54 protein-coding genes and 1 tRNA gene (2 of these 55 only partly in view) are annotated in these 57,671 nt (G+C 32.4%); 26 read left to right on the plus strand and 29 right to left on the minus strand.

Going from position 1 to position 57,671, the window contains the following annotated elements; genetic code table 11:
- Positions 1–6,469, plus strand: the 3' portion of a protein-coding gene (locus tag B0A75_RS16380; RefSeq protein ID WP_089055340.1) for an alpha-2-macroglobulin family protein. 20 nt of this gene lie to the left of the window's left edge; the window shows 6,469 of its 6,489 coding nt (coding positions 21–6,489); its start codon lies off the left edge, out of view; the stop codon is at positions 6,467–6,469.
- A gap of 154 nt (positions 6,470–6,623) precedes the next feature.
- Here B0A75_RS16380 and B0A75_RS16385 read toward each other — a convergent pair whose 3' ends face one another.
- From B0A75_RS16385 to hpt, 5 genes are all read right to left on the minus strand, one after another.
- Positions 6,624–8,768, minus strand: a complete 2,145-nt coding sequence (locus B0A75_RS16385; protein ID WP_089055341.1) for a S46 family peptidase — start codon at positions 8,766–8,768, stop codon at positions 6,624–6,626.
- 175 nt (positions 8,769–8,943) lie between these two features.
- Complete coding sequence (obgE, locus tag B0A75_RS16390) at positions 8,944–9,945, minus strand: GTPase ObgE (protein WP_089055342.1); 1,002 nt, start codon at positions 9,943–9,945, stop codon at positions 8,944–8,946.
- Positions 9,946–10,005: 60 nt separating this feature from the next.
- Positions 10,006–11,280: a hemolysin family protein gene (locus tag B0A75_RS16395; RefSeq protein ID WP_089055343.1), complete on the minus strand. Its 1,275-nt coding sequence runs from the start codon at positions 11,278–11,280 to the stop codon at positions 10,006–10,008.
- Between the two features lie 220 nt (positions 11,281–11,500).
- Positions 11,501–12,073 (minus strand): adenylate kinase, encoded by a 573-nt coding sequence (locus tag B0A75_RS16400; RefSeq protein WP_089055344.1) that lies wholly within the window; start codon positions 12,071–12,073, stop codon positions 11,501–11,503.
- A 74-nt stretch (positions 12,074–12,147) separates the two neighbouring features.
- Positions 12,148–12,678 carry a hypoxanthine phosphoribosyltransferase gene (hpt, locus tag B0A75_RS16405; RefSeq protein WP_089055345.1) on the minus strand — a complete coding sequence of 177 codons (531 nt, stop codon included), beginning with the start codon at positions 12,676–12,678 and terminating at the stop codon, positions 12,148–12,150.
- 97 nt (positions 12,679–12,775) lie between these two features.
- On the opposite strand from hpt, the gene B0A75_RS16410 reads away from it, so the two are divergent.
- The 5 genes from B0A75_RS16410 to B0A75_RS16435 all read left to right on the plus strand — a co-directional run bounded on the left by B0A75_RS16410 (position 12,776) and on the right by B0A75_RS16435 (position 18,434).
- Complete coding sequence (locus B0A75_RS16410; RefSeq protein WP_089055346.1) at positions 12,776–13,327, plus strand: hypothetical protein; 552 nt, start codon at positions 12,776–12,778, stop codon at positions 13,325–13,327.
- Between the two features lie 226 nt (positions 13,328–13,553).
- Positions 13,554–14,711, plus strand: coding sequence for a 5-(carboxyamino)imidazole ribonucleotide synthase (locus B0A75_RS16415; RefSeq protein WP_089055400.1), 1,158 nt, complete (start codon positions 13,554–13,556; stop codon positions 14,709–14,711).
- Positions 14,712–15,073: 362 nt separating this feature from the next.
- Positions 15,074–15,559 (plus strand): 5-(carboxyamino)imidazole ribonucleotide mutase, encoded by a 486-nt coding sequence (gene purE, locus B0A75_RS16425; RefSeq protein WP_089055348.1) that lies wholly within the window; start codon positions 15,074–15,076, stop codon positions 15,557–15,559.
- Between the two features lie 73 nt (positions 15,560–15,632).
- Positions 15,633–17,660 (plus strand): M3 family metallopeptidase, encoded by a 2,028-nt coding sequence (locus tag B0A75_RS16430; protein WP_089055349.1) that lies wholly within the window; start codon positions 15,633–15,635, stop codon positions 17,658–17,660.
- 114 nt (positions 17,661–17,774) lie between these two features.
- A complete protein-coding gene (locus tag B0A75_RS16435; RefSeq protein ID WP_089055350.1) occupies positions 17,775–18,434 on the plus strand; it encodes a SanA/YdcF family protein in 660 nt (219 codons plus the stop codon).
- Between the two features lie 170 nt (positions 18,435–18,604).
- Here B0A75_RS16435 and B0A75_RS16440 read toward each other — a convergent pair whose 3' ends face one another.
- A complete protein-coding gene (locus B0A75_RS16440; RefSeq protein ID WP_089055351.1) occupies positions 18,605–19,867 on the minus strand; it encodes a cation:proton antiporter in 1,263 nt (420 codons plus the stop codon).
- Between the two features lie 137 nt (positions 19,868–20,004).
- On the opposite strand from B0A75_RS16440, the gene B0A75_RS16445 reads away from it, so the two are divergent.
- The 8 genes from B0A75_RS16445 (at position 20,005) to B0A75_RS16480 (ending at position 24,463) form a co-directional block, all read left to right on the plus strand.
- Positions 20,005–20,508, plus strand: coding sequence for a GbsR/MarR family transcriptional regulator (locus tag B0A75_RS16445; RefSeq protein WP_089055352.1), 504 nt, complete (start codon positions 20,005–20,007; stop codon positions 20,506–20,508).
- A gap of 55 nt (positions 20,509–20,563) precedes the next feature.
- Positions 20,564–20,896 carry a hypothetical protein gene (locus B0A75_RS16450; RefSeq protein WP_089055353.1) on the plus strand — a complete coding sequence of 111 codons (333 nt, stop codon included), beginning with the start codon at positions 20,564–20,566 and terminating at the stop codon, positions 20,894–20,896.
- Positions 20,896–21,633 carry a YqjF family protein gene (locus B0A75_RS16455; RefSeq protein WP_089055354.1) on the plus strand — a complete coding sequence of 246 codons (738 nt, stop codon included), beginning with the start codon at positions 20,896–20,898 and terminating at the stop codon, positions 21,631–21,633. Before B0A75_RS16450 ends, B0A75_RS16455 begins: the two co-directional genes overlap by 1 nt.
- A 35-nt stretch (positions 21,634–21,668) precedes the next feature.
- Positions 21,669–22,016 (plus strand): hypothetical protein, encoded by a 348-nt coding sequence (locus tag B0A75_RS16460; RefSeq protein ID WP_089055355.1) that lies wholly within the window; start codon positions 21,669–21,671, stop codon positions 22,014–22,016.
- An 18-nt stretch (positions 22,017–22,034) separates the two neighbouring features.
- The gene (locus B0A75_RS16465; protein WP_089055356.1) at positions 22,035–22,421 is read left to right on the plus strand and encodes a hypothetical protein; all 387 of its coding nucleotides are present in this window, start codon (positions 22,035–22,037) and stop codon (positions 22,419–22,421) included.
- Between the two features lie 66 nt (positions 22,422–22,487).
- Positions 22,488–23,396, plus strand: coding sequence for a TIGR01777 family oxidoreductase (locus B0A75_RS16470; protein ID WP_089055401.1), 909 nt, complete (start codon positions 22,488–22,490; stop codon positions 23,394–23,396).
- A 158-nt stretch (positions 23,397–23,554) separates the two neighbouring features.
- On the plus strand, positions 23,555–24,010 hold the full coding sequence (locus tag B0A75_RS16475) for an SRPBCC family protein (RefSeq protein WP_089055357.1): 456 nt from the start codon (positions 23,555–23,557) through the stop codon (positions 24,008–24,010).
- Positions 24,011–24,067: 57 nt separating this feature from the next.
- Positions 24,068–24,463 carry a DUF1090 family protein gene (locus B0A75_RS16480; protein ID WP_089055358.1) on the plus strand — a complete coding sequence of 132 codons (396 nt, stop codon included), beginning with the start codon at positions 24,068–24,070 and terminating at the stop codon, positions 24,461–24,463.
- A gap of 36 nt (positions 24,464–24,499) precedes the next feature.
- On the opposite strand, the gene B0A75_RS16485 is transcribed toward B0A75_RS16480, so the two are convergent.
- Complete coding sequence (locus B0A75_RS16485; protein ID WP_089055359.1) at positions 24,500–25,312, minus strand: UbiA prenyltransferase family protein; 813 nt, start codon at positions 25,310–25,312, stop codon at positions 24,500–24,502.
- 195 nt (positions 25,313–25,507) lie between these two features.
- On the opposite strand from B0A75_RS16485, the gene gcvP reads away from it, so the two are divergent.
- The 6 genes from gcvP (at position 25,508) to B0A75_RS16515 (ending at position 32,911) form a co-directional block, all read left to right on the plus strand.
- The gene (gene gcvP, locus B0A75_RS16490; RefSeq protein WP_089055360.1) at positions 25,508–28,357 is read left to right on the plus strand and encodes an aminomethyl-transferring glycine dehydrogenase; all 2,850 of its coding nucleotides are present in this window, start codon (positions 25,508–25,510) and stop codon (positions 28,355–28,357) included.
- A 310-nt stretch (positions 28,358–28,667) separates the two neighbouring features.
- Positions 28,668–29,726: a 3-oxoacyl-ACP synthase III family protein gene (locus tag B0A75_RS16495; RefSeq protein WP_089055361.1), complete on the plus strand. Its 1,059-nt coding sequence runs from the start codon at positions 28,668–28,670 to the stop codon at positions 29,724–29,726.
- Positions 29,727–29,861: 135 nt separating this feature from the next.
- Positions 29,862–30,386 carry a methyltransferase gene (locus B0A75_RS16500; RefSeq protein WP_089055362.1) on the plus strand — a complete coding sequence of 175 codons (525 nt, stop codon included), beginning with the start codon at positions 29,862–29,864 and terminating at the stop codon, positions 30,384–30,386.
- Positions 30,387–30,474: 88 nt separating this feature from the next.
- A complete protein-coding gene (locus tag B0A75_RS16505; protein ID WP_089055363.1) occupies positions 30,475–31,323 on the plus strand; it encodes a glycosyltransferase in 849 nt (282 codons plus the stop codon).
- Positions 31,324–31,403: 80 nt separating this feature from the next.
- A complete protein-coding gene (locus tag B0A75_RS16510; protein WP_055091648.1) occupies positions 31,404–32,150 on the plus strand; it encodes an MlaE family ABC transporter permease in 747 nt (248 codons plus the stop codon).
- A complete protein-coding gene (locus B0A75_RS16515) occupies positions 32,150–32,911 on the plus strand; it encodes an ABC transporter ATP-binding protein (RefSeq protein WP_089055364.1) in 762 nt (253 codons plus the stop codon). The genes B0A75_RS16510 and B0A75_RS16515 overlap by 1 nt, the downstream gene beginning before the upstream one ends.
- An 81-nt stretch (positions 32,912–32,992) precedes the next feature.
- Here B0A75_RS16515 and B0A75_RS16520 read toward each other — a convergent pair whose 3' ends face one another.
- From B0A75_RS16520 to B0A75_RS16570, 11 genes are all read right to left on the minus strand, one after another.
- Positions 32,993–33,589: a SprT-like domain-containing protein gene (locus B0A75_RS16520; RefSeq protein WP_089055365.1), complete on the minus strand. Its 597-nt coding sequence runs from the start codon at positions 33,587–33,589 to the stop codon at positions 32,993–32,995.
- A 76-nt stretch (positions 33,590–33,665) separates the two neighbouring features.
- Positions 33,666–34,343, minus strand: coding sequence for an SDR family NAD(P)-dependent oxidoreductase (locus tag B0A75_RS16525; RefSeq protein ID WP_089055366.1), 678 nt, complete (start codon positions 34,341–34,343; stop codon positions 33,666–33,668).
- Positions 34,344–34,378: 35 nt separating this feature from the next.
- Positions 34,379–35,356, minus strand: coding sequence for a M20/M25/M40 family metallo-hydrolase (locus tag B0A75_RS16530; protein WP_089055367.1), 978 nt, complete (start codon positions 35,354–35,356; stop codon positions 34,379–34,381).
- Positions 35,357–35,604: 248 nt separating this feature from the next.
- Positions 35,605–36,639, minus strand: coding sequence for an ATP-grasp domain-containing protein (locus tag B0A75_RS16535; protein WP_089055368.1), 1,035 nt, complete (start codon positions 36,637–36,639; stop codon positions 35,605–35,607).
- An 11-nt stretch (positions 36,640–36,650) separates the two neighbouring features.
- Complete coding sequence (locus tag B0A75_RS16540) at positions 36,651–37,361, minus strand: NRDE family protein (protein WP_089055369.1); 711 nt, start codon at positions 37,359–37,361, stop codon at positions 36,651–36,653.
- On the minus strand, positions 37,349–37,837 hold the full coding sequence (locus B0A75_RS16545; RefSeq protein ID WP_089055370.1) for a hypothetical protein: 489 nt from the start codon (positions 37,835–37,837) through the stop codon (positions 37,349–37,351). The genes B0A75_RS16540 and B0A75_RS16545 overlap by 13 nt, the downstream gene beginning before the upstream one ends.
- Positions 37,838–37,857: 20 nt before the next feature.
- A complete protein-coding gene (locus tag B0A75_RS16550; RefSeq protein WP_089055371.1) occupies positions 37,858–38,226 on the minus strand; it encodes a DoxX family protein in 369 nt (122 codons plus the stop codon).
- A 7-nt stretch (positions 38,227–38,233) separates the two neighbouring features.
- On the minus strand, positions 38,234–38,692 hold the full coding sequence (locus tag B0A75_RS16555; protein WP_089055372.1) for a YHS domain-containing (seleno)protein: 459 nt from the start codon (positions 38,690–38,692) through the stop codon (positions 38,234–38,236).
- Between the two features lie 6 nt (positions 38,693–38,698).
- Positions 38,699–39,295 (minus strand): peroxiredoxin-like family protein, encoded by a 597-nt coding sequence (locus B0A75_RS16560; RefSeq protein ID WP_089055373.1) that lies wholly within the window; start codon positions 39,293–39,295, stop codon positions 38,699–38,701.
- Positions 39,296–39,386: 91 nt separating this feature from the next.
- Positions 39,387–40,064 carry a Crp/Fnr family transcriptional regulator gene (locus tag B0A75_RS16565; RefSeq protein ID WP_089055374.1) on the minus strand — a complete coding sequence of 226 codons (678 nt, stop codon included), beginning with the start codon at positions 40,062–40,064 and terminating at the stop codon, positions 39,387–39,389.
- A 96-nt stretch (positions 40,065–40,160) separates the two neighbouring features.
- Complete coding sequence (locus B0A75_RS16570; protein ID WP_089055375.1) at positions 40,161–41,303, minus strand: acyl-CoA dehydrogenase; 1,143 nt, start codon at positions 41,301–41,303, stop codon at positions 40,161–40,163.
- A 472-nt stretch (positions 41,304–41,775) separates the two neighbouring features.
- Here B0A75_RS16570 and B0A75_RS16575 point away from each other — a divergent pair, with 472 nt between their 5' ends.
- From B0A75_RS16575 to B0A75_RS16585, 3 genes are all read left to right on the plus strand, one after another.
- Positions 41,776–42,351 (plus strand): chalcone isomerase family protein, encoded by a 576-nt coding sequence (locus B0A75_RS16575; protein WP_089055376.1) that lies wholly within the window; start codon positions 41,776–41,778, stop codon positions 42,349–42,351.
- A gap of 142 nt (positions 42,352–42,493) precedes the next feature.
- Positions 42,494–43,720 (plus strand): Glu/Leu/Phe/Val dehydrogenase dimerization domain-containing protein, encoded by a 1,227-nt coding sequence (locus tag B0A75_RS16580; RefSeq protein WP_089055377.1) that lies wholly within the window; start codon positions 42,494–42,496, stop codon positions 43,718–43,720.
- A gap of 363 nt (positions 43,721–44,083) precedes the next feature.
- A complete protein-coding gene (locus B0A75_RS16585) occupies positions 44,084–44,989 on the plus strand; it encodes a hypothetical protein (RefSeq protein WP_089055378.1) in 906 nt (301 codons plus the stop codon).
- 211 nt (positions 44,990–45,200) lie between these two features.
- On the opposite strand, the gene B0A75_RS16590 is transcribed toward B0A75_RS16585, so the two are convergent.
- The gene (locus B0A75_RS16590; RefSeq protein ID WP_089055379.1) at positions 45,201–45,596 is read right to left on the minus strand and encodes an ExbD/TolR family protein; all 396 of its coding nucleotides are present in this window, start codon (positions 45,594–45,596) and stop codon (positions 45,201–45,203) included.
- A 3-nt stretch (positions 45,597–45,599) separates the two neighbouring features.
- Positions 45,600–46,292, minus strand: a complete 693-nt coding sequence (locus B0A75_RS16595; RefSeq protein ID WP_089055380.1) for a MotA/TolQ/ExbB proton channel family protein — start codon at positions 46,290–46,292, stop codon at positions 45,600–45,602.
- 131 nt (positions 46,293–46,423) lie between these two features.
- Between B0A75_RS16595 and B0A75_RS16600 the strand changes: the two genes are divergently transcribed.
- The 3 genes from B0A75_RS16600 to B0A75_RS16610 all read left to right on the plus strand — a co-directional run bounded on the left by B0A75_RS16600 (position 46,424) and on the right by B0A75_RS16610 (position 48,566).
- On the plus strand, positions 46,424–47,650 hold the full coding sequence (locus tag B0A75_RS16600) for a bifunctional folylpolyglutamate synthase/dihydrofolate synthase (RefSeq protein ID WP_089055381.1): 1,227 nt from the start codon (positions 46,424–46,426) through the stop codon (positions 47,648–47,650).
- A 177-nt stretch (positions 47,651–47,827) separates the two neighbouring features.
- A tRNA-Val gene (locus B0A75_RS16605) sits at positions 47,828–47,905 on the plus strand.
- A gap of 103 nt (positions 47,906–48,008) precedes the next feature.
- Positions 48,009–48,566 (plus strand): hypothetical protein, encoded by a 558-nt coding sequence (locus tag B0A75_RS16610; protein ID WP_089055382.1) that lies wholly within the window; start codon positions 48,009–48,011, stop codon positions 48,564–48,566.
- A gap of 176 nt (positions 48,567–48,742) precedes the next feature.
- Here the strand turns inward: B0A75_RS16610 and B0A75_RS16615 are convergent, their stop codons facing one another.
- The 9 genes from B0A75_RS16615 to B0A75_RS16660 all read right to left on the minus strand — a co-directional run.
- Positions 48,743–49,102, minus strand: a complete 360-nt coding sequence (locus tag B0A75_RS16615) for a MerR family transcriptional regulator (RefSeq protein WP_089055402.1) — start codon at positions 49,100–49,102, stop codon at positions 48,743–48,745.
- Positions 49,103–49,363: 261 nt separating this feature from the next.
- Positions 49,364–50,149 carry a TlpA family protein disulfide reductase gene (locus B0A75_RS16620; protein WP_089055383.1) on the minus strand — a complete coding sequence of 262 codons (786 nt, stop codon included), beginning with the start codon at positions 50,147–50,149 and terminating at the stop codon, positions 49,364–49,366.
- A gap of 162 nt (positions 50,150–50,311) precedes the next feature.
- Positions 50,312–51,781 carry a serine hydrolase domain-containing protein gene (locus tag B0A75_RS16625; RefSeq protein ID WP_089055384.1) on the minus strand — a complete coding sequence of 490 codons (1,470 nt, stop codon included), beginning with the start codon at positions 51,779–51,781 and terminating at the stop codon, positions 50,312–50,314.
- 447 nt (positions 51,782–52,228) lie between these two features.
- The gene (locus B0A75_RS16635) at positions 52,229–53,314 is read right to left on the minus strand and encodes a serine hydrolase domain-containing protein (RefSeq protein WP_089055386.1); all 1,086 of its coding nucleotides are present in this window, start codon (positions 53,312–53,314) and stop codon (positions 52,229–52,231) included.
- 133 nt (positions 53,315–53,447) lie between these two features.
- Entirely contained in the window at positions 53,448–54,587 is a 1,140-nt protein-coding gene (locus tag B0A75_RS16640; protein ID WP_089055387.1) for a helix-turn-helix domain-containing protein, read from the minus strand.
- 259 nt (positions 54,588–54,846) lie between these two features.
- On the minus strand, positions 54,847–56,217 hold the full coding sequence (locus B0A75_RS16645) for a hypothetical protein (RefSeq protein ID WP_089055388.1): 1,371 nt from the start codon (positions 56,215–56,217) through the stop codon (positions 54,847–54,849).
- A 95-nt stretch (positions 56,218–56,312) separates the two neighbouring features.
- Positions 56,313–56,876, minus strand: a complete 564-nt coding sequence (locus B0A75_RS16650; protein ID WP_089055389.1) for a DUF4256 domain-containing protein — start codon at positions 56,874–56,876, stop codon at positions 56,313–56,315.
- A 39-nt stretch (positions 56,877–56,915) separates the two neighbouring features.
- Positions 56,916–57,509 carry a YdeI/OmpD-associated family protein gene (locus B0A75_RS16655; RefSeq protein WP_089055390.1) on the minus strand — a complete coding sequence of 198 codons (594 nt, stop codon included), beginning with the start codon at positions 57,507–57,509 and terminating at the stop codon, positions 56,916–56,918.
- Between the two features lie 137 nt (positions 57,510–57,646).
- Positions 57,647–57,671 carry the end of a sensor histidine kinase gene (locus tag B0A75_RS16660; protein WP_089055391.1) on the minus strand. Its footprint extends 1,307 nt past the window's final position, so only the last 25 of its 1,332 coding nucleotides appear in the window; its start codon lies off the right edge, out of view; it ends in the stop codon at positions 57,647–57,649.

A 57,671-nucleotide genomic window follows, 5' to 3' on the forward strand; every position in this document is an offset into this window, starting at 1 on the left:
TTTCTTATTGATTTCTTCGGGACTTTTTGCACAACAAAATGATAAAAAATGGGATAAGGTTATTGCTTACGAAAACGAAGGCAAAATTAAATCGGCAAATGAAATTGTTCTCAAAATATACAATAAAGCCATTTCGGATCAAGATGAAGCAGAAATAATAAAATGTTTTTTTTATCAATCTAAATATCTGCAAGTCATTGATGAAAATGCACAAACAAAGATTTTAAATAATCTAAAAATAGATATTAATCACGTTTCAATATCATCAAAAGCAATTTTGAATTTAGTTTATGCAAAATGCCTGACTGATTATTATGCAAGAAATGAATATCAAATCAAAAAAAGGACAAATATTGCAACCTTAAATGAAGACTTCCTGACATGGACTGAAAAAAACTTTACAGATCAAATTAAGTCATCATTACAACAAACATTAGGAAGCGAATCGATTTTAAAAAGTACTTCTTTAACAAAATACGAATCGATTTTTGACTATTCGACTTTAGAAAAATTCAAAACACAGAATTTATATGAATATTTACTAAAGGAAAACATCACGCTGCATTCTCAAAAAGTTCGTCAATGGGAAATTAAAAAAAAGGAATTTGATTCGTACAAAAAACAGCTTCTAGGAAAATCGTCTGATTTTCTTGCGTTAAATTTAGATTTTGTAACCAATGAAAATTTGCGTTCACTTTTAAATTTATATCAAAAACAGGAAAAATCCAATCCAAACATTGACAATCAATTAGAAAGATTATTGTATTGCAAAACTAATTTGGTTGATTCTATTGAAGATTATACTCGTGCACTAATCACCCTTCAAAAAAGTATAAATGACGAAACTTCAATTCAAAAAATTCAACTAATAAGAGCGATACTTTTATCTCAGCAAGCCTCAAAAGGAACTCATCCTGATTATAACATCAAAGCTACTGTTGTACTAGATAGCATTTTAAACAAAAACAATAATACAAATGCATACCAATCAGCAATACAACAAAAACAATTTATCACTTCAAAAAGTATAACCGCTGAACTTAAAAAGAATAGTTACAGCGACGAAAACACAAGAGCTTTTATTCAATACAAAAATGTTGATCATTTAAAGGTTTCATTTTATAAGATTACTCAAAATCGTATAAATGAGTTTAGAAATTCTCCTCTTGATAAAGATAGCCTTGTAAATGTGATAATTGAGAAACAAAAAGCAATAAAATCTTCTGATTATCAACTTATAAACAAAAAGGATTTTTTTCAATATTCGACAGAAGTTCTCTTGCCACAACTGAAAACAGGAAATTATTTGGTCTATTTTGAAAGCGATTCTGACTCAAAAGAAACTAAAGCCTTTGCTTACGAAACCATTACAATTTCGAATATTGGACTTTTGGCGTCGCAAAAGGACAAAACAGAAAGTTTTCAGGTTTTGGACAGAAAAACAGGAAAGCCTTTAGAAAATGTATCTATCAAACTTTTAAATCAGACTATTAAAACTGACAAAAATGGATTTGCTTCGCACGATAAAGAAAACAACAATTATAACTACGAACCTCTTTTACTGACAACAGAAAACGATACTATTTTAATCGTTAAAAATTATATTCGTTACAATCACGATTACATAAAAGATTTTGAATACAGAGGCAAAGGAAAAGTCGAATTTTATTTAGACAGAGCTATTTATCGTCCAGGGCAAACCATTTTTTACAAAGGAATTGCAATCCAAAAAAAACAAAATAAAACAAATGTTGCAGCTAAAACATCATTCCAAATTAGTATCCGAAATGCGAACTATGAAACATTGAAAGAATTTCAAATTACAACAAACGAGTTCGGTTCTTTCTCCGGCGAATTTGTTTTGCCCAAAACAGGGCTTACCGGCACTTATAGCATTATTTCTAGAGAACCTGCAGAGGCAGAAAAAGATATTGTTTATAATAAAGCTAAAGAAGAACATCCGTTTTGGGATAATGTTGATTTTGATAATTCTGAAATCAGCTTTAGAGTCGAAGAATATAAGCGTCCTAAATTTGAAATCCTTTTTGAGCCGAAAAAAAAAACATTCCAAATCAACCAAACTATTAAAGTTGATGGAACTGCAAAAGCATTTGCAGGCAGTTCAATTTCAGATGCAAAAGTTACGTATACAGTAACAAGATATACTAGTTATTTTAGAAACTATTACGGGCAAGAAGAGAATGAAGTTGTAGCAACTGGAGAAACCAAAACTGATGCTTCGGGCAAATTTGTAATTGATTTTATTGCATTACCTTCAAAAAATGCTATTAAAGAACAATTACCGGTTTTCAATTATGTTGTAAAATCATCGGTTACGGATATTAATGGCGAAACTCATGAAGCGCAAACAACTGTTAAGGTAGGTTATCATGATTTGATGCTTAATCTTATCGCTCCCAATAGAATTGAAACCAAAACTAAAAACGAAGTTGAAATTTGGTCCACTAATTTAAATGGTGAATTTTTAACTGCCAAAGGCGAAATTAAAATTTACTTCGTTAGTCCTTTTTCAAACAAATTTAAAGCAAGAATTTTTCCAATACCAGATATTGAATCAATTTCAGATCAGGAATTCGAAAAATTATTCCCCTACGAAAACAACCAAAAACCAATAAGCAAAGAAACTGAAACATTAATCTATTCTAAAAACATCGATTCTTCAAAAGATAAAAAACTGGTATTAGATTTTATTTCTAATTATAAGTCAGGAAATTACAGAATTGTATTTTCAGCAAAAGACAGTTTTAATAATGTTATAGAAACCTCTAAAGATATTGTCCTTTTTCAGAGTACTGACAAACTAAATCCTGGCACCTTAATTACAGCAAATCAAATAAATGATGATGCTAAAAAGGATGGCTTTGCGCTAATAAAACTTACTTCGATTGTTCCTGAACTTTATATCACAGTTAGCGGAAACTATGAAAGTAAAATGTTTTTTCAGAAAATCTATCATTTAGAAAACCACGAAGTCACAATCAAAGTTCCTGTGAAAAATGAATTTGACAAATCTTTAAAAATAGGTTTCGAGAGTGTTTTTGAAAATGAAAATTTTAGCAATGAAATAGAGGTTGCTTTAAAAATAAAAGAACCAAAACTTGACTTTAATGTAGAAACTTTTAGAAGCAAAATACAACCCGGAAGCAGCGAGAATTGGTCTTTTAAATTGAATGCTATAAATACAAAATCTGAGGCAGAAGTTTTAGCTTCAATGTATGACAGTTCATTAGATCAATTTACTAAAAGAGACTGGGAAACGTTAGGCTTTTACGACTATAATTACAATGTAGTTAACTCTAAATCTCCTTTAGGGTTCGAAAAAACTTATATTAACGTTCGAAACTTAAATTCAATCTCAAATCGACTTAATTTTAAAACTGAAACTACCAAATTGATGTGGTTTGGATTTGATTTTAATAACAAAACCAGCAATACTTATTTACAAAGAGAATATCAAAAACAAATTAATAAAAAATATAAAAAACCAATAAACGCAAAAAACATTTCAGGAGTTGTTAAAGATCTGTCTAACTTATCACTTCCCGGAGTTTCAATTGCTGTAAAAGGTACTCCAAGATCGACCACTACAGATTATGATGGTTTTTACGAAATTGAAGCAGCGCCAAATGAAGAACTTGTTTTTACTTACATTGGTTTTAAAGAACAGTTGATTAAAGTTTCAAAAAATAAAATTATCGACATTACTCTAACTCCAGAAGAAAGCAGTTTAAGCGAAGTTGTGGTTGTTGGCTATGGAACTCAAAAAAAGAAAAGCTCACTGGGGTACTCAACAAAATCTGTTGCGACCGAAAGTGTTCAGGTCGAAGAAGACAATAATGTATATAATACAGCAGGAATCGAAGATTCTTTAGAAACTAGAGTTGCCGGTATTAAAATTAGAGGAACTGGGTCTATTACAGGAAAAAACCCAATATATGTTGTTGATGGGCAAATTGTCGCCGATATAGACAACATAAATCCTAAAGATATACTTTCTATTGATGTGTTAAAAGATGAAAAAGCAACGGCTCTTTACGGAAACAAGGGCGCAAATGGAGTTGTAATTGTCACAACAAAAGCCGCTCTAGAAGCCTTAACCCAAGTAAAAGCCAGAAAAAATCTATCAGAAACAGCTTTTTTCTTTCCGAATTTAAGAACCGATTCTAAAGGAAAAGTAAGCTTCAATTTTACTTCACCCGAAGCTTTAACAGCGTGGAAACTTCGCTTAATGGCGCATAATAAAAATGTCGTAACGGGTTATTTAGAAAAAAGTGTTGTGACTCAAAAAGAATTGATGGTTTTACCGAATTTCCCTCGCTTTTTCAGAGAAAAAGATACGATCGTTATTTCGGCAAAAATCTCAAATATTACGGATCAAGCCAAAACAGGAATTGCCATTTTACAGTTTTTCGATGCTACAACAATGCAGCCAATCGACAGTAAAATGCTCAATACAAAAAACGTTAAAAATTTTACCATTGAGCCTTTCGGAAACACAACAGCAACTTGGACAATTTCTATTCCAGAAGGTTTGCAAGGCGTTCAATATAAAATTTTGGCTAAATCTGCTAATTTTTCAGATGGAGAAGAAAACATACTTCCGGTTTTGACCAATAATATGTTGGTTACTGAAAGTATCCCAATTTGGGTTCGTGAAAATTCTATTAAAGAATATAAGTTTGAGAATTTAAAAAACAATAATTCTACGACTTTGAAAAATCATCAATTTACGTTAGAATACACTTCGAATCCGACTTGGATTGCGATACAGTCTTTGCCATATTTAATGGAATATGAACATGAATGTGCCGAGCAAACTTTTGCGCGTTTTTATGCCAATGCTTTAGCTTCAGAAATCATTTCAAACAATCCGAAGGTTGCTGCTGTTTTTGAAAATTGGAGAAAAAATAGAACACCAACCTCTAAACTAGAAGAAAACGAAGAACTAAAGTCAACCCTTCTTGCCGAAACACCTTGGCTGAATGATGCTCAAACCGAAGATCAAAAGAAAAAAAATCTGGCTCTTTTATTTGATTTGGAAAAGATGAAAACTTCACAAGAAACAATTTTCGAAAAATTAAAACAAAAACAAAAAGCTTCAGGTGGATTTTCATGGTTTGACGGAAGCGAAGAAAGCGAATATATTACCAGACATATTCTAGCAGGTCTAGGGCATTTATCAAAATTGACTAAAACCAGTGACATTAACAATAAAACGGACCAAATTGCAAAAACAGGAATTCCATTTCTAGATACTAAATTTTTAGATTACTATAAAAACAGAATCAAAGATCTAAAACCTTCTGAGAAACTAATTTTGCCTAACCCATATTCTGATCTTCATTATTTGTATACCAGAAGTTTTTATTTAGAAAAATATCCTCTTTCAGATACTTTGAAAAAGGCAGTCAAACTTTATTTGGAAACCGCTAAAAACGATTGGTTAAATTATTCTATTTACGAGAAAGGATTAACTGCATTAACTTTGAATCGTTTTGGCGAAAAAGAAACCGCTAAAAAAATCATTGAAAGTTTAAAAGAAACAGCATCAAACAACGAAGATTGGGGAATGTACTGGATTGCTAATAAATCTGGTTGGTATTGGTATCAGGCTCCAATAGAAACTCAGGCATTATTAATAGAGGCTTTCGCCGAAGTAAATAACGATAAGAAATCTGTCGACGCAATGAAAGTATGGCTGTTAAAAAACAAACAAACCAAAAACTGGCCAACAACTAAATCGACGACCGAAGCTGTTTATGCTTTATTAACACAAGGTACTGACTGGCTTTCTGTAAAAGACAACACGGTTATAAAATTAGGAGACGAAAAAATCGTAACTAAAAAACTGGCAGAAAATGAAAAAGAGGCCGAAACGGGTTACATTAAATTAAACTGGAAAGCCGAAGAAGTTAAAAAAGAAATGGCGTCAATAAACATTCAAAACAAATCTAAAGTCCCAGGATTTGGAGGTGTTTACTGGCAATATTTTGAAGATTTGGATAAAATTAAAGACAATTCAGGATCTGTTCTATCAGTTTCGAAAGAATTGTATTTAAAGAAAAACACCTTAAAAGGAGATCAATTAGAAAAAATCACTTCAAAAGATCCTTTAAAAGTTGGCGACTTAGTTACCGTTCGATTAATCATTACTTCAAAGGAAGACACAGAATATATTCACTTAAAAGATATGCGTGCTTCTTGCTTTGAGCCTGTAAATGTACTTTCTAAATATCAGTACAAAGATCGCTTAGGATATTACACAAGTACAAAAGATGCTGCAACACATTTCTTCTTTGATCAAATCAACAAAGGAACTTATGTTGTAGAATATGATATTCGCGTAAATAACAGCGGAGAATTCTCAAACGGAATTACAACAATTCAAAGTATGTATGCACCAGAATTTGCAAGCCATACCAAAGGAATTCGCGTAAAAGTTCAATAAGTATTCGAACTAAATGAAGTTTGTCAGTCTGAGCGAAGTCGAAGACCCGTTCCAATTGGCTAGCCTTCGACTTCGCTCAGGATGACAAACTTTTAAAATAAAAACCCGATAGCTTTAAAAACTATCGGGTTTATTTTTTACAACTAAATTGAGATTATTTCACAATCGTCAATTCGTCAATAATGTTTTTAGCTCCAGCGTATTTATCAATAATCCAAAGTACATAACGAATATCAACATTGATAGTTCTTTGTAATTTCGAATCGAAAATAACATCTCCAGCCATAGCTTCAATGTTTCCGTCAAAAGCAATCCCAATTAATTCACCTTTTCCGTTAAGAACTGGCGAACCAGAGTTTCCTCCTGTAATATCATTATCCGTCAAAAAGTTTACTGGCATATAACCTGCTTTATCAGCATATTGCCCAAAATCTTTTTTCTTATTTAACTCTAACAAACGAGCTGGTAAATCAAATTCTTGATCTCCTGCTTTGTACTTTTTCACCATACTTTCCATTGTAGTATAGTTGTTGATTTTAGCATCGTTACGAGGATCTGCAGGTAAAGCACGAACTTTTCCGTAAGTCAATCTCAAAGTAGAGTTTGCATCAGGATATTGAATCGCATTTAATTTTGATTCTCTTAGACCTTCTACTAATTTACGGAAAGCAATTGCAAAACCATCATCAGCTTTAGCTTGATCGTCTGTTTTAGCACGGTATTTAGTCAATAAATCATTAGAGATGATATACAAAGGATCATGTACAATTGCTAATGGTTTTGGATTAGCCATAAATGCCAATACTTTCTCTTTAGTAGTAAAATAACTGATTTCAGTTGCTTTTGCAACATCATTAGTAAAGTCTCCGTTATTTTCAGATTTCATTTTAGCGATTTGCGGAGCTAAACCATATCCAACAGCTTTAGAAGAATATAAATTCAATTGAGCTGTTAACACATCTTTCTCTAATGGAGCATAAAATTCGCCATAGATATTATCAATCATTGCGTTTATCTTAGGAAGCATTTCTGCTTTTTTCGCATCATTTTCATTATAATATGCAATTAAAGCATTTCCTAAATTAGCTGGTCCAGTTGCATAACTTGATGTACGCAAAAGTTGTGTAAGATAATTATCATGAGTCGCTTTTAAATTCGTTTCTCTGTAGTAATCATTGATAGTAGGAATTACGTTTTCATACTTTTCTTTGTTAGCAGGTTTTGTTGCCCACTCATAGAACTTATCTTCCTGTTCTGTTTTTGTTGCTACTGTTCCCGCTTTTGTTAAAGCATCAATCATACCTTGACGGTTTTTCCAATAGTTGGCAGTAGAAGCATATTTAGACGCATATTGCAAACGAACTGTTGCATCTTTGTCCATATATTTTTTCATTACATCCATTCCAGTTTTAGCACCTTCAACCCATGCAGGATAAGCAAACTTGATATTTTGCTCGATTCCGCCAGCCGGCATCCAACGGTTTGTACGTCCAGGATAACCTAAAATCATAGCAAAATCATCCTCTTTTACACCTTTAATACTTACAGGTAAGTAATGTTTTGGCTGTAATGGCACATTGTCTTTAGAATATGCAGCAGGATTTCCGTTTTTATCAGCGTAAACTCTAAACATAGAGAAATCTCCTGTTTGACGAGGCCATTCCCAGTTGTCTGTATCTCCACCAAATTTACCAACACTTTCTGGCGGTGTACCAACTAAACGAACATCTGTATAATCTTGGTAAACGAAATAATAATATTCATTTCCTTGAAAGAAAGGACGAACAGAAACAGTATATTTTCCACCTTCGTTATTTTCCTTTTCAATTAAAGCGATTTCTTGCTGAATAATTTTGTTTCTTTCAGCCTCAGTCATTTGATCATTTACTTTTGACAAAATCCTTTTTGAAACATCGTCCATACGAACAAAGAAACGAACGTACAATGATTTTGGTTTCAATTCGGCACTTCTTTGCTTTGCCCAAAATCCATTTTTCAAATGATTTTGTTCTGCAGTCGAAAGTTCTGCAATCGCACTATATCCACAGTGGTGATTAGTAAGTACCAAACCGCTGTTTGAAACGATTTCAGCTGTACAACCTCCATTAAATTGTACAATAGCATCTTTTAAACTATGGTGATTAATGCTGTAAATTTCTTCGGCTGTTAATTGCAAGCCCATTTTTTCCATATCTCTATGGTTCAATCTTTCGATAAACATCAAAAACCACATTCCCTCATCAGCTCTTACAGGAAAAGCCATTAGGCACATGGTCAAGAATAAAACTACTTTTTTCATGTTATTTTGTTTAAGTTCTGCGAATATAATTCATTTCGACAATTATTTCATCTTAAAGAATATCAAAATTGAACATGACATCAATTTTATACTCATTTATTACGAATTTAACATTATAAAAACAAAAAGGCATTCTATTTCTAGAATGCCTTTTTTATTATTTTAAGAATATAAATTATTCATTAAGCATTTTCCAAAGTTTATCCTTCAAATCAGTTAAACCTTGTTGTGCAACAGATGAAATAAACATATAAGGAACGTCTTTAAAAGACACATCCAATTCTGCTTTCAATTCAGCCTTAAGTTCATCATCCAGCATATCACATTTTGAAATTACTAAAAGACGTTCTTTGTCTAACATTTCAGGATTGTATTTTGTTAATTCATTTACCAAAATATCGTATTCCGCTTTAATGTCTGGTGTATCAACTGGAACTAAAAACAGCAATGTCGAATTACGCTCAATGTGACGCAGGAAATAATGTCCAAGACCTTTACCTTCTGCTGCACCTTCAATAATTCCAGGAATATCTGCAATTACAAAAGATTGAAAATCTCTGTAAGCCACAATTCCCAAATTCGGTTTTAAAGTTGTAAAAGGGTAATCGGCAATTTTTGGTTTAGCCGAAGTCAAAACTGACAACAATGTTGATTTTCCAGCATTAGGAAAACCAACTAAACCAACATCAGCCAAAACTTTAAGTTCCAAAATAACATCCATCTCAACACCTGGTAAACCCGGTTGAGCATATCTTGGCGTTTGATTTGTAGAACTTCTAAAATGCCAGTTTCCTAAACCTCCTTTACCTCCTTTAGAAAGAATTCTTTTTTCTCCATGTTCAGTAACTTCAAAAAGAGTCTCTCCAGTTTCTTTGTCTTTTACAACAGTTCCTAACGGCACTTCGATAAATTTATCCTCACCATCTGCTCCGGTACTGCGATCTCCTCCACCGTCTCCACCATGTCCAGCTTTAATATGACGCGCAAACTTTAAATGAAAAAGTGTCCAAAGACCTTTATTTCCAACTAAATATACGTGTCCACCACGCCCTCCATCACCACCGTCAGGACCACCTTTTTCAATAAATTTCTCTCTATGTAAATGCGTAGATCCCTTTCCTCCCTTTCCGGAAGAAACATATATCTTAACGTAATCTACAAAATTTCCTTCTGTCATTTTTTGTTTATTTATGTGTAGTTTCCGTCCCGATGGCTATCGGGATTGAAACAAATTTTCCTACTCTTTAAGTGTTTTCACAAGCACTTTATCAATCTTTACTCCATCCATATCGATAACCTCTAAGACAAATTTCTGCCAAATCAGTTTCTCACCTTCTTTTGGAATATGAGAGAGTTCCGTCATAATCATCCCGCTTACCGTATTTACTTCGTAATCATTTGTCAACTCATCCAATTCAAAATAAGTTAAAAAATCATGCAATGAATAATGTCCGTCAACCAGCCATGAACCATCTTCTCTCTCTATAAGCTGAAACTCATCTTTATAAAACTCTGATGCATCACCAACTAAAGCTTCCAAAATATCATTTAAAGTAATCAATCCTTGAAAAACTCCGTATTCATCTGAAACTAAAGCGTAGTGAACTCCCGTCTTTTTAAAATTTTCTAATGCTTTGTAAGCAGTAGTTTGCTCCATTAAATATGGCGCATCTGTCATTATAGCTCGCAAATCGAAATTATCCTTTTCAATATTGGCAAAAATATTTTTTAAAGTAACAACTCCAGCAATATCATCATAATTCTCATTGTACACTGGATAAACAGCATGTAAATCCTGAACTACCAACTCTTTAACTTTGATTTTATCAGCATTCAAAGGCAGCATATCAACAGATTTTCGGTGTGTCATCAAAGAACTTACTTTTCTGTCTCCAATATGAAAAACACGCTCCACAATATCTTGTTCAATCTCCTGAACTTCTCCAACCTCAGTTCCTTCTTTTATAATTGCCTTAATTTCTTCTTCCGTAACTTTTCCGTCAGCTGTTGGTTTTATCTGTAAAACATTCAATAAAAAATCAGTAGACGTTGTTAAGAGCCAAATAAAAGGTGCCGTGATAATAGAAACTATTTTCATTGGCATTGCAACCATTTTTGCAATCGCCTCTGGATAATTTAATCCAATACGTTTTGGCAATAACTCACCCAAAACAAGAGAGAAAAAAGTTAAAACAACAACTACGATTCCAACTGCTATAGAATGTGCATAAGGTTTTAAAACTTCAAATCCGCTTACAAATACTTCTACATCCATTGTGATTTTATCACCGCTGTAAATACCCGTCAAAATTCCAATTAAGGTAATTCCGATTTGTACAGTTGATAAAAACTTATTTGGAGAATTAGCCAGATCCAGCGCAATTTTGGCACTATTGTTCCCTTTTTTCGCTGCCGTTTCCAGTCTGTTTTTTCTAGCCGAAATCAATGCAATTTCTGACATCGAGAAAACTCCGTTTAATAGTATTAGAAAAAATATTATTAGTATTTCCAATGTTTAGTAGATTCGTTACTTGTTTGGTTATTTAATTTTTATTGTAATCTTAGTATTCTTTTAGCTCGAAGCTAAAAAAACTAATTTTTCCCGCCAGAAAACAATCGACTCCCAAAGCGTCGGGAGAAGCTCGTTTTATGAAAAAGAAAAATAGTTTTTTTTAGTGTCCCAATCGCTGTCGGGATAAATCGTCAGCTAGTCCCGAAATTTCGGGAAGCTTCTACAAATTATCTATAACTGACGTTAAGCGCTCTGTAATTTCTTCAATAGTTCCAATACCATTTACGGCGTGAAATTTATTCTGTTCTTTATAATAACCAATCAATGGAGCCGTTTTTTCATTGTACTCCTGATATCTTACACGAATTTTCTCTTCGTCCTGATCATCTGCTCTTCCGCTTGTTTTTCCTCTTTCAAGTAAACGTGCTACCAAAATCTCGTCATCAGCCTCTAAAGCAATTGTCGCCGTTACGCTTGAACCAATAGTTGGCAAAAATTTATCTAAAGCCTCAGCTTGATCAATTGTTCTTGGGTAACCGTCGAACAAAAATCCTGCTGTATTAGGATGTTTGTTTACTTCATCTATTAACATTGCAGTAGTAACTTCGCAAGGAACCAATTCTCCATTGTCCATAAATACTCTTGCTTTTTTACCTAGGTCTGTATCATTTTTTAAATTAAAACGAAAAATATCTCCAGTCGAAAGATGTGTTAAATTGTATTTTTCTTTTAAAAATTCTGCCTGAGTTCCTTTTCCTGCTCCCGGCTTTCCAAATAAAACAATGTTAATCATAATACGTGTGAGTTGTGTGACTTCTTAATTTTCGAAGAAGTTTAAAATGAATATATAGTTGTGTGTCTTTAAAATTATTCTGCTAATTTGTAAACTTCGCCAAGATTTCGTCCTAAACCATCATAGTCCAATCCGTAACCTACAATAAATTTATTCGGGATTCTGATTCCGATGTAATCAATTTTTATATCTTTTTTATAAGCTTCTGGCTTAAAGAACAATGTTGCCACTTTAAAGTGTTTTACATTTTGTGCTTTAAACAAATGTTTTAATTCTTCCAGAGTATTTCCTGTATCGATAATATCCTCAATAACAACAACACTTCTGCCAGTCAAATCCTGATTGATTCCGATTAATTCTTTAACCGAATTTGTTGTTTCAGTTCCCTCATAAGAGGCCATTTTAATGAACGAAACCTCGCAAGGTTTTTTATATTTTTTCAAAAAATCGGCTACGACCATAAAAGCGCCATTCAAAACTCCAATAAAAATTGGAGTATCATCTCCAAAATCATCTTCTACCTGTGCAGCTAATTTAGTCAAAGCAAAATCAATTTCTTTAGCCGAAATAAACGGAACAAATTGTTTATCGTGAAGTTGTATCATTATTTTTAAATTTAAAATAATGGACAAAGATACAGATTTCGAATTTGAGAACCGAAAATTGAGCCTAAATTTGTATTTTTAAATCAAATTCAAAAAAATGCTTTCCGAACTGCAAGAAAAACTGGATTATGTTACGGCTCATAGAGAAAATCGCTTAAAGTGCGCTCAGTTCATTCTTGAAAGCCCACAATTTTTTAACGAATTAGTTTCTATTTGTTTTACGCCCGAAGACAAAAACAATCACAAAGCCTGTTGGATCCTCGAATTTGTATCTTATGAAGAGTTACTTTGGCTGCAGCCTCATCTTGATTTTTTCTGTTCAAATTTAAAAGTACTTAAAGATGAAAGTTCCATTCGGCCAATTGCAAAAGTGACACAGCTTTTGGTAAAATCACATTATAAAAAAGATGAAAACAGCATTCTTATGTCCGAAGAAAATCTTCAGGATTGTATCGAGGCGAGTTTCGACTGGCTTATAAATGATGTAAAAGTGGCTGCAAAAGCATATTCAATTCGAACTTTATATGTTTTGGGAAATCATTACGATTGGATTCATCCCGAACTTCAAATTATTTTAAACAAAGATTACGGAGATCATTCCGCAGCTTACAAAGCCGTCGCTCGAGAAGTTTTGAAAAAAATTGAATAATATTTTTTAGCCACAGATTAAAAGGATTAAAAGGATTTTTTTGTCAGCCACGAATTACACAAATTTTCACAAATTATTTTTTTTAATTCAACTTTAAAATTAGTGTGAATTAGTGTAATTCGAGGCAAAAAGACAGAAACGGCAAATCCTTTTAATCTGCGGCGAAAAAAACTAAATTTTGGCTAAAAAAAGATTAAAAGGTATCTTTGCAAAAACACAACACAAAATGAATTATTTTTCTTCTGATTTTAAATTAGGAATCTTAGGCGGAGGACAATTAGGCAAAATGCTTTTGTTTGACACCAGAAAATTTGACATACAAACTTACGTTCTTGATCCAAGCGACGAAGCGCCGAGTAAAATTGCCTGCAACAAATTCTTTCAAGGCGATTTAATGGATTATGAAACCGTTTACAACTTCGGAAAACAAGTCGACGTTCTTACTTTTGAAATCGAATTAGTAAATCTTGAAGCATTGACACAATTAGAGAATGAAGGTTTAAAAATATATCCTTCTCCAAAAACTCTAAAAGGAATTCAGAATAAAGGCGTTCAAAAAGAATTTTACGCTAAAAATAATATCCCAACTGCACCTTTCGGAAGATTTGAAAATCTAGACAAATTAAAATCTGCTGTCACATCGAGCGGAGTCGAGATGCCTTTCGTATGGAAATGTACTGAATTTGGTTATGACGGAAATGGCGTAAAAGTTATTCGTCAAGTTTCTGATTTAGATAATCTTCCAAATGTCGAATGTATTGCAGAAACTATGGTTCCGTTTAAAAATGAATTAGCGGTAATCGTGGTAAGAAATCCATCAGGAGAAATAAAAATATATCCGGTTGTAGAAATGGAATTTCATCCAGAAGCAAACCAAGTTGAATACGTAATCTGCCCAGCAAGAATTGATGATAAAGTAGCCGAAAAAGCAAGAGCAATTGCGTTGAATGTGTCTAAAAACTTCAACCACGTTGGACTTTTGGCTGTTGAGATGTTCCAGACTCAAGACGATGAGATTTTAGTAAACGAAGTCGCTCCTCGCCCGCATAATTCTGGACATTATTCAATCGAAGCAAGTTACACTTCACAATTCGAAAATCATTTACGTGCTATTTTAGATCTTCCGTTAGGAAACACAGACAGTAAAGTGGCCGGAATTATGGTAAATTTAGTTGGTGCCGAAGGTCATTCTGGAAATGTAGTATATCAAAACATCGAAACCATTTTAGGATGGGATGGTGTTACGCCGCACATTTACGGAAAAAAACAAACTCGCCCGTTCAGAAAAATGGGTCACGTTACTATTGTAAATGAAAATATGCAGGAAGCAAGAAGAATTGCAGAGGAAGTTAAGAACACTATTAAAGTGATCAGTGGTCAATAATTTTTAGTGGTCAGTTTTTAGTTGCAATTGCAGTTGACAAACTTGAAGCAAAAATAAACGAATTTATCAGTTTTAATGGATCTTGTAGAAATAGTAATAAATCTTTTGAATTTAGACGACAAATCAAATTTGTTTAAAATTCATTTTGAAAAATTTACAGATAAATATGAATACACGGGAGAAAGAATCAAAAGTTTTATTCTATTTATAATTCTTGTTCTATCTTTCTTAGCATTAATAATTTTCGTTTTATTTCTGATTTATACAATTCTGCTTAAATTAAGATCATAAACCAACAAAATAAAAATAGTTTTCAGTTTCCAACAACTTGAAACTTTAAACCTGAAACAAAACAAAAAAACATGAGCAAAGTAGCTATTATAATGGGAAGCATCTCAGACATGCCAGTTATGCAGGATGCAATCGATATATTAAAACAATTTAATGTAGAAGTTGAAGTAGATATCGTTTCGGCGCACAGAACGCCGGAAAAATTGTTCGATTTCAGTAAAAATGCACATACTCGCGGAATTTCGGTAATTATTGCCGGTGCTGGCGGTGCGGCACATTTACCTGGAATGGTGGCTTCAATGTCTCCGCTTCCTGTAATTGGAGTTCCTGTAAAATCAAGTAATTCTATCGATGGATGGGATTCAGTATTATCAATTCTGCAAATGCCAGGTGGCGTTCCTGTAGCAACTGTAGCGCTAAACGGAGCAAAAAATGCGGGAATCTTAGCAGCACAAATCATCGGAAGCCACGATAAAAAAGTCCTTGAAACTATTATTTCTTATAAAGAAGAATTAAAAGCTGCGGTTAATAAAGCTGCGGAAGGTCTTAATAAATAAATTTAGTGATCAGTGGTCAGTTTTTTAGTNNACTAAAAAACTGACCACTGACTACTTTTAAAAAACTCTACTTATGAGCGTCTTAACCCAATATTTCAATACCAAACATAATACCGCACCTTTTTCGCAAATTAAAATCGAAGATTATGTTCCTGCTTTCAATGAAGGAATTGCTTTGGCTAAAGCCGAAATTGATACAATCGTAAATAATCCAGATGCGCCGACTTTTGAAAATACTGTTGTTGCTATGGACTTTTCGGGCGATATTTTAGATCGTCTTTCTAGTATTTTCTTCAACTTAAATTCAGCTGAAACGAATGACGAAATGCAGAAAATCGCTCAGGAAGTTTCGCCTTTATTATCTGAATTTGGAAATGACATTACGCTAAACGCTGCTTTATTTGCTAAAATAAAAGCTGTTTACGATCAAAAAGAAAGTTTGAATCTAAACCCAGAGCAAACAACTCTTTTAGACAAAAAATATAAAAGTTTCTCCAGAAACGGAGCCAATTTGCCTGAAGACAAAAAAGACCAATTGAGAGAAATCGACAAAGAATTATCGAAATTGAGTTTACAGTTTGGCGAAAATGTTTTGGCAGAAACAAATGCTTTTGAATTACATTTAACAGACGAAAAAGATTTATCTGGTTTACCCGAAGGAACAATTGAAGCAGCAAGATTATTAGCCAAAAATCAAGAAAAAGAAGGTTGGATTTTCACATTAGATCATCCAAGTTACGTTCCATTTTTGACTTATGCTGACAATCGTGAATTACGTAAAAAAATGGCGATTGCTTTTGGAGCAAAAGCATTTCAAAATAACGAATTCGACAATCAGGAAAATGTTTTAAAGATTGCGAAACTTCGTTTTGAAAGAGCTAATTTGTTAGGTTATAAAACGCACGCACATTTTGTTTTGGAAGAAAGAATGGCAGAAAGTCCGGAGAAAGTTTTCTCTTTCCTGAATGATTTATTGGCAAAAGCAAAACCAGCAGCTCAAAAAGAATTTGCAGAATTAACTGCTTTCGCTAAAGAATTGGACGGAATCGAACAACTTGAAAAATGGGACGGTGCGTATTATTCTGAAAAATTAAAACAACAGCTTTTTAATTTAGACGATGAAAAACTGAAACCTTATTTTCAATTAGAAAAAGTATTAGACGGCGCTTTTACAATTGCCAAAAAACTATACGGTTTAACTTTCACCGAAGTTTTTGACATAGACAAATACCACGAAGAAGTTACAACTTATGAAGTAAAAGATGCAGAAAACAATTTGGTTTCGATTTTCTATGCTGATTTCTTCCCTAGAAAAGGAAAAAGAAATGGTGCGTGGATGACTTCATTTAAATCTCAATATGTAAAAGACGGCGTAAACGAAAGGCCACATATTTCGAATGTTTGTAATTTTACAAAACCAACAGAAACAAAACCTTCGTTATTAACTTTTAATGAAGTAACCACTTTATTCCACGAATTCGGTCACGGTTTACACGGAATGCTGGCTGATACGGTTTACCCAAGTTTGTCTGGAACTTCTGTTTACTGGGATTTCGTAGAATTACCAAGTCAGATTATGGAAAACTGGTGTTACGAGCCAGAAGCTTTGGCTTTGTTTGCTAACCATTATGAAACTGGAGAAATCATTCCGATTGAATATGTGCAGAAAATTAAAGAAAGTGCAAGTTTCCAAGAAGGTTTGGCAACATTGCGTCAATTAAGTTTTGGATTATTAGATATGGCTTGGCACGGACAAGATCCAACTAATATTACTGACTTAAAAGCTTTCGAAACGGAACAATTTGCAAATGCACAATTGTATCCTGATGTAAAAGAAAATGCGATGAGTACTGCTTTTTCTCATATTTTTCAAGGCGGATATTCTTCTGGATATTACAGCTACAAGTGGGCAGAAGTTTTAGATGCTGATGCTTTTGAATATTTCCACGAAAATGGAATCTTTAACGAAGAAATTGCAAAGAAATTTAAAGACAATGTTCTTTCAAAAGGAGGAACAGAACATCCGATGATTTTATACAAACGCTTTAGAGGACAAGAACCAAAACCTGAAGCTTTATTGAAGAGAGCAGGATTGTTATAAAACTTCTTAGACTTTTAGATATTTTGAAACCGAAGTAGAAATACTTCGGTTTTTTATTTGGTTTTACTTTAAGTATCTTCGTATTTTTAAATCTTAATCTTACAAATACAAGCCGTGAAAAAATATTTTAAAATAGCACTTTATCTTGCAGTTATTGGACTAATAGCAATTATCTCTGTAAATTATTACGTAAAATCTTCAACCAAAAAAAATATTTATTATTCGATTAAAAGGTTTCCTAAAAATGATGTTGGAATTATTTTTGGCGCAGGAATTAATGGAGATCAGCCAAGCAAATATTTAAAAGATCGTTTAGACGCAGGAATTATGCTTTGGAAAGCCAAGCGTATTAATAAAATTTTACTTTCTGGAGACAATGGCCGTGACGAATATGACGAACTAACGGTAATGAAAAACTACTGTTTTAATCACGGAGTTGACACAACAAAAATATTTATTGATTATGCCGGTTTCGATACGTATTCGACAATGTATCGCGCCAAACACATTTTTAAAATCAAAAAAGCTACTTTAATTTCTCAGGAATATCATTTGAATCGTGCCATTTATATTGGTCAAAAACTAGGAATTAAATCTGTTGGATATTCTGCGAATAAAGGAGAATATTTAGGGTATAAATATGTTTGCTTTAGAGAATATGGTTCAATTTTCAAATCCTTTTTTGATGTTTTCAGAAATAGAGAACCTCGTTTTTTAGGCGGAGAAATTAATATTAACGGAGAATCTAATTATTCGAAAGAAGATAAGCGATAAGGAACGAATAACATATCGCTCCGCTGGAGCTTCTTTGATATTTGGAAACCATATTTTCTATAAATATTCTGCTCCGCTGGAGCAATCTAAAAAATGGGCTGAATCATTTCTGAAACAGCCCATTTTTTTTTAAATAATTTAAAAGTAGAAATCTTTATTCTATATCCTCTCTACTCTTTCTCCAAAACTCTCTTTGCTAATTTTCCAACAGTCAGTCCTTGAACTACAATTGAAAATAATACCACAATGTAAGTTACTTCTAAAAGCAGGTTTTTATATTCGCCTTCAGGCATAGAAAGTACCAGCGCGATTGAAACTCCTCCACGAATTCCTCCCCAAACCAAAACCATCAGAGAACCTTTGTTGTAAGCCGACTTAATTCCGAAGAACTTAAATATATCAAAGAATTTCCAAGGCAGAACTATCGCTGTTAATCTTGAAAAAAGCACTATAAAAATAGCCACAAAACCAGTCAGTAATTGTTTGTTTAAATCTGGCAGCAATAGCAATTCAAACCCAATAAATAAAAACAAAATAGCATTCAGGATTTCATCAATAAGCTCCCAAAACTTCTCCAAATAATCTTTGGTTTCTTTGCTCATTGCGACTTTTTTACCGTAATTACCAATAATTAATCCTGCAACTACCATTGCCAAAGGACTTGAAACGTGTAAACTTTGCGCAATCAAAAAACCTCCCATTACGATAGAAAGTGTAATCAAAACCGAAACTTTATAATCATCAATCCTCTTCATAACCTTAGACGCAGTAAATCCGAAAACTGCTCCTAATAAAAGCCCGCCTATTCCTTCTTTAATAAATAACCATGAAATTGAGCCAAAAGTAGCATCAAATGCAGGATCTGTTGCCATTTTTAAAACAACAGCAAACATTACCACCGCAACACCATCATTAAACAATGATTCTCCAACAATCTTAGTCTCTATCCTTTTAGGAACTTTAGCTTCTTTTAAGACTCCTAAAACTACAATTGGATCTGTAGGAGAGATTAAGGTTCCAAAAACTAAACAAAATATATACGGAATATTTATTCCTAAAAATGGCGCTATGTAATAAAGCAGCGTAGAAATAATTAATGCAGACAATACTACACTTACGGTAGAATAAATCATAATAGGAACTTTTTGTTCTTTCAGATCTGACATGTTTACGTGAAGTGCACCCGCAAACAACAGAAAATTCAACATCGCTCCCATTAGGATTTCGTTGAAATCAAATTCCTTTATTAACTCAAAAAAATGCTTTGTCGTAGCAGGAAAATAAGAATCTCCTAAAAGGCGAATGCCTACCGAAACTAACATGGCAATAATCATGATTCCGATAGTTCCCGGAAGTTTTAAAAATCTTAAATTTAAATAGGCGAAGAAAGAAGCTAGTACAATAAGTACTGAAAAAGTGTAGTATAATTCCATAAATATGATTTTTACAAAAATATCCTTCTCATTATTTAATCGAAAATTTCGGAGCTTGAATTAACATAACTTTATAATTCGTTAAATAACTTTCAATTATTTTTGAAAGTTTAAAAACTTTTACTTACATTTGATCTATGGAATTCAAAGAAGCAAAAAATAAGTTTGTACAAACCTGGGGAGCATTAGGTTCTCAATGGGGAATTAATAAAACGATGGCACAAATCCACGCTTTATTAATGGTTTCGAACGAACCTGTTTCTATGGAAGACATTATGGAAGAATTGCAAATTTCCCGAGGTAATGCCAGCATGAACCTTAGAGGTTTAATGGATTGGGGAATTGTTTATAAAGAATACAAAGCCGGCGAAAGAAAAGAATTTTTCACTGCAGAAAAAGATTTAGACGAATTAGCAGTAAAAATTTCCAGAGAAAGAAGTAAAAGAGAAATTAAGCCAACGCTGAAAATCTTAAAAGAAGTTTCGACAATCGAAGCTAAAGATTCAGCTGAAGAAAAACACTTTGTAGATCAGACTACCAAATTGTACGATTTCGTTTTAAAAGCAGACAATATGTTAGACAAAATGACTGAATTTAATGATAACTGGTTGGGTAAATTGGTTATGAAAATGATGAAGTAAAAAAATTTAATCATAACTTTCATTTTTTTCTGAAAGTTTAAAAAAATCAATAAGTATGAAAACAATAAACTACATCAATTCTTTTCTTCTTGGAATACCTATAATCCTTTTTCTATTGGCTTTCTTAAAAATTATAGATTTAACAGTGTTCGGTTTATTGTCCATTATACTTTTGGGATTATTTCAAGTTATTATTAGTGGTTATTTATTATTTCACGAACCTCAAAACAAATATCTTCAATTGTACATCGTAGGAGTCGTTTTCTATTTTGTTATGATTTACATCGATCCCTTTTCATCTGATGATTTCAAAACTTATTTCGGAATCGGAATACCAATTATACTGGCATTTTATCTTTCAATATTAATCTATAAAAAAGCAAACTAATGAACTTCTTAAAAGCAGAATGGAAAAACTTAGCTCTTTTCAATTATGAGGTTGATGCTCAAATACTAGAAAAATATCTTCCAGCAGGAACTGAGATTGATATTTGGAACGACAAATGTTATGTAAGCTTAGTGGGTTTTATGTTTAAAAACACGAAAGTTCTAGGTTTTAAAATTCCCTTTCATATCAATTTCGAAGAAGTGAATTTGAGATTCTATGTAAAACGATTTGAAAATGGCGAATGGAAACGTGGTGTAGTTTTTATTAAAGAAATTGTTCCTAAAAAAGCGATCACTTTTATTGCCAATACGTTGTATCAGGAACATTACGAAACTCAAAAAATGAGACATAAAATTATTGAAGATGAAAACACCAATACTTTTATTTATCAATGGAAAAACGCCAAAAAATGGAATACAATTCAAATAGAAACTAAAAAGAATCCAATAGAAATTGAAATTGATTCTGAAGCGGAATTCATTACAGAACATTACTTCGGTTACACAAAAATCAATACTAAAACCACTTTTGAATATGAGGTTCAACATCCAAGATGGGAACAATTTGAAGTTTTAGATCATAACATTGAAATTGATTTTGAAAAAACTTACGGAAGTAATTTTGGATTTCTTCAAAACAAAAAACCATCATCAGTTTTCTTAGCTAAAGGATCAAAAATCACTGTTATGAATAAACGAAAACTAGAATCAGTAGATGTTTTAGAAAAAATGACATAATAGTTTCTCGACTAATAATTTATAAATCGGCAATTATGAACTTTAATATTATAGGATATTTTATTTATCTCAGCATTACGATTTTCATTATTCTAAAAGTGGGGAAAATCTGTTACAAAAACGGAAATGTTTTTGTTTTAGAGCTAATTCCAAACCATGCAGACATTTGTCAAAAAATCAATCAGATTTTACTTTTAGGATACTACCTTTTAAATATTGGTTATTGTGCCATGACATTAATTTCCTGGATTAAAATTACATCATCAACTCAATTAATAGAAATTATTGGCATAAAAACAGCCGTTATCATATTTATCATATCTGCTTTACATTATCTCAACATTATAATTCTAACGAAGTACATTCATAAATTAATCAAATAACAACTAAATTCAAATATCATGGAAACTACAAAAATCTTAATCGGTTACGGAATTTATTTACCAGTTGCTTTATTTCTTACCTATTATGTTTCTAAAACTCTTTTTAAAAACGGAAAAATCTTTATGCTGGATATATTTAAAGGTCGTGAAGATATTGCGCAGGCAACCAACAAGCTTTTTGAAACTGGTTTTTATCTTTTAAATATTGGTTTCGCATTAATGATTTTAAAATTGCAATTGTACAGCAACAGTTATCAAGAATTAATTGAAAATTTAAGTTATAAAATCGGTGGATTTTCTATTTACCTTGGCATCATGTTATTCTTCAATTTATATTTCTTTTTTAGAGGAAAAAGAAAAGCAAAAGAAGCACAACGAGAAGAAAGATTGGTTTTTAAAGCTTAAAATAGTTTGCCACGAATCACACGAATTTNNAAATTCGTGTGATTCGTGGCTATAAAAAAAACTCAAATGAAAAAACTCATAATTGCAGCTGGAACAGGTTTTCTTGGACAAGTTTTAGTCAATCATTTCAAAAATAAATTTGAAGAAATTGTAATTCTAACTCGAGGAAAATCTCAGACACTTGACGGAATAAAATATGTAAACTGGAATGGCAGAACTTTTTCAGGTTGGGAAAGCGAATTAGAAAATACAGCCGTTTTAATTAATCTTGCTGGAAAATCGGTTGATTGCCGCTATACAAAAGAAAACAAAAAAGAGATTCTATTATCTAGAATTGAAAGCACTAAAATACTTAATGAAGCAGTTTTAAATTGTAAAAATCCGCCGAAACATTGGCTTAATTCATCAACGGCAACTATTTATCGTTTTTCCCTTGACAAACAAATGGATGAAGTTGACGGTGAAATTGGAAATGATTTTTCTATAAATGTGGCGCTTTCTTGGGAAAAAGCCTTCTTTAAAACTGAAACGCCAAAAACGATGAAAACAGCTTTGAGAACTTCAATTGTTTTAGGGAAAAAAGGCGGTGCATTTATTCCGCTAAAAAATTTGGCAAAAACTGGTTTTGGAGGAAAACAAGGAAAAGGAAATCAATTTGTAAGCTGGATTCACGAAGACGATTTTGCCAATGCAATTGATTTTATTATTGAAAAAGAAATTTCTGGAATTATAAATATCGTTTCTCCAGAGCCAATACAAAATGCTCTTTTTATGCAAAAATTGAGAAAGGCAGTTGGTTTTTCTCTTGGAATTCCATTGAATAAATTCTTTCTTGAAATTGGAGCATTTTTTATTCGAACAGAACCCGAGTTAATTTTGAAAAGTAGAAACGTAATTCCGAAACGTCTTTTAGAAAATGGATTTCGATTTAAGTTTGGAGATATTGATAATGCGTTTCAAGATTTACTAAGCTAACAACTTTGACAAAACACAATCCTCATGATATTGTCATTTCGACGAAGGAGAAATCTTCACAAGTAACTCCGTTCCAATAAGCTAATCTTTGTCGAGCTTCTTACGAAGATTTCTCCTTCGTCGAAATGACAAGATTGTGTAAAAAACATTCCCAAATAATGACAACAATAAACCTAACAACTAAAATAAAAGCGCCAAAACAAATCGTTTTTGATGCTTCACGAAATATTGATATTCATCAGCAATCAGCAAGTGCATCAAAAGAAAAAGCAATTGCCGGCCTAACATCAGGATTAATAAACCTAAATGAAACGGTAACTTGGCGAGGCAGACATTTTGGTTTTTATCTTACACACAAAAGCCGAATTACGGCAATGAATCTCCACGATTATTTTGTAGATGAAATGGAAGAAGGTAATTTCAAGTTTTTTAAACACGAACATTTTTTTGAGGAAGAAAACGGCATTACAATCATGAAAGATAAATTACAGTATGAAACGCCGTTTGGAATTCTAGGAAACCTATTCGATGTTTTACTTCTCAAAAAGCATCTTACTAATTTTCTTTTGGAACGAAATAAAGTTTTAAAAGAAGTTTCAGAAAAATCTATTTAAAATAAATTTCCTACTTTTAAATAAAATAAATCTTAAAGAGAACTAAAAAATTAAAATATGAAATTAAAAATTATACTATCAACCCTCCTATTTACTTTTTCTTTTATAGGATTTGCGCAAAGCAATTGTAAAGATTTAAAAGGATGTGAAAGAAAATTATGTGAATTAAACATAAAATTAGCTGCAGCTAAAAAAGCTGGAAATCAAAATCAAATCAAAGGCGTTCAAGATGCAATCTCTCAAACCAAGAAAAATTGCACCACCAAAACAGTCAATAATGATCTTGACAAAAAAGTAAAGGAAAAACAGCAAAAAGTTAATGAAAGAACTGCTGATTTAAATGAAGCCATAAAAGACAAAGAAAGCAAAGAAAAGATCGATAAAAAAAGGAAAAAACTAGATGAAGCAAAAGCCGAATTAAACAAGGCTTTAGCGGAACAAAAAACAAAATAAATTCAATCTAAACCGATGCTGCTGCTTCGGTTTTTTTTATAAAAAAATCACCATCAGCCACCAGAAAATCGGCACGCTTTCGACCCAAAAAGAGGTATAATATTTCGAACGATTTGGATTAGCAAAAACAATAAACAACATCAAAGTAATCACCATTACCAAGCTAATGAAAAGATCATGAACATTAAATGTTGAAATAAGAAACTCCAAAGAACAAAATGGCACTAAAAGAAGTAACCCTAAATATTTTGTCCATTTCACTCCAATAGTCTGCGGTACAGTTTGAAGATGCGGATCGTCATTTGTCAGATCAATTATTTCGAAAACCAAAATCAAAACAAAAACTAAAATAAAACGCTGTATGCATTTTATAAAGAAATCTGTTGTAAACGCAATTCCGGCATTAATTAGCGGTAAAACCAAAGTCGCGCCAACCCAGCAAAGTGCCACAATATAAATTTTTACTCCTGCCCAATTTCGAGCGTTTTTTCTATTTGGAAAAAAAGGCAAAGTATAAAGCGCGGTTATCGCAAAAATTCCTACCGAAACAATTTGTGTAATTCGCTGTAAATGGAAAAAATAATAGCCTACTAAAACTACCGAAACGAGACTCAAAAAAGCAATAATCTTTAATTGATTTCCAATCGGATTTTTCTTTACTCGAACCAGCGCATCATATTTTACGAAATTATATCCTACAATTGTTCCAAAAAAAACAAAAAGCGCCATCGGCTCATCATATTGAATATGAAACACATGAAACGTTATTCGTACAAGTGCATAACATGACAAAGCCACATGAATACTGCTATTCAGGTAAAAATCTAAGAAGCGTTTTGATACTATCATACCTCAAATCTAATATTTTATTAACAAACCAAGTCTTTGATTAGAAATTTGATAAAAAATGAAGTTAAAAATACCTATTAAATTATTAATAATACTTAATTTTGCGCGACAAAAAAACAACACATTTACTTTTAAATGTGATTCGTACAGCAAAATGGTGCACGAACACATCAATTAAAAACATTAGATAGCTACATGAAAACAGATGCTTTTGCTTTAAGACACATTGGTCCAAGAGAAACCGATCTTCAGCATATGCTGAAAACAATTGGAGTTGACTCAATTGAGCAACTTGTTTACGAAACCCTTCCGGATGATATTCGTTTAAAAGCACCTTTGAATTTAGATCCTGCAATGACAGAATATGAATTTGCAAATCATATTCAGGAATTAGGAAAGAAAAATAAAGTATTCAAATCGTATATCGGTTTGGGTTATCACCCAACTATTGTTCCGGCACCGATTCAGAGAAATATTTTCGAGAATCCGGGATGGTATACTGCCTATACACCTTATCAGGCAGAAATTGCACAAGGTCGTCTTGAAGCAATTTTAAATTTCCAAACTACTGTAATCGAATTAACAGGAATGGAAATTGCAAACGCTTCTTTACTTGATGAAGGAACTGCAGCTGCTGAAGCTATGGCTTTATTATTTGACGTTCGTACTCGTGATCAAAAGAAAAACAATACAAATAAATTCTTCGTTTCTGAAGAAATTTTACCACAAACTTTATCTGTACTTCAAACTCGTTCAACTCCAATTGGAATTGAATTAGTTGTTGGAAACCACGAAACATTTGATTTTTCAAATGAGTTTTTCGGAGCTATTTTACAATACCCTGGAAAATATGGTCAGGTAAACGATTACAGCGCTTTTGTTGCTAAAGCAAAAGAAAATGAAATTAAAGTTGCCTTTGCTGCTGATATTTTATCACTTGCTGCTTTAACTTCTCCAGGAGAAATGGGAGCTGCAGTAGTTGTTGGAACTACACAACGTTTTGGTGTACCAATGGGTTATGGTGGACCTCACGCTGCATTTTTTGCAACTAAAGACGAATACAAACGTTCTATGCCGGGTCGTATCATTGGAGTTTCTGTTGATACAAACGGAAATCGTGCTTTACGTATGGCTTTAGGAACTCGCGAGCAGCACATTAAACGTGAAAAAGCAACTTCTAACATTTGTACGGCTCAGGTTTTACTAGCGGTTATGGCTGGAATGTATGCCGTTTATCACGGGCCAAAAGGATTACAATATATTGCAAACAAAGTTCACGCATCGGCAGTTACTGCTGCTGAAGCTTTAAATAAATTAGGAGTTTACCAAACTAACACCGCTTACTTTGACACCATTTTGGTAAAAGCAGACGCTCAAAAAGTAAAAGCTATTGCTGAGAAAAACGAAGTAAACTTCTTCTATCCTGATGCCGATACAATTTCTATCTCGTTCAACGAAACGACGTCAATTGCGGACATCAACCAAATTATTGCAATTTTTGCTGAAGCTTTAGGAAAACAAACTGTTACGATTTCTGAATTAACAGAAGCTAGTCAATTACCTGCTTCATTAGAAAGAACATCTTCTTTCTTAACGCACGATGTTTTTAACAATCATCATTCAGAAAGTCAGTTAATGCGTTACATCAAAAAATTAGAGCGTAAAGATTTATCATTGAATCACTCAATGATTTCATTAGGTTCTTGTACGATGAAATTAAACGCAGCTTCAGAAATGCTGCCTTTATCAATGCCAAACTGGAACAGCATTCACCCGTTTGCACCAGTTGAACAAGCGGAAGGTTACATCACAATGCTTAAAAAATTAGAGCAGCAATTAAATGTAATTACTGGATTTGCTGGAACAACATTGCAACCAAACTCTGGAGCGCAAGGAGAATACGCTGGTTTAATGGCGATTCGTGCTTACCATTTATCAAGAAACGAAGGTCACCGTAATGTATGTTTGATTCCTTCATCTGCTCACGGAACCAATCCTGCTTCTGCAGCGATGGCTGGAATGAAAATCATTGTTACGAAAACAACTCCAGAAGGAAATATCGACGTAGAAGATTTAAGAGAAAAAGCTATTGAACACAAAGATGATTTATCTTGTTTAATGGTAACGTATCCTTCTACTCACGGAGTTTACGAATCTTCAATTATTGAAATCACAAAATTAATTCACGAAAATGGCGGATTAGTTTATATGGACGGTGCAAATATGAACGCGCAAGTTGGATTAACAAATCCTGCTACAATTGGTGCTGACGTTTGTCACTTAAATTTACACAAAACATTCGCTATTCCTCACGGCGGCGGCGGACCTGGAGTTGGACCAATTTGTGTAAATGAAAAACTGGTTCCATTTTTACCAACAAACCCAATCTTAAAAGTAGGCGGTGAACAAGCGATTACAGCTATTTCATCTGCACCTTACGGATCAGCTTTAGTATGTTTAATCTCTTACGGTTACATTACAATGATGGGCGCTGACGGATTAAAAAGTGCTACAGAACATGCGATCTTGAATGCTAACTACATGAAAGCACGTTTCGAAGGCCACTACCCAATTCTTTATACTGGAGAATGCGGAAGAGCGGCTCACGAAATGATTTTAGATTGTCGTTCGTTTAAAGAAAACGGAATCGAAGTTGGTGATATCGCAAAACGTTTAATGGATTACGGTTTCCACGCTCCTACGGTTTCTTTCCCAGTAGCTGGAACTTTAATGATTGAACCAACTGAATCTGAAGATTTAGCTGAATTAGATCGTTTTTGTGATGCTCTTATTTCAATCAGAAAAGAAATTGAAGCATCAACGGCTGATGACAAAAACAATGTATTGAAAAATGCACCGCACACATTGGCAATGTTAACTACAGACAATTGGGATTTTCCATATACTAGAGAAAAAGCAGCTTACCCATTAGAGTATATTGCTGATAATAAATTCTGGCCATCAGTTCGTCGTGTAGATGACGCTTACGGTGATAGAAATTTAGTTTGCAGCTGTGCTCCTATCGAAGCTTACATGGAAAACTAATCATAGATTATTTCATAAAACAAACCCGATAACATTACAGTTATCGGGTTTTATTTTTTTTATAACATTCTTAAAAAGTTTATTGCTTTTTATAACACTTTAAAATATTGAGATAAAATAAAAATAGATTCCAAAAGTGATCTCAAACGTTTGAGATCTCTATAAAATTAAAAAATCATTAAAAAATAATCAATATATCACTCAAAAAACAATTATTCCACAATTATATGCATGCATAGTATTTTTTATGATAGTTATCATGATTTTATTTATACTTTAGCAATAAATTTATCGGATAATTAAAGGAAAAATGAAAATAAAAATAATTGGCATCGGGAGTTATATTCCTAATTTAGAAGTAAAAAACACGGACTTTGACAAGCATATTTTTTTAAATGAAGATGGAACTCCTTTTGGTTACCCGAATGAAGTCGTTATTAAAAAATTTAAAGGTATTACCGGAATCGAAAATCGCCGTTATGCCGAAAAAAATCATACAGCTTCAGACCTAGCCTTTTTCGCTGCTGAAAAAGCAATTGCAAATGCAGGAATCGATGCCGAAACTCTAGATTATATCATTTTCGCCCATAATTTTGGTGATGTAAAATCAGGCACTTCACAATCTGATATTTTACCAAGTTTAGCAACACGTGTTAAGCATAAATTAGGCATTAAAAACCCTAAATGTGTTGCTTACGATATTCTTTTTGGGTGTCCTGGCTGGATTGAAGGAGTACTTCAAGCGAATGCTTTTATCAAATCTGGAATGGCAAAAAGAGTTTTAGTAATTGGTGCCGAAACGCTTTCAAGAGTTGTCGATGATCATGATCGTGATTCGATGATTTATTCTGATGGAGCTGGTGCTTCAATCTTAGAAGCTTCAACAGACGAAGCTGGACTTTTATCTTACGAAAGCGCCACTTTTGCTAATGACGAAGCTAATTTCCTTTACTTCGGAAAATCATACAATCCTGATTTAGATCCAGATATTAAGTACATTAAAATGTACGGCCGTAAAATTTACGAATTTGCTTTAAGCAACGTTCCTTGTGCAATGAAAAGCTGTTTAGACAAAAGCGGCATTTCAATTGATGAAGTAAAGAAAATCCTGATTCATCAGGCAAATGAAAAAATGGACGAGGCAATTATCGAACGTTTTTATAAACTATACGACAAAACTGCTCCTAAAGACATTATGCCTATGAGTATTCATGATTTAGGAAACAGCAGTGTTGCAACGGTTCCTACTTTATACGATTTAATTCTACAAGGTAAAATCGAAAATCATACTATTAATAAAGGCGATGTTGTAATTTTTGCTTCAGTTGGTGCAGGAATGAACGTTAATGCTTTTGTATACAGATATTAGTATTCCGTTTACACTCGCAGTAATTAGTTTTTAGACTCAAAACTGTAACTGAACACTGCAAAACTAAAAAAGTCCGCACTATAAGATGCGGACTTTTTTAGTATATTTGCGCCTTTGTTGTTTAAAACATATATAATGTACGAAAAAACATTTCCGAATAAAAGATTCAAACTTACCTTAGAGTTTTTACAAAAACACGTTAACACATCAGAAACCATTTTTGATTTTGGTGTGCCAAATCCCTTTTCTAAAATAATGGAAGAGAATGGTTATACTGTAAAAAATACAAAAGGAGAAGATTTAGACAACGATCAGACGGCGCTACAAACTGAAGAATACACTGTTTTTACCGCTTTTGAAATTTTCGAACATTTACTAAATCCATACACAATTCTAGAAAATGTAAAATGCGACAAATTGTTAATTTCAATTCCGCTGCGTTTATGGTTTTCTCCAGCATATCGTTCTAAAACTGATATGTGGGACAGACATTATCATGAATTTGAAGATTGGCAGCTAGACTGGCTTTTAGAAAAAACGGGGTGGAAAATAACAGATCGTCTGCAATTTACACATCCGGTAAAAAAGTTTGGATTTAGACCATTATTAAGATATTTCACTCCAAGATATTATATTGTTGCAGCGGAAAAAATTAAATAAATTCCAAAACTAAAATTCCAAATTCCAATTGAACCTGCTTTGATTGGAATTTGAAATTTAATGATTTGGCATTTAAAATTGAAAATTTATGAAATACTACATCGTCATTCCCGCGCACAACGAGCAAGACTTAATTGGCTTAACTTTACAGTCTTTGGTTTCTCAAACCGTTCTGCCTTCAAAAGTTGTGGTTGTAAACGACAATTCTACAGATAAAACAGAAGAAGTTGTATTGAGTTTTGCAAAGGAAAACCCGTATATTTCTGTTGTAAATAAAACTTCAGATGCAATTCATTTGCCGGGAAGTAAAGTAATTCAGGCGTTTCAAAAGGGTTTTGAAACTTTGGATTCTAATTATGATATTATTGTAAAAATAGACGGCGATTTAATCTTCCCTCCCAATTATTTTGAAACTGTAATCAAACATTTCGAATCTGACCCTAAAATAGGAATGGCGGGCGGATTTTGCTATATCGATAAAAATGGCGAATGGGTTTTAGAAAACTTAACCGATAAAGATCATATTCGCGGTGCACTAAAAGCCTATCGCAAGGAAACTTATCAGCAAATTGGAGGTTTAAAACCTGCAATGGGCTGGGACACGGTTGACGAATTATTGTGTAAATATTACGATTGGAAAATTGTTACCGACGAATCTTTACATGTAAAACACTTAAAACCAACTGGCGCAAACTACAACAAAACTGCTCGTTATAAACAAGGAGAAGCTTTTTATACTTTAGGTTATGGTTTTTGGATCACAGCAATCGCATCAGCAAAATTGGCTATGATGAAGAAAAAGCCATTTCTTTTTTTAGATTATATCAGAGGATTTTGGAAAGCCAAAAGTGCAAAAACTCCTTTATTAGTTACCCCTGAACAAGCTAAATTTATTAGAAATTATCGTTTTCAAAAAATGAAACAGAAGCTTTTTTAATCTTAAAAAAAATTAAAAACTGCAAACTGAAACGGTAAACTGTAAACTAATCCTTAATTTAGCCAATATTTGTAAAACTTATGATGCTAATTCGTTATATATCTCAAATAGGAAGATATTTTTTAATGCTGAAAGAAATTTTTAATAAACAGACCAAATGGCCTGTTATGAAAAAATTAATTTTCAAAGAAATCGATGATTTAATAATAGACTCTCTAGGTATCGTTTGCTTTATCTCATTTTTTATCGGTGGAGTTGTTGCCATTCAAACGGCATTAAACTTAACTAATCCTTTAATTCCAAAATATTTAATTGGTTTTGCAACTCGTCAATCTGTGATTTTGGAGTTTGCACCAACTTTTATCTCGGTAATTATGGCTGGAAAAATGGGATCTTACATTACTTCAAGTATTGGAACAATGCGCGTTACAGAACAAATTGATGCATTAGAAGTTATGGGAGTTAATTCATTAAACTATCTCGTTTTCCCAAAAATAGTAGCTTTATTAATGTACCCTTTCGTAATTGGAATTAGTATGTTTTTAGGGATTTTTGGCGGATGGCTTGCTTGTGCATATGGCGGTTTTTCAACAAGTCAAGACTTTATTCAAGGAGCTCAAATGGAATTTATTCCGTTTCATATTACATATGCTTTTATTAAAACTTTAATTTTTGCAATGCTATTGGCTACAATTCCATCTTTTCATGGATATTATATGAAAGGCGGCGCATTAGAAGTTGGTAAAGCAAGTACAGTATCATTTGTTTGGACATCTGTTTGTATTATTCTTTTTAATTATATATTAACTCAATTATTATTAGGATAATGATCGAAGTAAAAAACATAGAAAAATCATTTGGTGACAGTAAAGTTTTAAAAGGCGTTTCGACGGTTTTTGAAACTGGAAAGACAAACTTGATTATCGGACAAAGTGGTTCTGGAAAAACTGTTTTATTAAAAACTCTACTAGGAATTCACACACCAGATTCGGGCGCAATTGAATTTGACGGACGTGTTTATTCTGAATTAAATCCAGATGAAAAAAGAGAACTAAGAACTGAAATAGGAATGGTTTTTCAAGGAAGCGCCTTATTTGACTCGATGACTGTTGAGGAAAACGTTGCTTTCCCGCTAAAAATGTTCACTAACAATAACAAAGCGCAAATCCAAGAACGTGTTGATTTTGTTTTAGAAAGAGTAAACTTAGTCGATGCTCATAAAAAATTGCCTTCTGAGATTTCTGGAGGAATGCAGAAACGTGTAGCTATTGCACGCGCTATTGTAAACAATCCGAAATATTTATTTTGTGATGAACCCAATTCAGGTTTAGATCCAAATACCTCAACATTGATTGATAATTTGATTAAGGAAATTACAGAGGAGTATAATATTACGACTGTAATTAATACACACGACATGAACTCGGTAATGGAAATTGGCGAGAATATTGTTTTCTTAAAAAAAGGATTAAAAGCGTGGCAGGGAACTAAAGAAGAGATTTTTAGAACAGACAATAAAGATATTGTCAAATTTGTTTACTCTTCTAATCTGTTTAAAAAAGTAAGAGAAGCTTATTTGAAAGGCTAAAAAAGCTTTACAATATCAATAAATCCCAAATTCCAAGCTGTTTAAAATTGGAATTTGGGATTTCTCTTTTTATTTAAATTATTAATCTATCAGCTCTACTTCGGCATTTGGATTAAAAAGATAAGTCTTTCCAGAGCTTATTTCTATACATTCGAATCGTTTGGTTCTAACGGCAAGTTTCTTAAAGATTTTACCATTTTTTATTCGAAAAACGCTTCCGTACGGTATTTCAAAAACATAATTCTTATCACTTGCAGAATCATATTGCTTTAAAGCCAAAGACAAAGTCGTATCTGTATCACTGCTTGCTGATGGATTTTTAAAATGTCTCGCTAATAACGGCAGTAATTGACTTGGAAATATTTCTGGTCTGATAAATGGAACCATTGTTCTTTGAAAGGTGTATTTCCATTCGTTGCCGTGCGGTTTTATATTTCGCCCAAATTTTTCGAATGCAACCAAATGCGAAATCTCATGAATTAAGGTGATCAAAAACCTGTATTTGTTTAAGCTTGCATTAACTGTGATTTCATGTTTGCCACTAGGTCCACGTCTGTAATCTCCATGCCGCGTTTGACGTTCATTGACAATTTTCAAATGAACCTGATTGGATACAATCAAATCAAAAACAGGCTTTACAGCGTGTTCTGGAATATATTTTGCTAAAGTTTCGCTCAATTTAGGTTAAATGTTATTTGTTAAACGTCAAAAGTTCATTTCTATTTGAATCTGGAATTTAACTATTGAAATTTTCCTATGGATTAGTTGAAGAAACCTCCAATACCTTTCCGTTAAAATACTTATTTCCGTTGAGTGTAAAATCATAAATGTATGTCGCCATTCCTTCGGCAGAAATTGGCGCTTGATAACCTGGAAAAGCCTCATTCAGCATTTCTGTTTGAACAGAACCTAAAGCCAGCACATTAAATGAAATACCGCGTTCTTTATATTCTTCAGCCAGCAATTCGCTTAAAGTAATTACGGCACCTTTACTTGAACTATAAGCTGCCAAACCAGCAAACTTAAGACTTCCTCTAACGCCTCCAATTGAACTGATGGTTACAACATGACTTCCTTTTTGCAAATATGGCAGGCAAACTCTTGTAAGGTTTGCAACTGCAAAAACATTTACTTTATAAATACTTTCAAAATCGGCTTGAGTAGTTTCTGCAAAAGGCTTCAAAACTAAAGTTCCTGCGTTATGAACTAAGGCATCCACTTTTTTCCACGTCGAAGAAATAAAATGCTCTACTTCCTGTAAAGCAGTTTCATCTGCTAAGTCGATTGATAAGCAAGTTACATTTTCATGCTCTAAAAGCGCTTTTGGTGTTTTTCTAGAAATAGCTAAAACCTGATTTCCAGCATTTGCAAACAGTAAAGCCAGTTCATAACCAATTCCTCTACTCGTTCCTGTAACAATAATATTTTTCATAAAGCAAAAATAAACAAATACAATAGAAAGAAAGACTATTTATTCATTGTAATTTCTTCAGTTGGAGTTACTGCAATTTTTGTTACAGCAGGTAAAAACTCTTGAATAAATGAAGTAATATGAGGAACATCCATTACTTTGAACTCATCAGAAACATGGTGATAAAACTCAAAATTTTCAAAATCAAAAGTACTTATAGATTGACATGGCTTCTTGAACACTTCATAAAACGAGTAGTTATCTGATCTATAGAATAATTCGTATTCAGCTTCTTTTGGCAGGAATCCAATTGTTTTTTTACCAGTATATTGATTAATTTTCTCCGCCATATTCGATTTATCAAAACCGGTGACATAAGCCAAATAATCACGTTTCATAGGAACTCCTATCATTTCTATATTTAATTGTGTGTAGAGATTAAAATTTTGCTTTTTCAGTTTTTGAACTAAACTTTTTGAACCAAGCAATCCCTTTTCTTCGCCGGCAAAAAACACAATTAAAATGCTTCTTTTATTCGATTTTGTTTCGGCAAAGTATTTAGCCATTTGCGCAACAGCAGTTACACCAGAAGCATCATCATTTGCACCATTATTTATAATGTCCGCTTGTTGTTTTTTCTCGATCCCAATATGATCGTAATGTGCACTTAGAACAACATATTCATTTTTTAACGCTGGATCTGTTCCTTCAAGAACGCCGACAATATTAAAAGCTGGAGATTTAAAATTTGTCAAAGTATCTCGATATGTTTTAAAATACGGTTTGACATTGTTCTTTTTAAGAAAATCTTCTAAAAAAACAGCCGCTTTTTCGATTCCTTTTGTCCCAGTTTCTCGTCCTTCCATTTCATCTGAAGAAAGATATTCTAAAAAATTTGAAACTTCATTTTGATTGACTTTATAAGTAACTTCAATAGGTTTAGAATCTGATTTTGATTTTTTCTCGCTTACTGCAGTCGGGTTTGTTTTACAGGCAAAAAAAATAAATGGCAAAAGAAAGTAGAGTTTTTTCATAAATGATGATTTAGATTTCTAAAGAAGACTGGTTAAAATACGTTTTTAATATCTGTTGCTTTTTTAAGACAAAAAAAGATATTGCATACTTTGAAAATTGGCCTGTGTTTTGAAAATCAACTTGTAAAATTATAATCAAATAAGCGTTTCAAAAAACAGCTGTCAAAGTTCCTGCAATATACTACTATTTTAACTTTTTTTCAATTGCAATCTACTTTCTGTTAAGTAAATATAAATTCAGATGGATTTCAAAAATTTACGATCTTATTGTTTTGAAGTACATGAAGTTTATATTCTTGCATTCCAACTTTATAATCTAAATATGGAACTCCCATTTTATGATTCTGAGCACTTATTTCGTACATATAGGTAATATGCTTGGCAAGTTCTCTCCAGGCAAACCAAACAGAATGTTTGGGATCGTAAATATGAGTTGGCTCACTTGCAGCTCCGTTAAGTTCTACTATTTGAAATTTTTCACCTTTCTCTAATTCTTCAAATGTGTTGTACATGATATCAAAACGTCCATAATAAAACTCTGGAATCTGAGCTGCTATTTCATTAATCATTTCGGTTAATTTTGGAGTGATTAAATCACTTCCGTCAAGAAATTTAGCTCCTCGCGCATGATTTCCAAACGGAACTAAATTTGCGACTTCTCCATTTTGTAAAATGCGCTGCAACTGCTCGCCATATTCTTCTTTTAAAACTTCAAACTGAATCTGAAATCTTGGCGTTTTATATATCAATTCTTCAATCGTCGAAACTCCATCGCCTATAACATTCAAAAATTCTTTAGAAACAATTCCAGTTATTTTTCCCTTCTTTTGTGATGGATAACGTACATAAAACACTCCAACTTCATTTTTAAATGGAATTAAATCTTGAATTAAAAAATCAAAGTTTGCTTTGTCGGCATATCTTTTCAATTCTGAAACTGTTTTAATCAATTTTACTCCAGAACCACGAAGACCAATGTCTGGTTTGGCAATTAAAGGAAAACAAACTTCATGTTCGATTATAGTACTTACAATCTTTTTTAAATCTGTATTTTCCTTAATTAAAATTGTTTTGGGATAATGCTTTTTAGGAAGTGAATCATAAATCCTCTTTTTGCTTTCCATCAAAAAGCCACCATTTTTAATTCTAGGATTTGAGGCATTAAAGAAGAAAACAGATCTTGCTTTAATTGCATAATAGGCCCAAAGAAAATAGATGGGAAAGTACAAAACCTGAAACGGCCAATACTCCCAATTTGTAATTTTATGAAAAAAGAGTTTCATCTTTATGTTTTTTAAATACTTATAAAAGAGGTTGAAAAATCTTGTGCGTTTACCAAATCACAATACCTTATTGTTCCTTTATTTTTTATGATTATCACTTGTGTTACACTCAGCGTTTTTATTGTATTTTCTCTATTGATAATCAAACCATTTCTAGAATCATCACGCTTCGTATAACGATGAAAACCAAAAATTTCTGAAGCCGAAACTTGATTTTTATTACCCAAAAAATCAAAAAACCAAGAAGCTCTTTCTTTTCTAATTTGATATGAATATAAAGTTGCAGATGACCAAATGTAATTTTGCAATTCATTTAATTGAGTTGTTCTTTTCTTCAAACCATCCCAAATCAATTCGTATAATTTTTGCTGCTGACACAAAATCAAGGTAAACGGTTCTATGTTTTCAAGATCAATCAGTTTCCAAAAATCCTTTGGTGATTCGTTAGATATAATCTCCAACGCAATTAATCCCCTGCTTTTCCGATAAGCAAACGAAGAAATATGTTTTTTAAGCCCTCCGTTTAGGAGTACTAAAACAGTTCCGTATTCATCTACAGCAAACCAAGTTCCTCCAGCTTTAGAATCTTTTGGGTAGGTGACATTTTTACCATTGTGGTAATAATTTCTAGGTGAAATTGCTTCTGGCCGAATCACCTTCTCGTCTCGATTTGAAGTTATTATCACAACTCCATTATTATTTACATAACTTACTGTGCACATTGTTTTCTATATTCAATAGTTGAACGGGCTACTCCAAAATTTTCATCAATCAAAATATTCTCAAATTGTAAAGCAGCCACTTTTATTAAAGCTTGATGATGAATGCAATGTTCTAAATTATAAAGTAATTCTCGGTAATAAGTGCTCTGAATACTAAGAGCCTGCTCCTCACTTTTCTGTTCTAAGTAAATGATTTTGTTTTCGCTTTTCAATCTTGATTTTATTTCAATAAGTGATTCCTTGGCAAATGCGGTTTGGGTTTGAATTTTGTTGTTTCTTTCACGATTATCATAATTCAAAACACCACAATCATAACCATTTTCAAGACACTGAAACATTTCGATAATGTGCCTAGTATGCTCACCAATTGTTGCATCACTTAAAGCGACGCAAGATTTAGAATATTCTTTATCTGAAAGTTGATCTAAGAGATAAATTAATTCGTCTAAACTGTTGTGTATCGATTTTAATAACATAGTTTTTACATTTTAGAAAATTAAATATTCTGCTTTTTATTAAAGTAAATTAACCCTGCACAACATAATAAAGTAATAATGGCGAGCATAAAAAGAAAACCGTTGTCATTTTGCACTTCTATGCCTAGTATAAATAAATGTGATAAAATCGCCGCAATCATAATTATGCATCCGCCCAAAGCACCAATAAATGTTGTTTTGGGAACTAGAATTAAAATTACGACAAATAACTCTGCAATTCCAGAGCCAATTCTTCCGTAAGGCTCTACCCCTAAGGTCGAAAAAATATAAATACTTTCTGCTGCTGCTCCGAATTTAAAAAATAGTGTCTGCAGTAAAATTGCTGCTGCAATAATTCTTAAAACCCATGTTATTTTTTCCAGTTTCATCACATTTTTATTTATTTATTTTTCTCCAATTATTATCCGCTTTGGCCATCAAACTCGTTTGGTCTTTGTTCCAGCTTTTTAATGTATTATTAAAATAGGCGTTGTAAAACAAGTAAAGTCTGCCTTCAACAATTTTAAAAGTTTCAGGATTTATTTCAACCTTTTCTCCGCTGCTTCCCATCGCATAAGCACACCATCCGCCATATTGAGGTTCATATTTGGAAGGGTTTTTCAAGAATGCTTCTTTATTTTGCATTGATGAAAATTTATAGACAACTCCTTGATAAGAAACTGCCAAATCATTTTTTCCTTTAATTGCTTTTCCTTCATTAAAATACCCAATAGGATCATAACCTTGAATTGCGATTTTATTTTTGAGATTAAACTGATCCACTCGCCTTGTGTCGTTTTGAGCAAATGAAATACTCGAAACTAAAATCAATAGTAGTATTGCTGTCTTTTTCATTTTCCTTTATTTAAAAGTTTTCAGTACCGAAACAAGCAATTCATTTGATATGCGATGTTTGAAATTTGGAGAAATATATTCGAATAAAATCTCGCCTTCTTCATTGACAATAAATACAGACGGAACTGGCAGAAAACTTTTGTTATCTCCATTAGAATTTGCATTAATTACTGATTTATAATTTTCCGGGACTTGAAATGCAATTCCCATCGCATTTATAAGCTCTCCTTTAGAGTCAGAAAGCAGTGTATACTTTACCTTATCTTTTTCCTCTGTTGATTTTAAATTTTTAGGTGCGTCAGAGCTGACTGCTGCGATTTGGTATCCTAAATCCAGTATTTCTTTTTCGGCTTCAGCCAATGCCTGCAAATGCATATTACAATACGGACACCAGCCACCGCGATAAAAAACTAAAACTGTTTTTTTCTTTTTAAGTAAATCCGAAATTTTCACATCTGTATTTTCAGATGTTTTTAAAGTAGCGTTTGGTATTTTTTCTCCTATTAATAAAGGAGCGATATCTAATGCTGTTTTAGGAACAGTATTTTGAGCATTAACAGCTGAAATTACAATTGCCAGCACCATAAAAAAGAACTTTTTCATAATTTTTAATTTTACATCTTATTTGATATTGTAAAATTACTTTAGTCTGAAAAAGCAAAATGTCAGCTAATTTACACTTAGCTTAAAATAGTTATATTTTGGTGATATCCTGAATTATAATTTCTTTTCTGTTATAACTTAATAAATTATTAGATTCCATTTCATTCAATAAATGTGTGGCGGTCTGCCTAGAAGTACAAATAATTTGTGCAATATCATTTTGTGTCAGATAATTTTCGATCGTAACAACATTCCCATTTTTACTGCCTTCTTGCTCTGCCCAGTTTTTTAGAAACTGATACAACCTTGTTTTTGCATCTTTAGAAATTAAATTGGCGTAGCTGTTTTTTACTCGTTTCATTTTCAAGCCTACAAATTTTGTATACGAAAGTGCCAGCTTGGGATTTTTAAGCAATAAGTCCTCAAAGTCAGACATTAAAAAACTGCAAATTGTCACATCGTCTGAAAGGACTTTTGCATATTCTTCATTTTTATCATCCGATTCCAAAGTCAATTCGCCAAATAAATCACCTTTCTGAATAATGTCTTTTATGGTCTCATTACCCTCATCATCAACAGCAACAATTTTAATATTGCCTTTCTTAAGTAAAAATATACGCGGCAGATCTGAAGTCGAGAAATAAATAATTTCGCCTTTTGATGCTTTTTTAAAACCGGTAATAATGCACAACTGCTTGATTTGAGCATAACTCAAAGTTCGAAACAGTTTATGATCTCGCAAATACCAATATTTTAAATCTTCGTACATAAAAAACTTTCTTTTAGTAAAGATAACCAATTAAAAAAGAAAACCCTTTCAGACCAAGAAGCCTGAAAGGGTTTTACTGAAAATATTATAAATCTATTATCCTGCGATAACTGATCTTGAAATTACAATTTTCTGAATTTCAGAAGTTCCCTCATAAATTTGAGTGATTTTTGCATCACGCATAAAACGTTCAACATGGTATTCTTTTACATAACCATTTCCGCCGTGAATTTGAACAGCCTCGACCGCAGTATCCATTGCAACCTGCGAAGCAAATAATTTTGCCATTGCACCGCTTACATCATAATTTTTATGCTGATCTTTATCCCAAGCTGCTTTCATACATAAATGACGAGCTGCTTCGATATTAACTGCCATATCTGCCAATTTGAAAGCAATTGCCTGATGATTGCAAATTTCTGTTCCAAAAGCTTTACGCTCTTTAGAATATTTCAAAGCCAATTCGTAAGCTCCAGAAGCAATACCTAATGCTTGAGAAGCAATACCAATACGTCCTCCTGCAAGTGTTTTCATTGCAAATTTAAATCCGAAACCATCTTCACCAATTCTATTTTCTTTTGGAACTTTTACATCACTAAACATCAAAGAGTGTGTATCTGAACCACGAATTCCCATTTTTTGTTCTTTTGGTCCAATTGAGAAACCTGGCATATCTTTAGTCATAATCAAAGCATTAATTCCTTTGTGCTTTAATTCTGGATGCGTTTGAGCAATAACTAAATATACAGATGCTGTATTTCCGTTTGTAATCCAGTTTTTTGTTCCGTTTACCACATAATGGTCTCCCATATCAACAGCTGTAGTTTTTTGCGAAGTTGCATCACTTCCAGCTTCTGGTTCACTTAAACAAAAAGCACCATGAATTTGACCTGAAGCCAAACCTGGCAAATATTTTTGTTTTTGTTCTTCTGTTCCAAATTCTTGTAATCCCCAGCAAACTAAAGAATTATTTACCGACATTACTACAGAAGCTGAAGCATCAACTTTCGAAATTTCTTCCATTGCAAGTACGTACGAAATCGCATCAAGTCCGCTTCCGCCATATTTAGGATCAACCATCATTCCCATGAATCCAAGTTCACCCATTTTCTTAACTTGTTCAGTTGGAAAAATTTGTTTTTCATCACGTTCAATAACTCCTGGTAACAATTCATTCTGAGCGAAATCTCTTGCTGCTTGCTGAATCATTAAATGTTCTTCGGTAAGATTAAAATCCATAGTTTTTTTAATTATTGTTTTTTTACCATCAAATGACAATGCACTGTGGCCGGTTTGTTTTTTTGTTTTTCTTGAAGTCCTTATTTTTTACACAAAAAGGCTTTCAAAGATAAATTTTAAATGTGAAATTTACAATGCGCGCATATAAAATTGAGAGATCAGCAATATTTACGATAACGTTTTCGTTAATATTTAGCTTTTTTGACCAAGTAACAATAATCATGCAGCTTTTTTTCTAAATTTTAAGATTAAAAATGCAGATAAAAAATAAGCAAATTTAAATTCTAAGCACAATTCTTACTCTAAAAAAGACCTATTACTTATAAAAGACACAAATTCACGTAAAACTAGTCCTACTAATTTGATTTCTAAAACAATACGCAAAAAATCTCAGAAAAAAAGATCTTAACAGAACGTAAAATTTTGATAAATTAACATTATTTTTGCTCAAAAAATATATAATTGATAGAATATGAAAAAGATTTTACTATTGCTTACACTCCTTTTAAGTCTGCAATTTTCTACAGTTTCGGCACAAACTCAATTAGAAGTAAATGGTGTTACTGTTCCAAGAAAAATAGAATTTCAAAGCAAATCCTTGCAGCTTAACGGTGCCGGCGGAAGATCAAAAATGTGGTTGGAAGTTTATGTGCAGGCTTTGTACTTATCGCAATTAAGCCAAGATCCACAATTTATTATTGACAGTGATACTGAGATGGCTATTAGAATTGAAATTACCTCATCAATGGTTTCTTCTAATAAATTAACAAAAGCAATGAATACTGGATTCGAAAAATCTGCAGGAAGCAATCTTGAACAATTACGTCCTCGAATTGAGCAGTTTAAAACATACTTAAGTGATGCCATTACAGAAAAAGATGTATTCATTTTGTTTTATAATCCTCTTGACCAAACAATCAATGTTTATAAAAACGAAGTTTTAAAAGGAAAAATTCAAGGATTTGATTTCAAAAAAGCATTATTTGGCATTTGGCTTTCAGACAAGCCGGTTGACGAAACTTTAAAAAAGCACTTATTAGGAATATAATTCTTAATTCTTTACCATATTCGAAAGCCGAAAACCTTATAGTTTTCGGCTTTCTTTTTTGTTTTAATAAATTTGAAGCAAAATACATTATTCGCATTATTCTATTTTATACTTTTACGCAAACTAAACATATCTCAACAAAATGAAAGATTTATTACAGCAATTTGAAAATAAAGCACCTGAAATTGTTTTTAACTGGAAAGATTCTGAAACAGAAGCTGAAGGATGGACCGTGATTAACTCACTGCGAGGCGGAGCTGCCGGCGGAGGAACTAGAATGAGAAAAGGCTTAGATATGAACGAAGTTTTGTCATTGGCTAAAACAATGGAAGTAAAATTCTCTGTTTCTGGTCCTGCTATTGGAGGTGCAAAATCTGGAATAAATTTTGATCCAAATGATCCTCGCAAAAAAGGAGTTTTACAACGCTGGTATAAAGCCGTTTCTCCTTTATTAAAAAGTTATTACGGAACTGGAGGCGATTTAAATGTTGATGAAATTCATGAAGTAATTCCAATGACTGAAGAATGTGGCGTTTGGCATCCGCAAGAAGGCGTTTTCAATGGTCATTTTAAACCAACAGAAGCAGATAAAATTAATAGAATCGGGCAATTACGTCAAGGTGTTATCAAGGTTATCGAAAACCCAAAATTCTCACCAGACGTAACTAGAAAATATACTGTTGCCGATATGATTACTGGTTTTGGCGTTGCTGAAGCTGTTCGTCATTTTTATGCAACTTATGGCGGAGAAATAAAAGGTAAAAAAGCAATTGTACAAGGTTTTGGAAATGTTGGTTCTGCAGCTGCTTTTTATTTAGCCGAAATGGGCGCAAAAGTAATTGGAATTATTGATCGCGACGGCGGACTAATCAAAGAAGATGGTTTTTCTTTTGAAGAAATCAGAACTTTATTTTTAAATAAAGACGGAAATAAATTAGTTGCCGACAATATGATTCCGTTTGAAGAAATCAACTCTAAAATCTGGACAATTGGTGCTGAAATTTTTACACCTTGTGCGGCTTCAAGATTGGTTACTCAAAATCAAATTGATAGTTTAATTTCAAACGGACTTGAAGTTATTTCATGCGGTGCAAACGTTCCTTTTGCCGACAAAGAAATTTTCTTCGGATCAATTATGGAACAAGTGGATCATAAAGTAAGTTTGATTCCGGATTTTATTTCAAACTGTGGAATGGCAAGAGTTTTTGCTTATTTCATGGAGAAAAAAGTTCAAATGACAGATGAAGCTATCTTTAACGATACTTCTGAAACTATAAAAAATGCAATTGTAAAAGCTCACGCTTTAAATTCGTCTAAAACAAATATTAGTGCAACGGCTTTTGAAATTGCATTGAAACAATTAGTATAATCTCATTTTATACTTTATTTCTAAAACGGGCTAAATTACTTAGCTCGTTTTTTTTTAGATCTAACCGTAAAGTTCACAAAGCTTTCTCTCATTTTATGTCATTTCGACGAAGGAGAAATCGCACTAGAAGCTCGACAAAGATTGGAGATTCTGTTGTAGATTTACGAGTGAGATTTCTCCTTCGTCGAAATGACAAACAGTACGTTTTTAAACAATGTTTAAAAAAACATTTGTATTCCTTGCATAAAACCTTAGCTCCCGGATCGCTATCGGGATTGCGGTTAAATTCTCTCTTTCATTCTAAACAATTTTTACTACTTTTAAACGTTTTTAAAATTATACATTTCAAAATTCAGAATTAAAATGAGTTTCACTATTTCTTCAGATCAAAAGAAATCCTTACTCTTTACGACAGCTATATATGCGGTAATTTTAATATTACTGTTTTTCATACGTTTTTGGCCTCCTTATAATCCAGATAACAATGTTGCTCTTGCCAGCGGCGGAGGCGGAGGCGGTGTTACTGTAAATTTTGGCGACAGCGATTTGGGTTCTGGCGCTAATTACAAAAGCGAGGTTCTTGAGGTAAAAAATAATGTAAAACAGGCACCCGCAAAAGCAACTCCAGAAGAAGAAGCTATTATTACTCAGGAAAACTCGGTATCTGATAAAGCAGATGTTATTATTCCGACAAAAGAAAAACCTAAGAAACCTGTTCCTGTTGAAAAACCAATACAAAAACCAGCACCTGAAAAACCAAAAGTTTCAAATTCTACAAATGATGCCTTATCAAGTATTTTAAAAGGATCTAATAAAGGCGGTGACGGTGATGATAAAGTTGCCGGAAACAAAGGAAAAGCAGGCGGAAGTTTGGGATCAAATGGATATTACGGAACTGGTGGTTCTGGCGGAGGAACTGGAGGCGGTAACGGAACTGGAAACGGCATAGGAACCGGAAGCGGTTACGGAGCAGGAAGCGGCGGCGGCTCTGGAGGAGGATCAGGTTATTCTCTTGGAAACAGAAAAGCTTTATCTAAACCTGCACCAAAATATACTTGCAACGAAGAAGGAAAAGTTGTTGTTGAAGTAAGTGTGGATCAAAACGGAAAAACAATAAGCGCAACTGCAGGAATTAAAGGTACAACCAATACAGCGAAATGTTTACTTGATCAAGCACGAATTGCTGCAATGAATACAAAATGGGAATCTGATAATGATGCACCAGTAAAACAAGTTGGAAAAATTATTTATAATTTCAGTTTGAATTAAAAACCACGGATTTCACGGATTTACACTAAATGTGTTATCATAAAAAAGGCTTTCTGAAATATTTCAGAAAGCCTTTTTTTTTCGTCCAGTTTGTCATTTCGACGAAGGAGAAATCACACTCGTTAATCGACAAAGATTGAAGATAGACTTTGCAGAATTTTTGGTGTGATTTCTCCTTTTCAGTCGAAATGACAAAACTGCGTATTACATTTTACTTCGGACTAGTAGCAATTACAAACTTCAAATTGTTCTTTACTCCTATTTGCAAAACATCTACTAAATCTTGAACCTGCAAATTAAAAGGGATGCGAACTACAACCGTTTGCTCCTTGTCTGCTCCTATTTTTGTCATTAAACTTGTTTCTAGATTCTCAAAGTCCACGGGTTCTTTATCTATGTAGAACTTTTTATCTTCGGTAACAGACAAACTGATTAATTGTTTATTTGTTTTTTCGTTTGCCTTGGCTTTTGGCAAAGTCATCTTGATAACATTAGGATTTGCAAGTGTTGAAATAATTAAGAAAAACAACAGCAGGAAAAACATAATATCACTCAGCGATGAAGTTGCAACCTCAGCATGAAATCTTCTTTTTCTCTTAATAGACATACCTTATGCTCTTTGAATTATGTTTACAAACTCTAATATTTGTTTCTGAATTTTCAAGGCAAAATCATCAATTTTTCCATTCAATAAATGATAAGCACTATACGCAATAATTCCAACAATTAATCCTGATCCCGAGCTGATCATTTTCTCGTACAAACCTCCAGAAATGTTTCCAATACTTATATTTTCAGTTACTGAGATACTGTAGAAAATTTTAATAACTCCCGAAATTGTTCCAATAAATCCAAGTGTTGGCGCAATACCTGCAATAAGTCCAAGATGACCTAAACGACGCTCCATTTCACCAATTTCAATATCGGCAGCGCGATCCATATTTGATTCGATTTCGGCAATTGGTCTTCCAATAACCAGAACTCCTTCTTTCAAAATATTTCCTGCAGCAGTATTACTTCTTTCTACAATTGTTCTAGCCAATTCGATATTTCCTGCATTCAATTTATCACCAACATCCTGCATTAATCGACTATCAATTTTTGAAGCTTTACTGATATACATATAACGCTCAAAAATGATGTAAATAGTATAAAATAATAAAAGTGCGATTGGAATTAGGAAGAAACCTCCTTTTAAGATAAAACCTAAAACGGAAATTTCGGTATTTGGAGCAATTTTTTCGATAACTACGTTAGATGCGTTTGCAATGGTATCTGTTTGTAATTGAATGAGGCTAAACATATTTTAATTCTTGTTTTTAATAATTAATTCTAAAAAATATTTCAATTTTGCACTAAAGATAATTTTCATTGTAATATTAAACTAAAAAAAACGAAAATTATTTCAATTACCAACTATTTTATCCAAATAAAATGAACTATCAAGAGACTACAAACTGGATGTTTAATCAATTACCAATGTATCAGCTTCAAGGTGCTTCGGCATATAAAGAAGATCTCACAAACATCAAATTACTGGCAGCGCATCTTGGTAATCCAGAAACGCAGCTAAAGTGCATTCATGTTGCTGGAACAAACGGAAAGGGATCAACATCACATATGCTGGCTTCGGTTTTGCATGAAGCTGGATATAATGTTGGTTTGTATACTTCGCCGCATTTAAAAGATTTTAGAGAACGTATTAAAATTAACGGTCAAGAAATCTCTGAAAATTTTGTGTGTGAATTTATCGAAAAGCATAAAAGTTTCTTTGAAGCCAATGATATGAGTTTCTTCGAAATGTCTGTTGGTTTAGCTTTTGACTATTTTGCATCCGAAAAAGTCGATATTGCTATTATTGAAGTCGGCCTGGGCGGAAGACTTGATGCAACTAATATTATTACTCCATTAGTTTCTGTAATTACAAATATAGGTTTAGATCACACTCAGTTTTTAGGAAATACTCTTGAGGCAATTGCTGGTGAAAAAGCAGGTATTATAAAACCAAATGTTCCTGTTGTTGTTGGTGAATATACTACTGAAACACAGCCGGTTTTTTTAGCTAAAGCCGAAGAAAAAAAAGCCCCTATTTATTTTGCGTCTGATTTAATTAGCGAAGTATTCCCGTCTGACTTAATTGGAGATTATCAGTTTCACAATAAAAAAACGGTACAGCAGACTATTAAAATTATAAACGAGACTACTGATTTTAAAGTTTCAGATGAAAGTATAAAATTGGGTTTATTGAATGTGGTTAAAAATACAGCATTACAAGGAAGATGGCAGCAGCTTGGCGAGAATCCAAAAATTATTTGCGACACGGCACATAACAAACATGGATTAACGGTTGTAATGAACCAGATTAAAAAAGAAACTTTTCAAAATTTACATATTGTTTTGGGCGTTGTAAATGATAAAGATCTAGATTCTATTTTACCGCTTTTTCCTCAAAGTGCACATTATTATTTCTGCAGTCCAAATTCTTCAAGAGGATTAAGCACCGAAATTTTGCAGAGCGAAGCAAAAAAGCACCAATTAATTGGAGAAAAATACGATTCTGTTGAAAGCGCTTTCGCGGAAGCAAAGAAAAATGCTTCGGAAAATGATTTTATTTACGTTGGCGGAAGCACTTTTGTTGTTGCTGAACTGCCTTTGGGTTAAAATATACTTTTGATCTACAAAAAACTTTAAAAAATCATTTTAATAACAAATTCATAAACAGACAGATATAAATTATTTTAAAAAAAGTTTTATTTTTTCTTCAAAATCCTTTGCAGAACTCGAAAACTAGCGTATATTTGCACTCGCAATCACAAACGATAGCAACCTAGTAAAATAGGGCGATTAGCTCAGCTGGTTCAGAGCACCTCGTTTACACCGAGGGGGTCGGGGGTTCGAACCCCTCATCGCCCACCAATAAACTCCTTAAGAAATTAAGGAGTTTTTTTTTATTCTACTCTTGAGCTTACAAGAAATCTTAGACCAAACGCAAAATCTTTATTTAACAAAAAAACTACACATGAGAAATGAAGAAGATTGCCCAAAAACCGAACGATTCTTATTTTCCGACACATACCTATCAGAAAAAGGAATTAAATTATCCCAAGATGCAATAATTAAACGATTTACAAATCGCAATAAAAATGAGTTTTATCAAAAGTATATAAGCTGGAAAAGAAATGAAAACGAAATTACTATCTTTACTATGCATACCTATGCAGACTTAAAACTAAATAAAGAATTTGATTGCATTTTCAACTATGACAATCCAGATGAGTTTGTTTTCGAAAAATTTACTATAACTCAATCCATTTATGAAGGCTGGATTCCAACCGACACTGTAGATGATGGACACAAACATTTATTGGTATTTAGTTTTGAAAATGGAATACCAAAAATACTTTTTAAATTACACAAAGAAGAAACTCTTGGAGATACACGACCTAAGACCTATACAAAATTAGGTTTTTGTAATCAAAAACATTTTGAAATTATTGCCAACAATCTTAAGAAACGTTATTTGTTGAAAGAAAAATACGGATTGGAATATTGGAAATATATCGGCGATGAAATATAAAACCATTTAAAGAGCACTCTCTCAAAGAAACTAAAAAGTTTCTTTTTATAAAAATGCAAGAATTGGCTTTAAGTGTTCGATTGCCGTCCTTGACACTCTACCAAGAAACTCCTTAAGAAATTAAGGAGTTTTTTTTTGTGATATACTTTCACAATTTGCTTATCAATATTTCATCATCAATCATTACTTTGCAATTTCTCACATACTTTTTCAAGAAGCTTCTTAGTCTGTTTGAAATATTTCATTTTATCATCAATCTCTTTTATTTTTGACTGAAAAAGCTCAAGTGTTTCAGGTTTCGAATCAGTACTTTCGAACCAAGTGGTTAATATTTTTTTTATTTCTGCTAAGGTAAAGCCCACTTCTCTCGCTTCTATGATGATTTCTAAACGTTCAACAACATTATCATCGTAATTTTTATAGTTATTAGATTTCACTTCTTCATTAGTTAATCCCTTGATCATTCCTAGATTTTCATAATATCTAATAGTATGAATTGATAATCCGGTTTTCTTTGATAATTCGTTTATAAGCATAACTTTATTTTTTTTTATAAAAAACAATAAAGCATAGAGTATAGTCTACACTTTGTTGTTGCAAATATATTATTTTTTGCTTTTAAAGTTTTTAAAACACAAGGAATAAATCATAAAATATTTTTAATACCTGAGAGAACAAATATGTAGTATACAATAATTACAAAATATTATTCAAAAAAGCCTCCTTAAAAATTACGGAGGCTTTTGATACTTTTATTTCCCTAAAAATTCAATTTGTTTTAAGCGGAATCAAAAGAGTTATTTTGCCAGCAATTTTTTAATTTCGGCTGCAATATTATCTAAATTGTTTGGAGTATTTCCTGTTGACATAAATCTTAAAACTCCATCTTTATCTAATAAAAAGTTTTTCGGAATGGAACCTTTTGCAAACTCATTCCATATTTTTCCATTTGGATCAATTCCATAATTAAAGTCGATTCCGTCTTTTCTTAGTTTAGTTACTTTTTTCGAAACCACTTCTTGAGTTTCTCCACTTGAAATTGCTAAAAATACAAAATCAGTGTTTTTATTGGGCTCAATAATTTTCGATGGTATATCATAAAACTCCATTAAGCAAGGCGCACACCAAGTTGCCCAAAAATTTACTAGAACTACTTTACCCTTTAAATCAGAAAGTTTTACTTCTTTACCATCTATTAATTTTAAGGTAAAGTCTTTTGCTTTCTCATTTAGTTTTAAAATGTACTCATCTTCTTTTACCAATTTTTGGCTTTCTACAGACTGAGCGGCAGTTTTTTTATCGTTTTCAATTTTTTCTTGCTCGCTGAAAATCTCAATTAAAATTATAAACTCCTTGTTCCCTATTTTATCTCCAAACTTTTTGGCCAGCTCCTTTCTTTCGCTTTCAGAAACTCCTTTAATCATAGATTTAACATAACCATCGGCACCATATTTCTCAACATCTGCCATTGTACCGATATCATTGTTAATTATCAATACATATTCGGGCTTTTTTGCCACTTTATCCTGCCCGTAAAAAGATTGTACCACTATTATAAAAACAAAGAGAAATTGTTTTTTCATGTTTTGATTGGCATTTAAGGAGGTTATTGTTTTTTATAAACAGCAAACACATAGTCCTGAAGCTTCAAGACTATGTGTTAAAAAATTCTTTTTGCTAATATAAGAAATATCTTCGTTCGTAATGATTTAAAATTCAAGCTGATAAACCATCTTACGAAACAACTATTTTCCTTTACTAGTTAATTGAACCTCTGTACTGAGTTTATCTCTTGTTAAGGTTACAGAATTTACTTTTCCATCGCTGAAACCAAATTTCAACAAGTTAGGATAATCAATAATTCTGAAATATCCATTTTTAAGATATACCAACTCATTATCATTTTTTCCTTTAAAGTGATCTAATAACGGAGATTCAACATAAAGGCGATTGTTTTTTTCTACAATTTTTGTTTCTACGCCTTGTGCGTAAAGAAAATCATCATAAGTCCCAACTAGTTTTTCTTTTAGACTTGAAGGCATTTCCTGAACTTCCTCATTCGAGGTATTTTTATTCCAGCCCATTACTCTTAAAAGTGTTCTTTGAGTATTTCCCATTACAGGAAAACGATTCTTTTTTTCGCCATTGGTTAAAAATGTAAAGCCATTTCCATCTGTCATCGTTGCAAAAACACTTCCTCCAACTCCTGTATTTGAACCGTTACACATAAACCAATCATAGTTATTGTAACCAAAGGACTTTTGCCATCCATAACTCCAACCGCCAACAGCATCTTTTAAAGCTGTTACTTCAGTTACTTTTTGAGCAACATCATGAGAAATCACTTTATTGTTTTTATTACGTAAAGCATTTTGCATTTCAATCGCGATTAGAGCTAGATCAGTTGGCGTAGACCACATTCCTGACGGTCCAACTTGCGGTGTAATTGGCAGACCTGTTCTAATAACTTTTTCATTTTCATCATGCACAAGAGCTACATTTGTCGGAAATCCTTTTTCATTAGGCTGTATCATTGTAGTGTTTTTTAATCCAAGAGGCGTAAAAATGTGTTCTTGTGCAAGTTCACCTATAGATTTTTTAAAAGTATCTTCTAAAGCCATTTGAACAATTACATAACCGCCGCCACTGTAAGCCCAATCTGTTCCTGGTGCAAACAAAAATTCAATTTCTTTATCATATCTTGGAATTTTCCCTAAAAGACTTTCTTTTATAGTTGGGATTGTATCACCTTCATAGTGATCTGCAAATCCGCTTTGGGTTGTGCCGGCAGTATGATTTAAGAATTGTTTCCATGTTGGTCTATTATTTTCGATAAACTTACTTTTTGGTAAATGCCAGCGTTTTAAATAACCATCAATTGGGTCGTCTAACTTAATTAATCCTTTTTCTTCAAGAATAAAACAAAGAAGCGCTGTAATTGGTTTTGAAATTGAAGCTGTAGAAAAAGCAGTGTTTTGATCTATTTTTTCTTTTGAATCTATCGATTTTACACCAAATTGGTTAGAGTACACAATCTTGTAGTTTTCGAAAACAACAAGACTAAATCCCGCAAGTTTATATTTTTCTAATTGTGGATCAATATTTAAACTGTCTGTTAGAAAGCTATAATCTTTACTTTTTGCAGTTGCTTTTTTGTTTGTTTGAGCACTTGCGACTGTTACTATAAGAAGTAATAAATAAATAATGTTTTTCATGGTATCGTGATTTTTAAGGTTAGAAATTTATTTCGGTACAAAGATGTGGGAGAAATTAAACCTATGCGACCGAATAAAACTATTCGAACGCATTTGTCTCCAGCAATGCGTACGAGTAATTACAAAGCCCTAAAAAACAATACATTAAAACAACAAACCAATGCATTTTTGAAAGATAATTATTTTTTATTCGAACTAAAAAAACTTCAGTTTCTGAAAATTCGAACCTCAATATTATTTACACAACAGATAAAATTGCTTGATTTATTCTAAACCTAAAAGAGAAAACCAAGAAAGGAAATACAATTTATTCTACTTTACTACTTACTTATAAATCCACCCAATAAAGCAACAGATAATTGAAATACAGATTTATCCAAACGTAAAAAACTCCTTAATTTCTTAAGGAGTTTTTACATTCTATTTTAATGGTATTATTTGCGTCTGTTACAAATTTGCATTATCAGGTTTCATATCTTTCAAGATTGTGTCATAAATTGAATTCAGAAGTGTTTGTCTCATTTTTGAGTTTCTATAATCTAACAGTATTATGATTCCCCAATTTTTAGCTCTGTCATAACATATTATTGAAGATTGTCCCATTGAGTCTCCCGATTTCATATAAAGTGTATTTTTATCATCTGTCATAATATTTACACCCAATCCTAATTCTCTCTTTTCATCTTTATAAAAGATTTTCTCAGTAATAATAGCTGCTTTACCTACTTTAGTTTCTTTGTTTAAAACTGCTTTTAAATAGGTAACCATATCAGTAGCATTCGATTTAACTAATCCTGCTGGTGCAGTAATATTCCAATTAAAAAACTCTTGAATACCTCCTTCAGGATTGTGAGCAGTTGTACGGTTTTTTACATTAAAATCCTTAGTTAAAGTACTAGTCATTTTTAATGGTTTTATCATTTTGCTTGTGATAATCTCATCATAACTCTTGTTATAAACTTTCTCTAATATTTGTCCAAGTAAAGTAAACCCAATCGTAGAATAACGGTATTTACCATAATCTTTTAACTCAGAACAATTATTTACAATTGCAGCCAATGATTCTTTAGTTACACTACTCACAGGCTGCTGCGGATTTAACTCCATTAGTTTCCCAAAATCGATATCTGGCAAACCTGATTGATGAGAAGCTAAATCTGAAATTCTAATTTTGTTTTTAAGATTACTTTGCAGTACATATTCTTTTGGAAGATAGCTGTCTATATAATCTTCCAATTTCAATTTTTTCTCAATAGCGGCTTGTGCTATTAAATTTGAAGTTAAAATTTTAGTAATTGATGCTATTTCAAATATGGAGTTCTTGTCAATTTTAGTTTGACTCTCTGCATTCAAATTCCCGTATGCAGTATAATATTCTTCATTGTTTAGAACAAAGCCAATACTAATACCTACATTGGGATTTTTTTGGTGACTATCTTTTATTATCGAATCTATTCTTTGAGAAATTCCCTGTCCAAAAGAAAAGTTAGTTACTAATAAAAGTGCTGCTAATAATTTTACTGAAGTTTTCATCGTATCGTATTTTTATGGTTATAAATTTATTTCGATACAAACTTGCGAAAGAAACTTATGATACGCGACCGAATAAAACTACTCGTACGCATTTGTTTAAAAAAACGCGTACGAGTAATTACAAAACCATGAATTACAAAGCCTTGCGAAAATCAGTAGGAGTAAAACCGGTATGCTTTTTAAAAGCAGTATTGAAAGAAGATTTTGAATTAAAACCTACTTCGTACAGAATTTCTAAAATGGTTACTTTACTTTTTGCAACATCTTTTAAAATATTCTTTGCATTTTCGATACGATAGGCATTAATAAAATCATAAAAATGCTGTTCTAATTTATGATTGATTAAAAGCGATAAATCTCGTACCGGAATTTGAATATCATTTGAAACATCTTGTATGGTCAAAGAAGGATTAAGAAACGGTTTTTCTTCATCCATATACTGCTGCAGTTTCAATAATTCTTCACTATACTCTTTTTCGGTTACAGCTGTAGGCGCATTAACTTTTTCTTCAGAAACAATGTCTTTAACTAGTTTTAATTTTGAATCGATATTCCTGAATAAATCTGGATTATTTAAAGCTTTAAATAAATACCAGCAAATAATAAAGGGCTGCATTACCATAATTCCAGCTTTTATCCATTCAGAGATATCTGGATATTCTGAAAACTTAAAAATATTTTTTACAATAGCAACTACATACAAGATTGAAAGAAGGGTTGCAAACTGAAATAACCAATTATAGGAATTAATATGTGTACCGGCATTATTTTCTAGATACAGCTTTTTTGCTCTTTTTAATAACATAAAAATGGCCGCAAAATAAACAATGATCTGAACATGAATTAAAACATGAATAAACTGCAATTCGATCATGCTTTTACGATTTATTATAAAATCCAACTTTGAAGCATCATCTACAGCATAGAAACGCGGTATCAAAACAGCATTTACAATTAAAAACGGAACCGCATGTAAAAGATATTTGGGCTTAAGTTTAAAATCAGAATAGGAAACGGATAATACGTATAAATAAAAAATTGGAATTTGAAGAAAAGCAATTGTAGATCTGAATATTCCCAAATTTGAAGGTCTGTCGAACATTAATCCGAACAAAGGCTCACTTGAATCGATTGCATTTATTAATAGAAAAACAGCAAAAAGAATATTGCTTGTTTTGTCTTTTGTTTTAACTGTGAGCAGAAAAAATATTAGCAATAATGAAATGAACAAAGTAATTATGGTTGCAACAATTAATAAATTAATCTTATCCATTTTTGTTTTCTAGTGGTATTATTGTTTATAATTATAACCCGCTTATTTAAATCTGCCTTCAAATATTAGTATATTTTTTTGACTGTGTTTCAGCGGTAAGCTTGTTCTTTTTCAAAGCGAATATATGAAATATTTTCACTTTTTATTAGTTCCTTTTTCTTGAAAAAGAAATAATTTCTTACTGTTATATTCTTCTTTTTTCTTAAAATCAAGCAAAAAAAGCAAAACTCTGAAACCCTGCGTTCTACGCTCTTTACTCTTATTTTACTGATTTAAAAAGAGTTTCAAGTGTAGATTTTTTCTGATTCACTAGTATCAATTGACTTTTATCATTTAAGAAAATCATATCTATAAACTCCTTGTCTGGATTAAATTTATATTTTTTCAGCTCTGCAAAATTTCTTTGCACCAGCTTTAATTTCTCGGCACTATTTGTCGAAACAATTATAACCTTAGTAAGCGGTGTTTTTTTCATTTTGTCAATACTTGCTTCAGTTAATTCAGAATCAAACTCGGTTCTGGAACGGTAACGAAACATTTTTCTTATTGCATTTACGTCTTCTTCATTTTCAGAAATTACATATCTATAAGCCATAATATTATCTAGCTCATTTATCCAATTCGGGAAGTTGGTCTCATACTGCTTGATGTAATTATCTATAAAACTTCTGTCAATTCCTTTCTTCTGATTAATGTACTCTATAACCAATGGATAAATTTGTTTTGCCATAAGACTGATATATTTTCTATTATACCAATCTCCATCATCAATTTTCCCGTCTAATTGTTCATAAACATATCCATTTCCTAATGCCGTTGCCAAAACTTCATTCATGAGCTGATAAGCATAATTACTGCACTTTGATTTATTTTCTTTAAAATAAGAATCTATATCTTTTTTTACTTCGAGCGATTCTTCGTCATAAATGATATGATACGTTTCGTGCAGCATAACGCTAAATAAATCTTTGTATGAATCTAAATCAGTCTGCACGGCACTAATAAAGTTATTACAAAACGCCTGCGCAGTAAATCCTTTAGAATTAGGCAGCGGATAAAAAGCTATTTCAAATGGAATTGAAGTATCCCAGCTGGAATTATAAAATGTAAGCCCGGTTTGAAAATACTTTTCCATGTCATGTTCGTTCGAATATTTTGTAATTTCTACAATTTGTTTTTCGAATTTCTCTTTGTTTGGATTATAAATCAGCTCGTTGTAAATAGGCGTAAACTCTGAAATACTTTCTGCCAAGTCATTCAATGTTTTATTAGGAATGAAACCTATTGAACGTATTTTGAAATCTTTTAAATTATCAGTTTCAATCAAGTTCTTTTTCAGTAAATCTTCTGTCTGCATCGACTTTTTTAAGCCGTAAGGATAATCCTCAAATGGAAAACTATAGTAAATATTTAAAAGGTCAAATTTTGAAGCTATACTTTTATATTTCTCCGTATAATATTTTGATTTTTGAAATTCTGTTTTAAAAACATTCTCTGGAGAATTCTCAGAAAGATTTTGTAAAAAAACAAAAACAGCCAATTGTTCTGAATATTTAATTTTAAAAACTGCCTTTTGTCCAAATGCTAAAGTTGTCAAAAGTAAAAACAAGAGCCAAAGTTTATTTTTCATACAATCCTATTAGGGTTTAAAATAATTTGCGGAATTATGTATTAAATTCTATTTGTTAGAAATCGAGCTAAAGAGTTTACTCAAAATACATTTTTTTAAATTCTTAATGAACCGCGAAATCCTCTCGCAGCATAATACGAATCTGCTCCATTATGATATACAAAAACAGTATTATAACGAAAATCTGAAAAAACAGCTCCGCCGAGTTTTCTAATATCCGCAGGCGTTTTGATCCAACTTGAAGTTTTAGTATCAAACTTACCCAATTTCTGCAGCTCTTTATATTCTGATTCATTCAAAATTTGAATTCCCATTTCCTCTGCCATATTTATGGCACTGTCTTTAGGTTTGTGTTCTTTTCTTTTTTCAAGTGCTTCATGATCGTAACAAATACTTCGACGTCCTTTTGGGCTTTCTGGCGAACAGTCATAAAAAATATATTCGTCCGTTTCCGAATCGTAACCTACAACATCTGGTTCACCTTCTGTTCTTTCCATTTCATCAAGCGACCATAATTTCTCTGGATTTGCTTTTAGTTTTGCTTCGACTTTACTCCAATTAATTCCTTGATGTCTATTCAAATTTTTCAAAAAACGAGTTTCCAAAACCTTAAGCAGTTCTTCGGTTCCTTCTGGCGATAGTTTATTAGCAGTATTCATAATCTTTTATTTTTTATTTTGAACGTTCCCTTAAATAAATTAATCTTTCAATCCTTTTCCTTCTAAAATCTGAGGAATATTTTTCTCGACTCTTGATTCTCTGGTTTTAGATTGTTTGGGCTGCGAAAAATGCAGTAAATAGGCTCGTTGTCTTCCAGGTGTTAATGCCTGAAATGCTTTTTTTAAGTTAGGCATTTCATCTAACTTCTTTTGAAACTCTGCAGAAACCTCAAAATCGGTTGTCTCTTTCAATTCAACTTTCAAACCCGCTTTTTCAATTTCGATTGCCTGATAAATGTAGGTTTTCAAAATCGCCTTTTGATCGATTATTTCTTTAAGATTCGTAAATCTAATTTGACGTGCTGCCTGAACATTTTCAGATTGTTGAATTAAAATACCGTTAGTATCTTTTAATAAAGCGCCTTTAAAAAATAAAAAAGCACAATACTCTTTAAACTCATGTATTAAAACAATATTACTTTTTCCTAAAGTATAACAAGGGGTTCCCCACTTTAATTCTTCGGTAAGCTGACAATCGAGGGCAATTTCTCGAAGTTGTTCCAATTCCTTTTGCCACTTTTCGACTTTATCAAAATAAAAATCAACTTTAGGATTCTCGTTGCCTTTTGTCATGAAATTTCACTTTAGGTTAGTACCTTTTTAAACTCTATACTTTTGCTAATTTAGAAAAAATCCTATTAAAGAAATATGTTCTTTAATTATTTAAAAAGCATAATAAACGAATGGGGCATTAAAATTTGGATAAAATACTATTCAACCAAACAAATCTCGAAA

The organism is Flavobacterium oncorhynchi, assembly GCF_002217355.1.
Classification (GTDB): Bacteria; Bacteroidota; Bacteroidia; order Flavobacteriales; family Flavobacteriaceae; genus Flavobacterium; species Flavobacterium oncorhynchi.

What these genes read in the sequence shown, in the direction of transcription:
- B0A75_RS16480 (WP_089055358.1), top strand. Translation starts at nt 24,068, where the DNA reads ATGAAATTAAAAATTATACTATCAACCCTCCTATTTACTTTTTCTTTT.
- B0A75_RS16610 (WP_089055382.1), top strand. Translation starts at nt 48,009, where the DNA reads ATGAGAAATGAAGAAGATTGCCCAAAAACCGAACGATTCTTATTTTCC.
- B0A75_RS16465 (WP_089055356.1), top strand. Translation starts at nt 22,035, where the DNA reads ATGGAAACTACAAAAATCTTAATCGGTTACGGAATTTATTTACCAGTT.
- B0A75_RS16460 (WP_089055355.1), top strand. Translation starts at nt 21,669, where the DNA reads ATGAACTTTAATATTATAGGATATTTTATTTATCTCAGCATTACGATT.
- B0A75_RS16655 (WP_089055390.1), bottom strand. Translation starts at nt 57,509, where the DNA reads ATGACAAAAGGCAACGAGAATCCTAAAGTTGATTTTTATTTTGATAAA.
- B0A75_RS16415 (WP_089055400.1), top strand. Translation starts at nt 13,554, where the DNA reads ATGAATTATTTTTCTTCTGATTTTAAATTAGGAATCTTAGGCGGAGGA.
- B0A75_RS16475 (WP_089055357.1), top strand. Translation starts at nt 23,555, where the DNA reads ATGACAACAATAAACCTAACAACTAAAATAAAAGCGCCAAAACAAATC.
- B0A75_RS16525 (WP_089055366.1), bottom strand. Translation starts at nt 34,343, where the DNA reads ATGAAAAATATTATTGTTACAGGAACGAGTAGAGGAATTGGTTATGAA.
- B0A75_RS16635 (WP_089055386.1), bottom strand. Translation starts at nt 53,314, where the DNA reads ATGAAAACTTCAGTAAAATTATTAGCAGCACTTTTATTAGTAACTAAC.
- B0A75_RS16470 (WP_089055401.1), top strand. Translation starts at nt 22,488, where the DNA reads ATGAAAAAACTCATAATTGCAGCTGGAACAGGTTTTCTTGGACAAGTT.
- B0A75_RS16615 (WP_089055402.1), bottom strand. Translation starts at nt 49,102, where the DNA reads ATGCTTATAAACGAATTATCAAAGAAAACCGGATTATCAATTCATACT.
- B0A75_RS16595 (WP_089055380.1), bottom strand. Translation starts at nt 46,292, where the DNA reads ATGTTTAGCCTCATTCAATTACAAACAGATACCATTGCAAACGCATCT.
- hpt (WP_089055345.1), bottom strand. Translation starts at nt 12,678, where the DNA reads ATGATACAACTTCACGATAAACAATTTGTTCCGTTTATTTCGGCTAAA.
- B0A75_RS16585 (WP_089055378.1), top strand. Translation starts at nt 44,084, where the DNA reads ATGAGTTTCACTATTTCTTCAGATCAAAAGAAATCCTTACTCTTTACG.
- B0A75_RS16530 (WP_089055367.1), bottom strand. Translation starts at nt 35,356, where the DNA reads ATGAAAAAACTCTACTTTCTTTTGCCATTTATTTTTTTTGCCTGTAAA.
- B0A75_RS16450 (WP_089055353.1), top strand. Translation starts at nt 20,564, where the DNA reads ATGAAAACAATAAACTACATCAATTCTTTTCTTCTTGGAATACCTATA.
- B0A75_RS16600 (WP_089055381.1), top strand. Translation starts at nt 46,424, where the DNA reads ATGAACTATCAAGAGACTACAAACTGGATGTTTAATCAATTACCAATG.
- B0A75_RS16515 (WP_089055364.1), top strand. Translation starts at nt 32,150, where the DNA reads ATGATCGAAGTAAAAAACATAGAAAAATCATTTGGTGACAGTAAAGTT.
- B0A75_RS16640 (WP_089055387.1), bottom strand. Translation starts at nt 54,587, where the DNA reads ATGGATAAGATTAATTTATTAATTGTTGCAACCATAATTACTTTGTTC.
- B0A75_RS16575 (WP_089055376.1), top strand. Translation starts at nt 41,776, where the DNA reads ATGAAAAAGATTTTACTATTGCTTACACTCCTTTTAAGTCTGCAATTT.
- B0A75_RS16540 (WP_089055369.1), bottom strand. Translation starts at nt 37,361, where the DNA reads ATGTGCACAGTAAGTTATGTAAATAATAATGGAGTTGTGATAATAACT.
- B0A75_RS16455 (WP_089055354.1), top strand. Translation starts at nt 20,896, where the DNA reads ATGAACTTCTTAAAAGCAGAATGGAAAAACTTAGCTCTTTTCAATTAT.
- B0A75_RS16535 (WP_089055368.1), bottom strand. Translation starts at nt 36,639, where the DNA reads ATGAAACTCTTTTTTCATAAAATTACAAATTGGGAGTATTGGCCGTTT.
- B0A75_RS16650 (WP_089055389.1), bottom strand. Translation starts at nt 56,876, where the DNA reads ATGAATACTGCTAATAAACTATCGCCAGAAGGAACCGAAGAACTGCTT.
- B0A75_RS16625 (WP_089055384.1), bottom strand. Translation starts at nt 51,781, where the DNA reads ATGAAAAACATTATTTATTTATTACTTCTTATAGTAACAGTCGCAAGT.
- B0A75_RS16430 (WP_089055349.1), top strand. Translation starts at nt 15,633, where the DNA reads ATGAGCGTCTTAACCCAATATTTCAATACCAAACATAATACCGCACCT.
- B0A75_RS16560 (WP_089055373.1), bottom strand. Translation starts at nt 39,295, where the DNA reads ATGAAAAAGTTCTTTTTTATGGTGCTGGCAATTGTAATTTCAGCTGTT.
- gcvP (WP_089055360.1), top strand. Translation starts at nt 25,508, where the DNA reads ATGAAAACAGATGCTTTTGCTTTAAGACACATTGGTCCAAGAGAAACC.
- B0A75_RS16550 (WP_089055371.1), bottom strand. Translation starts at nt 38,226, where the DNA reads ATGAAACTGGAAAAAATAACATGGGTTTTAAGAATTATTGCAGCAGCA.
- B0A75_RS16570 (WP_089055375.1), bottom strand. Translation starts at nt 41,303, where the DNA reads ATGGATTTTAATCTTACCGAAGAACATTTAATGATTCAGCAAGCAGCA.
- B0A75_RS16410 (WP_089055346.1), top strand. Translation starts at nt 12,776, where the DNA reads ATGCTTTCCGAACTGCAAGAAAAACTGGATTATGTTACGGCTCATAGA.
- purE (WP_089055348.1), top strand. Translation starts at nt 15,074, where the DNA reads ATGAGCAAAGTAGCTATTATAATGGGAAGCATCTCAGACATGCCAGTT.
- B0A75_RS16590 (WP_089055379.1), bottom strand. Translation starts at nt 45,596, where the DNA reads ATGTCTATTAAGAGAAAAAGAAGATTTCATGCTGAGGTTGCAACTTCA.
- B0A75_RS16440 (WP_089055351.1), bottom strand. Translation starts at nt 19,867, where the DNA reads ATGGAATTATACTACACTTTTTCAGTACTTATTGTACTAGCTTCTTTC.
- obgE (WP_089055342.1), bottom strand. Translation starts at nt 9,945, where the DNA reads ATGACAGAAGGAAATTTTGTAGATTACGTTAAGATATATGTTTCTTCC.
- B0A75_RS16510 (WP_055091648.1), top strand. Translation starts at nt 31,404, where the DNA reads ATGATGCTAATTCGTTATATATCTCAAATAGGAAGATATTTTTTAATG.
- B0A75_RS16495 (WP_089055361.1), top strand. Translation starts at nt 28,668, where the DNA reads ATGAAAATAAAAATAATTGGCATCGGGAGTTATATTCCTAATTTAGAA.
- B0A75_RS16645 (WP_089055388.1), bottom strand. Translation starts at nt 56,217, where the DNA reads ATGAAAAATAAACTTTGGCTCTTGTTTTTACTTTTGACAACTTTAGCA.
- B0A75_RS16620 (WP_089055383.1), bottom strand. Translation starts at nt 50,149, where the DNA reads ATGAAAAAACAATTTCTCTTTGTTTTTATAATAGTGGTACAATCTTTT.
- B0A75_RS16580 (WP_089055377.1), top strand. Translation starts at nt 42,494, where the DNA reads ATGAAAGATTTATTACAGCAATTTGAAAATAAAGCACCTGAAATTGTT.
- B0A75_RS16500 (WP_089055362.1), top strand. Translation starts at nt 29,862, where the DNA reads ATGTACGAAAAAACATTTCCGAATAAAAGATTCAAACTTACCTTAGAG.
- B0A75_RS16505 (WP_089055363.1), top strand. Translation starts at nt 30,475, where the DNA reads ATGAAATACTACATCGTCATTCCCGCGCACAACGAGCAAGACTTAATT.
- B0A75_RS16385 (WP_089055341.1), bottom strand. Translation starts at nt 8,768, where the DNA reads ATGAAAAAAGTAGTTTTATTCTTGACCATGTGCCTAATGGCTTTTCCT.
- B0A75_RS16565 (WP_089055374.1), bottom strand. Translation starts at nt 40,064, where the DNA reads ATGTACGAAGATTTAAAATATTGGTATTTGCGAGATCATAAACTGTTT.
- B0A75_RS16485 (WP_089055359.1), bottom strand. Translation starts at nt 25,312, where the DNA reads ATGATAGTATCAAAACGCTTCTTAGATTTTTACCTGAATAGCAGTATT.
- B0A75_RS16545 (WP_089055370.1), bottom strand. Translation starts at nt 37,837, where the DNA reads ATGTTATTAAAATCGATACACAACAGTTTAGACGAATTAATTTATCTC.
- B0A75_RS16445 (WP_089055352.1), top strand. Translation starts at nt 20,005, where the DNA reads ATGGAATTCAAAGAAGCAAAAAATAAGTTTGTACAAACCTGGGGAGCA.
- B0A75_RS16400 (WP_089055344.1), bottom strand. Translation starts at nt 12,073, where the DNA reads ATGATTAACATTGTTTTATTTGGAAAGCCGGGAGCAGGAAAAGGAACT.
- B0A75_RS16555 (WP_089055372.1), bottom strand. Translation starts at nt 38,692, where the DNA reads ATGAAAAAGACAGCAATACTACTATTGATTTTAGTTTCGAGTATTTCA.